This window comes from Gilliamella sp. BG3, from assembly GCF_046635605.1.
GTDB classification, from domain to species: domain Bacteria; phylum Pseudomonadota; class Gammaproteobacteria; order Enterobacterales; family Orbaceae; genus Gilliamella; species Gilliamella bombi.
Genome location: NZ_JBIDFE010000020.1, coordinates 1 through 43,132 on the forward strand (window position 1 = coordinate 1; position 43,132 = coordinate 43,132).

Genomic DNA, 43,132 nt, shown 5'->3' on the forward strand with positions numbered 1-43,132 from the left:
TTACAGCTAGCTGAGTAGTCTAATTACTGTTACGGGGGGCAACAGCTAGCTGAGTAGTCTAATTACTGTTACGGGGGGCAACAGCTAGCTGAGTAGTCTAATTACTGTTACGGGGGGTAACAGCTAGCTGAGTAGTCCAATTACTGTTAATTTTAAATTTTATTTAAATAGGAGTATTCCGATGGAAACTGAAAACAATCAAGTCGGTGTTTTACGAAGTGATATTAAAATAGAGCTTCATACTGTTCCAGCAATTCAAATCTGGTATGGCAGAAAAAAAACTGATGATAAGCATCAAATTCAAAGTATGACAAGGGCTATTGCTTATTTAAAAGTCATTGAAATAGCAACACGTCTTGATGATCCCTACGCAGATATCAGATTGACTAAATTCTATGAGCATATTACTAAAATTGAAAAATTATTAGATGTTGAGAATTATCGTATTGATGAAATACTTAAATCAGTCCCGCCAGGTTTTAAAATAAGTGATGCGACATCAGTTAAACCCGTTGATCTGAACCTATTTATTAATGTGCCAAGTGGTTATCAATTAGTATTTTTACTGTGTAAATTTGATTTATTTGTCCGAAAAGTTCAGCTAGCTAAACATATTTCATTAATCAAAAATAGTGATGCATCAGATAGGCAGAATATGATTGCTCATGAATTACGTTCGTTAATTACTTATATTACTAAATATAAACGCACTGGTGTAACACGAAAAGATTTTGTCGATAATACCCCGTTAGCAACTAAAGCTATTGAGCAATTAGGGATTGTACCAGAAGAAATACTAAATGCAGATAAAATGCGAGACCGAACAGTATCAATAACTAATTAACATAATAAGGTGAGCTAATGAATGAGTTTTATAAAGATGAATATGCAAATACACTCTCTTCAGCAGATTATCAATTTGCAATACAACATCTATCCCTAAAAGGCCTTTTAAAGCCTTTTAAAGGTAAGGGGGAATATGAAGCTATTTTACAAGAAATTGAATCGTACATTTTTAGATTAGAAAACATTGCAGAAAGACTCATCAATGACACAAGAGATAAATTACCCATTAAGTATTTACCTTTTTATTTGAAAAAAAGACGCTTATCAAATGGTTCAGTATATTTAAGTTGGAAGTATAAGAAAATAGTTATTGTGAACGGTAAAACTAGTCGTACTGAGATTGAGGGAAAACGATTGATATTAGATGCATTGGAACAAAACAATTTGAGTCATGAGGATAAAAATTTTATCCGACAACTAGAAATTGATCGCTTAACGTTAAATTTTCAAATGCGAGTATGTATTCGAATCAGACACTTAATTAATGAAATGTTGCCCAAGTTTGATGAGCTTAACATACCAACTAAATAATATGAGTCGATAAATTATATTTAATTGACTGAGGCTTGGTTTCAAATGTTTGACTATGCTTAAAATTAGTTAGTAGTTAATTTACTGTTACGGGGGGTAACAGCTAGCTAAGTAGTCAAACTACTGTTTACTGTAACGGGGGGTTACAGTAAGCTAATATGTGTAATAATATAGGAGCAAAAGAATGGCAAGAGGAATAAACAAGGTAATTTTAGTTGGCAATCTGGGGCAAGATCCTGAGGTTCGTTATATGCCGAATGGTAATGCTGTTGCTAATTTTAGTGTTGCAACATCAGAAACATGGAAGGATAAACAAACGAATGAAACCCGTGATCGCACTGAATGGCATCGTATTGTTGTATTTGGTAAATTAGCTGAAATTGCTGGCGAATACTTAAAAAAAGGTTCCCAAATTTATATTGAAGGGCAATTACAAACTCGAAAATGGCAAGATCAGTCAGGACAAGATCGTTACACAACTGAAGTTGTAGTCAACCCAATTGGCGGTACTTTACAAATGCTAGGTTCACGGGATGGTTCACAAAATTGGGGACAAAGTGCTAACAACTCTTCATCTGCACCAGTGCCACAATCAACAACGCAAAATGCACCAACTACAGAACAAGCTACAGCTATGCCTGAGGAGCCACCAATGGACTTTGATGACGATATCCCATTCTAGAGTTTACTTTATAAATATTAAATAGATAATCTAGCTAAAAGTAGTTAGGCTATCTATTTTTCGAGGGTTATTTTTAAAATTCTTAATATTTCTTTTTTAGGTTTATTTTGCATTTCGTTGTATCTCATTTTTAATGATAATGCTTGAGTTGCTAATATGACTATGTGGGGAACTGACTCTGATTTTTCGTAATTTTGATATGTTCTTGTTGTCACGTTTAATTGTTCTGCTGCAATCTCTTGACACCAACCGAAACCTCTCCTCCAAATTTTTAATTCATATCCGTTCATATCGTCATTCTCTAATTTAAAAATACGAAAATTTTTCGTATTTTGGTTTGAAATTTTATTCATATTTATAACTGAATAAATCAGAAAATAAAATGATATATTGAATAATTTAAAAAAATTAATAATAATAAATTATAAGTATGTAGAAAGGTAGAAGATAATATGCACTTATATAAAGTTTTGCCTAATAGTACAATATTTCATGTCATTGAACGGAATCAATATGAAAAAGATACACAAAGTAAATTTCCTTTCGTTCAACAAAATGACAAAGGTGAAGCTTGCTATTTTGCTATTTGTCCTGCTTGTGATAATCCTATACAAATTATAAATCTATATCACAGCTCAGATAAATTATTGAAACCTTATGGAAAGCATTATCACAAACCAGTTAGTGGAGCTAATAATAACATTGTACAATTAGGTTATTTTAATCCAGATAATTATAAACAATGTCCATTTGCAGCCCATAACGCTAACAAACGCTATAAATCTTCTGATAGAAAATCAAAGCTAGATGAAACATCCAGAAAAATATTAACAATCTTGGGCCAACATTTAGATCGAATTATTTATCTTATCCAAAAAGATATTGGTTTTCACATAGGCAAGAATTTACTTACTAATATGTTACAAAATTATATTAACTTTGAAGGGTATCTTTATTGCGGAGCTACAATTCTTAATATCCCTTGGATATTTGCTTATATGGCTAAAAACCATTCTTTATTCGGTAAAAAAATAATTGACAGTACATTAAAGGACACAATTCTAGAAAAGACTAATAAATTTATAAAAATGGAAGAAGGATATTTCATTTTTTCTAGTAAAATTTTTACAGAATTAAATTTCTATTTTACAAATCATATTCCGCTTAGTGCTAATAATAAAAAAGAGTCTATCGATTTAGTCATTACTTATCGAGTTTCAAATAGTGAATTTCGTGAACCACAAGAAATTTACCGAAAAACTATCGAAATGAATCATGTTCATTTTAGTAATTTGATAAATCTGGATAAATGGCATAAAAATTCTTTTAGTGATTATTGTATAGAACAGGCAAATGAATTGATATCACCTATACTTATAAGATAAATTTAATATAGGTGATGTTTGTTGCAAAATTTACTAATTTAAAATTTATTGGATAAGTGGTAGCGATTTTCTACTAATATCCAAAATTGGACGTTTATTTGAGGTATATAGTTGTTTTGCTCTGCGATTTTTAAGCAATTAAGAATAGTAAAAAGCCCGATTTGAAACTCATGTTTGGTATCTTTAACTTTAAATAAAATAGGATTATCGCAATTGTCACAAATGCAGTTTGTAATAATAGCAGGGTTTTTCATACAAATTTTTTTATGAGCATTGTAACAGTCATCATTTTTATAATATTCATTTAACGTATTAGTCCATTTATCGTCTTTAGGAATATATCCGAGTTGCATTGCTAGTTGTGCAAAATAGATAATATTAAAAAGTCCAATACAAAAATTGAATTTGCCGTTTGACATGTTAAATATTAGCGTTTCGTGGTTTTTATAATCTAAAAATGAATGATTAACGGGAATAGCCATATCTATCATTATTTACTCCAATAATTGTTTATTGAACTTTAATTATAATTATGCTGTATATGTTTTTTATTATTAAATCAATATTCCATTTAGCAATATTGATTTAACTATCCCATATTTATTTCAATTAATTAATATTCAGTTATCAAAAACAATAAGAGAATGAATGTTAATGAAATTATTTATTTGTGAAAAACCTAGTCAAGCTAAAGATATCCAGAAACATATTGGAGCTACAGTTAATGATAACGGTTTTTATCGTAGCTCCGATGGAAAAATATGTATTACATGGTGTGTCGGTCATTTGCTGGAACTAGCAGAACCACATGTTTATGACGAAAAATTTAAGAAGTGGAGCATAGACGATTTGCCTATTTTACCTGAAAAGTGGGTTTATAATGTTGCTCAAAAAACGTCAAAACAATTCAAAGTGGTTCAAGGGTTAGTAAAAAAAGCTAACGTCATTATTATCGCAACAGACCCCGACCGAGAAGGTGAAGCTATTGCGTGGTCTCTGTTAGAGCGTTTTAACTGGAAAGGTGAAACTAAAAGATTATGGTTTTCAGCACTTGATGATACATCAATAAAAAAAGCCCTTGCTAGTCTTAAGGCAGCTAGTGAAACTTATCCGTTATATTTAGCAGCCCAAGCTCGAGCAAAAGCTGATTGGTTGGTCGGTTTCAATAGTACAAGACTATTTACTTTACTAGGTAGAGATTTGGGTTACGGCGTTTTATCTGTGGGTCGTGTTCAGACACCCGTCCTAAAGCTAATTGTCGATAGAGATAGAGAAATTAAAAATTTCATACCCAAACCTTATTTTTCTGTAAATATTCAGTTATCTAAGACATCCCAGACATTTAATGCCACTTGGATTCCAGAAGAAAATATAGACGAAGCGGGACGATGTCTTAATGAATCTTTTGCAAGACAAATAGCACAAAAGCTACAGCATTCAAGAGAAGCAAAAGTTATTGATGTTAACACTGAACGGGTTAAATTCTCTCCTCCTTTAGCATTTAGTTTAAGTGACTTGCAGAAAGCGTGCTCTAAAAAGTACGGTATGTCTATGCCTCAAGTACTTAATATTGCTCAATCACTTTATGAAACACATAAAATTACAACTTACCCAAGAACTGATTGCGGATATTTGCCTGAATCAATGTTTGATGAAGCCGAAACCATAATTTCTGTTATTATGAAAAATGATCCTGAAATGGCAAAATTTATGCCACAGATTAATTTAGCTTATAAATCTCGACTTTGGAATGATAAAAAAGTAACCGCACACCATGGCATCATCCCGACATCAAAGACTATAGAATTGTCACAACTTAGTGCAGATGAATTAAAAGTCTATGATTTGATTCGACGAAACTATTTAGCTAATTTTATGGTGCATAATGAAGTAGATAAAACAGTAGTTAATTTAATTAGTGCTGAACAGAAATTTCAAGCAAAAGGTACAGTGTTAGTTGAGCTGGGATGGAAAGTATTATTTACAAGAGACAACATTGAAAATGCTGAAGATGTTGATGATAAACAAAAACTTCCACTTTTATCTAACAATGATATTTGTACTATTTCTAAAGTTGACTTTAGATCGTTACAAACTAAGCCACCGACACATTTCGATGACGGTAGTCTGCTTGATGCAATGAAACAAATTGCCAAATATGTAGAAAACCCTCAATTAAAAAAAATGTTAAAAGAAACTTCAGGGATTGGTACAGAAGCAACAAGAGCAGGAATTGTAGAAACATTAGAAAAACGTAATTACATTGAACGAAAAAAGAAAATTATTCTGGCCACAAATATTGCATATGCACTGATAGATAGCCTACCTGATGTATTAAAAGATCCAGGTATGACAGCCCTGTGGGAGCAAGAATTAGAAAATATTGCAACAGGTCAACAGCAACAAAGCGAGTTTATGCGTAAACAGTATATTTTTATTAATCAACTAATTCAAACGTATAAAGGAGCCGAGTTACCTAAGAATATCACATCCCCAAAAGTCTCAAAAACAAAATCATACGATTGCCCTGAATGTCAAAGTGGTGCACTTATTAAAAGAGAAGGTAAAAACCAAAAAGGTAAATATATTTGGTTTGGTTGCTCTCGTTACAAAGATGGATGCAAATTTACTTGTTTTGGGGACAAGAAAGGTAATCCTGTTTTTGAGAAGACAGTGTGAATATAGTGATTATTACTAGAATAAAAACATACTTAATTAGATTCTATATTGTAAAATTAAACGAATTATGACAGAATCAAACTTCACTCCGCTTTTGTGGTTTTGCGGTCATAAAATCACTAATTTATTTTGGATTAATTTTTAACCCTTATTAATCTGAAATGTCCCAAGTCCATAATTTATGGCTGCTTGTAACAACTCTGTGTAAGTTACAACTATACATACGGTTGGATAGAGCTGTATGTGTATCAGAGCTGATTCAATTCACATCAATTTTGAAATAATATACAACAAGGAGCAAGGTGGTTCTTGTTCCTGTCTTTCCTGTCTTTGTCCGAACTCAGGGTAAATACCATTGTAAATTGTAGCAAGAAAAACAGTGGTATTTACCTTGTTTGTTCTATAACGACTAATAACAACACCAAACTGAATGGTAAAAAATCAGTAGCCCTTAGTGCGTTAACGCGTGCCTGATAAGACTGTTTAAAGCAGGCTTGTTTATTCGGTTCATCTCAGCTAACTAAATAGCGAATCGAGAATGTGTATGAAATTGCATGATTTTTGAGGGGAGAGTGCATTTTATCACTTTTTATTGAGTTGTCTTTAACTCTAATTATATTAATTACATATATACTTGGAAACAAAAGCCCATTTTGATAATTTTGATAAATGGGTTTTTTGTTGTACTCAGCATTGATTTATTTGTTTACTCAGTCATCATTGCATTTTACCTTTTTACTTTCTATATTAATCTAAAGGTAAATACAATGAAAATCGCTATCTCTATGTTAGCATTGCTTCCAATATTTGTATTAACAGCATGTACAAATAACTCTAAAACTATTAGTTCTAAGTCTAAAATAGAATCTAAACCTACACCAGTTTTGCAGACAGATCGATATACCATTGTTGAACTAGATGATCCAATTCATAAATATGTTTTAGATCAAATTATTAATATTTCACTACCTAAAAATTTAAATTTAACAGTTAAAGATGGAATGGAATATGCTTTAAAACAATCAGGTTATTCTCTTTGCACTAACTCAGATATCAATGTTCTTTATGAAAGCACTTTACCTAAAGTTCAATATAAAATGGGGCCAATTTTATTAAATGATGCACTACATGTTATGGCTGGCCCTGCTTGGAATTTAGATGTTAATGACGTTGAACGAGAAATCTGTTTTCATCTAAAAAAAGGATATTCTCGAAAACAACAACCTATTTCCTCAGTTAAACAGGAACCTCAATTTGAAACTTATCAAGCACCTCCTCAAATGATAGAAACAAAAGAACTAAAAAATGTTGAAACAAAAGGAGGCAAAAAATGAAGGATACGCTAATAAATAAATTAAATATAAACCAACCCATTGCAATAACTAAAAAAATGGTCGTTTTAATATGTGGTGTATTTGTAATCTTGTTTATATTAGTAGCAATAGCATTGCATTTATCTCTCCTTAACATGAATCAAGCATCTAATAACTATAAAGAACTGGAAGATAAAATAAACACGAATAATGTAAGTATAAATAGTATTAACACATTGGAAAAAAAATTAGATGAAATTCAGTTGGAACAGAAAAAAATCAATGTTGATTATGATAATTTAAATACACGCTCTGCACGAAGTCAACAGGACATAACGTCATTACAACTAATTCTAAATGATAAAAATCTCGATAGTAAATTAGATAATTTTGAAACAGCTATAGCAAATATTGAAGTTGAGTTAGAAGCAGTTAAGAATGTTCAAAAAATGCAACAAGAATCATTAGATGGCGTTGTGGCATCTTTCCAACAATTTAAAGATCAGATTATACAAAAAATTACAGTAATGCTATCAAATAACAATAGCAAGTCAACCAATACAACAAGAAGTAATATTATAAAGGCTAAAACTGCAACGGCAATAAATTTTAAATATCAATTATCTAGCATTGAATTTAGAGCTGGTGAATTAGTTGCTGTATTCCTACCTAAAAATGCGACATCACTATCTGCGTTGAAATTTGTAAATGAAGGTGAGTTTATAGATGATTTTTGGAAAGTTGCAAAAATTGATAAAAACTCTGTGAAATTAATAAATAGTAAGCAACAAACTTATACTCTAACAATAGATAAGGAGTAAATATGATACTAAAAAAACAAATATGTTTGTTATTGCTATTAAGTTTTATGTCTTGGGATTTATTAGCTAATTCTCAACTAGTTTCAAAGGATCTTGATTCCACAAAATCGGTTGAAAAATCTGATGAAGAATCTCGGAATACACAAGAAGAAAGAATTAAAGAGAAAGCATCTTATTGGGGATTGACAGTTACAGAATGGCAAAAATATGAAAAACTTATTAATGAAGGCGGACGGCGTTATTGGTCTCCTAATCTTGATCCTCTAACTACCCTTGGGGTTGAATCTGAAACTCAAGAAGAACGAGAACATTACGCAACACTTCTTGCAAAAAAAGAATTTGAACGTACGACTAAAGAACTTGAATTTCAACGGATTTATAATCGTATGTTTAAACAACTTTATACAAACGTATTACCTGTTGAGTTGGATGATAATCCTAATTTTGTAGCACCTCTAAATTATGAGGGGGACAGAATGATTTTATTTATTGATATTAATGATAATGTAAGAAGTGAAACATTATTAGGTAAAGCATTAAAAACACATAAAGAAATGGATATTTATTTGCTGAATACCAAACATGATGATCTAGCTGTCCAAAGGTGGGCTAGTCTAAATCATCTTCCAATTGATAAAGTAAAAAGTGGCAAAATCACATTAAATCACAATAGTGGTGAATGGGAACAAATCGGAAAAAATACCTTGCCAATTTTAGTACAAAATCAGGGTGGCAAATGGAGACAAATTGAATTGGGTGATTTGTAATGATTATAAACAAAAGAGCATTAATTTTTATTATCTCTATAACAGCTCATTCTGCAATAGCTGATTTGAATGTTGTCAGTGATTACGGCGGGAATTCGATGGGAGTGTATTATGAAATGTTAGATCCTCAAGATGAATATAGTGAGCAACAACAGCAATTTTTAGCCCCTGAAAACATGAAAATTGATGAGGGAACCTATTTACCAGTGCATAGTGAAAAACTTTCTCCAGGTATTTTTGAATCATATTCAATTGATTATCCGACATTGCAACCTTTTATCATCATAGGCGCTGATGAACTTTCTATTGAATGGTTGAAAGCTCGAAATAATGATTTAGAGACAATAAATGGTATTGTTGCCGTTGCTGTAAACATAGACAATGTCAATCAGATTAAAACATTAAAATCTCTTACTAATATTCCTATATATGCCATGTCTGGCGATGAACTCGCAGAGAAGTTTCAAATAACATCATATCCCGCTCTAGTTACTGCGAAAAGTATTGAACAATGATTATGGGAATAACATCATGAGTAATGAGCACAATATTGAGGCCATATTTAGACCCGCTTCTGAGCTGTATAGTGCTGTAACATCAATAAGTTGTGCATTTATTTGTCTTGTTGCTCCGTGGGCTGTAGCGTTGTCAACTTCTGTTAATATTGGTGTTGCAGGTGCTTTTTTATTGTTTGGCATTTACAGAGCCAAACAAGGTATTACCATTATTCGTTATAAAAGAAATATAAAACGTTTACCATTCTATTCACTGACAAGCGAACAAATTCCTGTTAGCCAAAAATTTCTTTTTCTAGGAAGAGGGTTTAAATGGGAGCAAAAACATTTACAACGAATTATTTTGTGTCGTAGAGAAGAATATAAGCGTTTTGTTCAACCATCAGCTATATATCGGGCTGCGAGACACTGGGAACAAAAACATGAAAGAAGCCTTATAGCAAAGTGTACTAGTTCAAATCGTTGGTTTAATCCAGTAAAACCATTACCACCAGTAGGCGGAAACCCATTCTTACACGGTGTCGAAATTAATGAGGTCGATATTATGATGCCATTTGTGGATAGGGGCGGTCATACGTTAGTATTGGGAACAACAGGTGTTGGAAAAACAAGATTGTTAGAAGTTCTTGTTACACAGGATATAGCTAGAGGTGATCCTGTTATTGTCATTGATCCTAAAGGGGATGCCGACTTATTAAAAAGAATGTATGCAGAAGCTAAACGGAATGGTAGACAAGACGAATTTTACATATTTCATTTGGGTTACCCTGAAATTTCAGCTAGATATAATGCTATCGGTCGTTTTAGTCGAATTACTGAAGTTGCGCAGCGTGTTTCAGCTCCACTGGCGGGAGAAGGCAATTCCGCAGCATTTAAAGAGTTTGCATGGCGATTTGTTAATATCGTTACTAAGGCGTTAATTGAACTGGGTCGTCGTCCAGATTACATTCAAATCAATCGTTATACAAACAATATGGATACCTTATTTTTAGAATATGCTCAGCACTATTTTGATAAACACGATCCAAAAGCTTGGATCACTATTAGTGAAATGGCAACAAAAGTTAATGACAAGAATGTTTCATTAGCAATGAGGGGAAGAGACAAGCTTGTCGTTGCTCTTTATGATTATATTGCTGCTAAAAAAATACGTGATGATGTTCTGGAAGGTTTACGTTCAGCTATTCAATACGATAAAACGTATTTTGATAAAATTGTTGCCTCACTAATGCCATTTTTAGAGAAGTTAACAACAGGAAAAACAGCACAATTATTAGCTCCAGACTACTTGGATATCAATGATGAACGACCAATTTTCGATTGGGAACAAGTCATTCGAAAAAAGGGTATTGTTTATATTGGGCTTGATGCTTTGTCTGATGCTGTAGTTGGTGCTGCCGTTGGAAACTCAATGCTAGCAGATCTTGTATCAATAGCTGGGTATATCTATAAATATGGTGTTGACGACGGATTACCAGGAGAAAATAGATCTAAAATCAATGTGTGTTTACATACTGATGAAGTGAATGAAATCATGGGTGATGAGTTTATTCCTCTTGTAAATAAGGCTAGAGGGGCAGGAATAAATGTTACTGCATACACACAAACGATTTCAGATATCGAAGTCAAAGTGGGGAGTGCCGCAAAAGCAGGGCAAGTGCAAGGTAATTTCAATAATATAATTATGTTACGTGTTCGTGAAACCAAAACAGCAGAACTTATTACATCACAACTTCCTAAAGTTGATATCTACAAAAATACGGTGGTATCAGGTGCAAGCGATACACCGAGTCCTGATACAAAAACGGATTTCACATCGAGTACACAGGACAGAATTAGTACTGAATCAATGCCATTACTTGAGCCATCGGAACTAATACAGTTACCAAGAGGACAAGCGTTTGTCCTGACTAACGGTGGTGTTTTATATAAAGTTCGCATGCCTCTTCCGTCTCAAGAGCAAGATATTATGATGCCTGATTCCATTAATACACTTTCTAAAGAGATGGCAAAAAGTTATTCAACAGGTGAACAATGGTGGGTAAATTCAAATTCAGTATGGGAAAAGCCTGAAATAGATAATGATTCAGATTGTCCTGAGGAAAATGAATTACCAGTTCATCTAGCATTGGACATTGATGATGATGAAAAAGCTTTTTTACATACTTTACAAGAGGAGAAAGATGAATAATGGCCAATGTTGAATCTGATTCAAATTCAAATAAGCCCAAAAAAAAGGGATTTATTTCATCTATAGTTTCTACACTTTTTTTTTCACTTCTTATAAGCATTGTTATTGAATGTATTGGCATAACGTTTTTTTGGACTGAACTCGGTGATAGTCATAGCGAAGAAATGCTCAATGTTGAGTTTAGTTATCTTGAACAAGACTTTGTCAATAGCTTTATTTTGTCTGAGCCTGTAGTTTTTGCTGAAAATATTATTACCAATACATATCAATTCATTGCTGTTAAAACGGGATTGATTGAAATAGTAGATGGAACTGTGAACGATGAAAGCTCGACTGTTTATAAATATATTAATTCGGTTGGCGTTTATGTAAAAGCCATTATTAATATTATATTGGTTTTTTTGGTTCGCTTAGTTATTTTGACTCTTTCAATACCGATTTTTATTCTTGCTGCTATTGTTGGTTGTGTAGACGGTTTGGTTCGGCGAGACATTCGGCGATTTGGAGCAGGTCGTGAATCAAGTTTTCTATATTATCATTCTAAAGCATGGATAAAGCCTTTGTTAATTTTATCATGGCTTATCTATTTATCAGTTCCTTTTACAATCCATCCAAATGCCGTTTTCATTCCCATGGCCTTTTTATTTGGTCTCAGTATTAGTATTACATTTGGTTCATTTAAGAAATATTTGTAAGCCAATTTTTTTTAAAAAATCAAAAAAGATTTAATTGATGTTTTTCGCATATTAATCATTATAGTAGAAATCCAGTTTAAAACTGGAGAAAAAATATGCGAAAGCATCCTAACATAATTCTTTCAATAGTTGGTTTATCTTTATTGTTAAGCTCTAATTTGAGTGTCGCAAATGAAAAAGAAGAACTCGCATTAGTGTTAAAACAACTTAAACAAGTTAAGCAATCGTTACTAAAAAGCGAGATTGTTTCAGGAACCGAGCAATCAGAACGTTATCATTTTAATTATAAAGCAATACAAAATGATATTGATCATGTTATGCACGGTATCGAAAGCTACATATCCCCGACAAGATCTCAACCTCGTACGCTTAACTTTCCAGTGATTGAAGGTGAATATCAAAATGAATGATATCAGCGAAAAAACTTATAAGGCTTTTAAAGATGGTGCAACATTTACAATGGATGACTCATTTAATTTTTTCGGTGCGATATGTTTTGCTGTAGGGCTATTTTTAATTGCTATCATTATTTTATGTCTTTTGAAGGGGGTCGGTGATGAAAGTATCAAAGTTGATGATTTGCCGTCAATCATTATTCGGGCTGTTGTGTTTTTATTAATACTGGGATCTTTTATTTATTTTCGATAAAAATGTTTAAGGAGAAAAAATTCATGTTCAAAAATACAAAAAAATTATTTCAAGTAAAAAATAATAAGATGTCTATAAACCTAATATTACTGTCTTTAGCTTTATGGGGACAAAATGCGTTGGCAAAAATGCCGAAAATAGATGATCCCACACAAGGGAAAAAAAGCGGATTTTTAGCAAATATGCAAGCATATATATATGACGGCTTCGTTTTTGGCGGATTGATTATCGTTGGCGGTGTTTTTATTGTTGCAGCAAAAAATATCATCGTTGAGTATAACAATATCGGTGAAGGGAAAGGGTCTTGGGCAAAGCTAGGCACTTTAGTTGTTATAGGTATTGTATTAGTTGTCGCTTGTATTTGGCTTGCAACATTGGCGGCTGAAACACTGCAAGATTAATAGAAAGGTAAATAAGATGAAAGAGAATGACATTGATATGCTTCCTGACCGTCTCAACCGTATGCCTGTAGTCTATAAGGGCATGACAGTCCGTGAAATATCGTTGATGGTAGGGGTTGGTGCAATTATTGGTGGTTTGTTCGGAATTATCTTATTTATCTTATTTGGTCGCTGGGTGTTAATTCCCTCAGCGATCGTTTTCATGCCATTGCCAACCCTTTTTTTTGGTGGAAATAAGATTACTAAATTAAAGCGAGGTAAACCAGAAACCTGGTTTGCACGGTCTATTGATTTGTTTTTTGCTAAAAAAGGATTCAATGGAAATAATCTAATTTTTAATGATCAAGAATTTATCGTTAGACGAAAAAACAATAAGGTAAAAAACAAATGAAATATTTACACGCACTTACAGGGCGAGATAAACACATCCAATCACTGAGATTTGTGATTATTGTATTGCTTGTAATTATTTTAGCCATAACCTGGGGCTGGCGGTCAGCGCCTAAACATTTGACTATTCATATTCCTCCTGATACTCGTTCAGGTAGTACTAGGCTTTGGTCAGATATAGATCCAAGTAACATTTATGGATTTGCATTTTATATTTTTCAGCAACTACATAACTGGCCAACGAATGGTGAAGTTGATTATAAACGTAACATCAATACGCTTACTCCGTTTTTGACACCTCAATGTAAATCACAGTTATTGAATGAATATGAGGAAAGAAGGCAGGGTGGTGAACTAAGAGAACGGGCTCGAAACATTGCTGAAATAGATGGCAGGGGCATTAATTCAGGAATTAAAAATTACGAAACAAATCAACTTGAGCATCGAGTAAAAATTTTATCAGATAAAGCATGGATTGTGACATTCGATTTATACATTGATGAATATTACAAAGGGGAAGCGGTTAAACGAGCGCTGGTTCGTTATCCGATTAGTGTTGTTAAGAGTGATACAAATCCAGAAGAAAATCCCTGGGGTTTAAAGCTTAATTGCTATGCAAGTCAACCGTTAAGACTCACTTCGTCTACAGGAGAACACAATGAATAATAAGATGATTATAAAACTTTCTCAACTAATCATAACATTATTTATTTTTGTATCGTCAATCAATAATGCTATTGCTGTTGAATTAATTACATGGGACAGAACACCTATTAAAATTACTATTAATCAAAATGATGAAAGAATGGTGATTTTAGAAAGAAATATATCAGTCGGATTACCTGGATCATTACAAGATAAGCTTCGAGTACAAAGTCTAGGAGGTGTTATATATTTAAAAAGCAATGCGCCATTTACTGAAACTCGATTAATGCTAAAAGATCTTGAAACAGGTGAAATTATTTTAGTTGATCTGACGGGAAATGGACCATCCAAAAAGAAATTAGAAACAATTAAAATCACGACCGATAATGAAAGTGAAGCTAATTTAAAAAAAGCAGAAGAAAATTATACTGAGCAGGTATTACCAACTCCCGTTTTGCTTACTAGATATGCTGCACAAAATTATTATGCTCCATTGCGTGCAATTGAAAAAGTACCTGGTATTAAACAAATTTCTATGTCATTACCCCCATTATTAACTAGGCTGGTACCACAGCTTCCTATCAGTGCTGAGCCAAAATCAGTGTGGCGTTTAAAAAATTATGAAGTTGTCGCAATTAAATTAGTTAATCAGAGTAAAAATCATGTCAATTTAGATGCAAGATTGTTACAAGGCAACTTTTATTCTGCAACATTTCAACACAACACATTAGGCCCTAATGGTGATCCGACAGATACAACAATGCTTTATATTGTTACTAAAGGTAAAGTAATCAATGCATTTTTACCTGAGTTAAGAGAGGAATAATATGGCGACAATTAAAGGAAATAAGCTGTTACCTCTTATCGTTGGTGGAGTAATATTAGTTGGAATTTTTATTGTAGTCATTGCAAATAAAAATAAAAAAAATGAATCTTCATCAAGTGATGAAATAGTTGAAATAGCTGATTTAAATGAAGAAGATTTATCTGTGCTCGGCATTACGGGTGATACGGAAAAAGATACCGTTCAGACGTTAGTGACGCTAGTTAAGACTCTAAAAAAGGATCAAGCGGATATAGTAAGTGAACTGAAAAAGTTAAAATCCGAAAATGAAAATTTGAAAAAGACAAGAGTACCACAGTATAAGATAGAGCCACCATCAAATGATTCAAAATCTAATGAGCCTACTGAGCTAGAAAAAAAAGTTTCAATTCTAACAGATAAGCTTAATCAATTAGCTTCAAGATCCCCTATATCTAGTGAAACAGCTGATTCCAAACCAGTTTCAATTCCAATTGGGAGAGGGCAAACAAGTAGTAAAGTTGATATGACTAATGATGATGAAATTCAATGGATTAATCCAGCTGACCAAATTGTTAGTAGCAATAAAGGTAAAAATACGACGGGATTTCAGTTTCCGACTAGCTTTGGTAGCGATCCTATTCGTTCAAAACTAAAAGACCATAAAGAGAGTATCAATCAGCCTATTGGTGAACGAAAAAATGAAAAAGATCGTCAACCATTTTATACAGTACCCGCCAATTCAACGTTAACAGGCTCTGTTTCAATGACATCATTGCTAGGTCGAGTTCCCATTGATGGTGTTGTATCTGATCCGTACCCGTTTAAAGCTGTTATTGGTCGAGATAATTTAATCTCAAATGGAATTGAATTACCACATATTGAGGGGGCGATTGTTTCTGGGACAGCCTCTGGTGATTACGTTCTATCTTGTGTAAGAGGCAACGTTAAATCAATTACATTTGTTTTTGATGATGGGCGAATTATAACGATCCCCGATTCATCAAAAAATAGCAAAGATGAAAGTATTGGGTGGTTATCTGACGAATACGGTATTCCCTGTGTTTCGGGAGAAATCAAATCTAATGCGAGCCAATATTTATCAACTGTAATAGGTCTAGGTACAGCAGCTGCTGCTGCAGATGCAATGGCACAACAAAATACTACTGTTGTAACAGATGGCTCAAATGTTACCAATGCAGTGACAGGAAATAACGGCCAATATGTTTTAGGTAAGGGGCTGAGTGGCGGAATTAATCAGACAATTGATTGGTTAAATAAACGTTACGGTCAAACTTTTGATGCTGTTTATGTCCCTCCAGGTAAAGAAATTGCCATTCACATTAGCAAGGAGCTGCAAATTGATTATTTATTTGAGGGCAGACTTGTTGATTATGAGATGAATACTAAAAAAATGGGAGGGCTTGATTAATGAAACAGAAACGAAAAATAACAATATTTTTATTAACTTTTGGCACAGCTCTATTTTTATTATCTGGTTGTAGTACTTCAAAAGAAAAAATGTTTCCACATAGTAGTGAGACGATGAGTGATATTTACAATAAAAAATCGGGAGGGGGAGCTTCTCAATTGTTTGATAATCGACTTCAACTTAGGAGAGAAGTTGATAATTTAACGCAAAATGTTGAAGTGGTAACGCATACACGAACAGCAGAACAAGAAATTAATAATCTTTTTCAACGATTACCAAATCCCGATTTAGTCATGTATGTCTATCCTCATTTGAGTGACGGAAAAGTTCCAGTTCCCGGTTATTCAACCGTACTTCCATTTTATGCGGAAGTGCAATATGCAATGCCAGGTGAGAGGGTGGAGAATTACTAATGAAGTTATTTGGTAAGAAAAAAGTTTCACAAAAAAAAGTTCAAGAGAAAAGACCGAAACGCAAAGGAAATTTGACTCATAGTCATAAAAAAAACTTTCTTTATGCCAATAATGGCAAAAAATCAATTATTGATTATTTACCGTGGATTGAGTTTGATGAAGAGCATAATTCAATTTTATTAGAAGATGGTCGATCTGTAGGTGCTGTTTTTGAAATTACACCTTACGGCACTGAAGCAAAACCAACATCTAAACTTCGTGCAATAAGTGATATTGTAACAAATAGTATTGAGGACTCTTTTGATGAACGAGATATGAACCCATGGGTTATACAATATTTTTGTCAAGATGAAGATAATTTACAAGATTATATCTCTTTATTAAAACAATATCCTAGACCTCACGCTCAGGGCACTGAATTTACAAAAAAATGGCTAGATATTATGGAATATCATTTAGATAGTATCACTAAAAGTGATGGCCTTTTTTTTGATAACACAGTGACAAAAACACCATGGAGAGGAAAGGTTCGGAAAACGAGGTTAGTTGTATATCGGTATATCGGACCAAAAGAACGTGAAGATTTAAATGCACAAGAAAAGCTAGATATTGTTTGTAACAATTTGATACTTGCGTTGAAAGGAGCGGGAATTGCTGTCAAGAGATTGGGGAAGAATGAGGTTTCTAGGTGGTTAGCTCAAATATTTAATCCAGCACCTTTACAAGGTAAAAAAGACTTTATTAAGCAATTAATGGATGATCAAAAACAGGCTGATGAACTGCCGATCATTAATGATTTTGCCGAAAGCCTTTTCTACAGTGAACCAGAGATTAAAGAGGGTTACTGGCATTTTGATAATATACCGCATGCTGTTGTTATGGTGGATCGATTAAAAACACCACCCAAAATTGGTCATATTACAGGCGAGACAAGTAAAGCCGATGGAATAAATGCGCTTTTTGATGTATTGCCTGAATCAACAATGATGAGTTTGACAATTGTAACTCATCCTCAAGATAAGCTAGAAGACCATATCAATTTTGTTCGAGGTAAAGCCATCGGTGAGAATGCTGAATCATTGTCTGTCAAGGAAGATTGTGACGAAGCAATGGAGTATATCAGGCAACGAGAAAAAATGTATTACAGCTCTATTGCATTTTATGTGAAAGATTCAAGTATCGGTGGATTGAAACGTAAAATACAGGGGCTGAGTTCAGTACTTAATAATAATGGACTTGTCACAGTAGCTGAAGCTAATGAAGTTGCTCCAGCATCGTCATTTTTAAGATGGTTACCTATGAATTATAACCCTCAAAATGACATAAAACGACTGTATGTTAAATTTAATTGGTGCAAGCATTTAGCCAATTTATTACCTGTTCTTGGAAGAAGCAGTGGAACAGGTAATTCTGGTGTGACATTTTTTAACCGCGGTGGAGAGCCGTTGAGTTACGATCCAATGGTCGATAAAGCACAAAATGGTCACAAGCTTATTTTAGGGCCAACGGGAGCAGGTAAATCAGCAACACTGAATATCGAAATAGCACAGCTTGTTGCTATGTATCGGCCTAGAACAATTATTGTCGAAACAGGTAATTCTTTTGGTCTTCTTGTTGATTTTATGGAGCGACTTGGAGTCAGTGTTCATCGAGTAAGTTTAAAGCCTGGAAGTGGTGTAGTGCTTAATCCTTTAGCTGATTCTCATTTAATTTTACAAAATAAGGATATTCAGTTTGAAATTGATGAAAACAATTTGAGCGATGACATTGTTAATGAAGCACTAGAACAAAATGAGGAAGATGATGCACAACGAGATGTACTCGGTGAAATAGAAATTTCTATACGTCTAATGATCACGGGAGGGGAAGAACGGGAAGATGAATTACTTCGTCGTTCAGATAGAGCAATGATTAGACAAGCTATAGTTATGGCTGCTCAAGTTGCTTATGATGAAAGACGGCAAGCTGTTCCCAGTGATGTTCAAGAGGCATTGTTTACCTTAAGCAAAGATACTCATTTACCTGAAGCTAGGCGTGCAAAAGCATATGAAATGGGTGAATCATTAAGTATGTTCACTCAAGGATTTGAAGGTGAAATATTTAATAAACAAGGCACACCATGGCCAGATGTTGATGTCATTCATGTCGATTTGGCAACTTTTGCAAGGGAGGGTTATGAAGCTCAATTATCAATTGCGTATATTTCTCTTATTAATCATATCAACAATATGGGCGAACAATATCAGCACCAAGCCAGAGCTATCGTTAATATTACCGATGAGTCACATATTATTACTGTAAAACCACTAACAGCAGCATACTTAACAAAAGCGTCAAAAATGTGGCGTAAACTGGGAGTATGGTTGTGGTTAGCCACCCAAAACATGGAAGATTTTCCCGACGCAGCTTCAAAATTATTGTCAATGATTGAGTGGTGGGAAATGTTAGTAACAGAATCATCTGAAGCAGAGAAAATACGTCGTTTTAAAGCATTAACAGATGAACAAATTTCAATGATCACGTCTGCTTGTAAAGCTGCTCGTCAGTACACGGAAGGCGTTGTGTTATCAAAAAATGTGGAATGCCTTTTCAGAATTGTTCCACCAAGCCTTTTCTTAGCTCTAGCTATGACAGAGAAAGATGAAAAAGCGGAGAGAATGAAACTGATGAATGAGTTTAATATCAGTGAGCTTGATGCTGCCATTAAAGTATCTGAAAAATTAGATGAAGTTCGAGGTATTACACGACAATATGAGGATTTATAATGAACGATAATAATTTTTTATTTAATGCTACTTCATTAAAAAAATCAAATATTAATATTGAACACAGTAAAGGTTTTGAACAATTCTGCTCTGAATTATTAGGAAAAATTGGGGCAATAATTTCGACTAAATTACGTTTATGCCGTATACCTGCAGATGATCCTACAGAATTTGGAATATTGTATCAGCAATATGCTTTAATCGCTTTCGAAGGCAAAAAATCAGCCTGTTTAATTGAGGTGTCATGCAATCCTAATTTGAACAAAATTCATTGGCCACAATTAGCTGATATTGAAACAGGGAAACGGCTATGTATCAATGTTGTTGACTGGATAGATGCCTTTTTGCTGATTAAAAATTTGATGGCTTTAACAGAGGTAGCTGATGCATGAAACGTATATTAGGACTGATTGTATTTGTAAGTTTTCAAAGTATTGGGGCAGATATTTATAGTATTGATGTTTTTGTGAATCATGAGCAAGCAAGTCGAGTTAAAAATTGTCATGATAATTGTCAAATATATGATCTAGATAGCACTGAAGTACTTTTAAATTCATTTTTTGGTGAGTTATCGAGTGATATTGATGAAGCTTATTCAGTTGTTGAAAAAAAATTAAATTTACCAGAATGGAAAACGCATGAAGCTCAAATAATTGAAGCTCAAAAGACAATTACAAAAGCATTTTATCTCGGTGTTAAAAAATATCCTGCGATTGTTATTAATGAAAAAAATGTGATTTACGGAATAACAGATGTTGCACGTGCAGTTAATGATTTTATGGGTAATGAGGATAAACGATGATAAAAAAAATAAAATGTAGTTTACTTGGACTCATAATTACTATGCCGAGTTTTGCAACATCTATTAGTACTCAACAAATAGTTCGATCAGCTCTCTCAACTAGTTGTACTGAATATAAAATTGCTGGAACCTGTTTTTGGCTGTTTTGTTCTTACGGTTGCAAAATTCGTACATCTGTAAAAGTAAAGCATTACATCCCCGATGTTGTTATGTCAGCATATGAACACCCATTTGAAAATCCGTGGACTGAAATTAACACTATTACCTCATCAGCAAGTTCATTAGTTGGGTCAAATATTCAAGGAGGGGGAGATACAAATAATCGTCAAGCAAATAATCGAACAAAAATTCGTTTTAAAGATGTTCAAGCAATCGGCCACCCTGGTGGGGCTGTTTTCTCTCAAATGCTATCAGGCATGGGCTACTATTGTAATAACGGGGTAACGCCATTTTATCCTTATTTTGTGAGTGAACTTGATTTTATTGCATGGCGATTAGCACTTGTTGAATCTGTATACCCAGAGGCATTAATACCAGGTAAAAGAGAAATTGGTAATTCATCCGATATGTGGGGAAACATTTATCCAAGAGCTGGGGCTGTTACTCAAAATGACGACTTCAAGGCAGGAGCGGTGGTTGTTCAACGAGGTGCTGATGTATTAACAAATAGTAATTCATTGCATGTCGTTCAAAATTACACTAAGCGTAAAAAAGATGGATTTTGGCCACCAGCTCCTGTTAAAGAAAATACAAAAAATCATAAATGGCAAGAATTGGCTCCAACATTAAATATGTCATGCGGTATTTTTCCAAATATTAATGATACAGCGAGCGTTGATGGAGCCTATGTTTATGCTTTGTGGAGACCTTATGCATGTTGTAAGAGACGTGGGCAAAAATTTTTATACAGTATCGATTTTGGGGGATGATCATGGCAAAGAAAACAACAATGACTATAACAGCATTATTATTGACAATTAGCTCCTATAGTTATGCTAATTCAACTGGCGGGATATCTGATAGTCTTTATTATCGTATCGGCGGTGGTTCGGTAAAAGGATCTACATATACATTTGATAAACCCAAATCCATTATGAATACGGGCAAATGGAACTCTATGATGTGCGGTAATTTTGATATTAGCTCAACAATCTCTAATCAACTAAATGGTGTAACAGAGGGGTTTAACAATATTATGAGTGAAGTTGTTAACAACGCCAAAGGCGCAGTTGCAAGTTTACCAGCCCTAGTTATACAACGAGCTAATCCTCAACTGTACGATTTGTTAACAAATGGTGTGTTACAAGCAAAATTAGATTATTCAGACATTAAGACAAGCTGTAAGCAACTTGCTGGAAAAATGGCTGATTACACAGATTCTGCAAGTTTGGTTCAAGTAGCTAAAGCCGAAAATATGGCCGAGATGTTAAATGGAAAGAAAGTTGATGCTATTCGAGCTGATAAACAAATTGATAGTGATGCAGGGAAAAACGGTATTTCATGGGTTGGGGGAGTGAAAAGGGGAGGGAAAGGACAAGATCCGATTAAGATAACCAGTGATGTTGCTTTAGCTGGCTATAACTCATTAATAAATCGAAACGTTACGGATACAACTCCCGTTGGTGATGCAAAAAATAAAGGGGGGGTTTATAAAACATGGAATAAACCTAGTGAGGCACAAGTGTGGCTAACTGATGTGGTTGGTGAGCGCACCATGGTAACTGATAGTGAAAATCAAAACGGCAATGATACAGGTAAGCCAGGAACTGGTTTAAGCCCTAAAACCGAAGAATACTACGAATTTTATTATAAAAAGTTGGTTGATTTAGTAAATGGTACAAAGCCTATTAGCAAAGCGGAATTAGAGGCACTAGAAGGTAGCTCTGTAAGTGTCACTCGAAGTGTCATTGAAACATTGAGAGAAGATAATGAGCGTGTTGTACTAGTGAAACGTTTAGCGAGTGAAATGGCGTTGTCTAGGACTATTGAAGAAGCGATGATGGCGCGACGTATCATGTTGGCAGGCCGTAAAGAGCCAAATGTTGCTAAAAATGAACCAGTACAGTCTACAATTTTGGACCAGATAGGTGAACTGGATATGGAGCTGAATCAAATTAAATTAGAGTACGATATGCGTAAATCCATTGCAGGCAATACTTTATCTGTCATACAAGAACGAAAGCAGCAAAGACAGCAAGGCGCTATTTTGCATATCGATAATCATGAATCTTTTGACGCAAATAAATAGCGAGTTAAATATGAATAAGAAAAAAATTATTAAACTTGCAATTTCTCTTATTTTTTTACTTGGATTAATTTGTTGCATATTATCTGTTTTTTCATTAACAGAACGTAAAATTGCTTCTATTAATGTATTTTTGAGTAGCTATTACTTTTTTTTTCTTGTAATGCGTTTGTGTATTTATTGTTTTACTGGTTTTCTTTTATTAAAACTAAAAAAAATGATAAAGACAAAAGTAGTAACAACTGAAAAAAAGATATATTACAACAGATTAGTTTTTAGAATTAGCATGTTATGTGTTGCTTTAATTTGTTTTAATGAAGTGATGCTATTTATTAAAATGGGGTAATGATATATGTCTGCAATGAGTTTTTTTGATTATGTGACATTGTCACTAGCATGGTTGGTAAATAACGGAATATGGAGCATTATATCATCTTCTGGTCTTTTTATTGTCCCTTTTATATTCAAAATGCTTAGCATCACGATAAATGTTATGGAGGATGGAGAATTAAAAGGTAAGCATGCAAACGTTATTCTGACTAGATTGGAAACGTACATTTATATTAGCATGGTTGTCATTTTCTTTGCATGTTATCCGTCAATCCCTCTTGATATTCGTGTATTACACTATGAGCACAGCGGATTTTCAGCAGCTATCGATAACGGAAAAATTACTCGACAGAAAATGGAATGTTCATACGCTGAAATATCTCCAGAATCGTCATCATTTAAAAAAAATAGTATTTTATTTAATGGACAACAAATTTATGTTCCTATTTGGTGGTATTTTGTTCATTCGTTATCTTCAGGCTTCACGCAATCTGTAGTTACGACATTACCGTGTAATACGGATTTACGAGAGATTCGTACAACAATTTCAGAGCTAGCAGTAAAAGATCCAATTTTGAAAAAAGAAGCTAATGAATTTTATTCATTTTGTTTCAATCCTTCGTTTAACAAATTAAGTACTGAGTTGTCTAAATTACCTGATGATTTAATTAGTGATGTGACATGGCCAGGATCGTCATACTATTTAAATACACCAGGATATTATGATTCGTTTAGAGCTCAAACTCCGCAACATCGCTGGCCATATGATGAACAACGAGATGTTGGATTAACACCAGGAGAAGGTAATACTGGCTATCCTTCATGTAAAGCGTGGTGGAGTGACAGTAAAAATGGCTTAAAAAAAGCACTGATTGCTGATATTAATCAGCAGATTAAGATCGAGTCTAATGAAAAATCAAAAACAGGTAATTTAAATCCAAACATTAATAAATTTTCGTTTTGGGAATGGTTGACAAACAGTAAAGAAGAGCTGAATGAAATTGTTTTACGTTCAGTTTTAAATCCCAAAAAAATGTTACAGAGCTCAGATTATCTGTTTGTTGACTACGAAAATAGGGATCCATCGATATCTGAGCAAGTTGGCAGTTCAATTGCGTCAGTCGGGGCATTTTTTTCTTCTATGTCGAACTTTATTGAAATTGATGCGTTGCGACAAGCAGCACCCATGATTCAATCGATATTAATAATGTCTATTATTATTTTATTACCTATCATTAGTTTAATTGGGGGATTTGAACCGAAGACGATAATCACGCTAACATTTGTCCTGTTTTCATTGATATTTTTAACATTTGTCTGGGAACTGGCACGTTTTCTAGATTCTAGACTGATTAATATTATGTATGAAAATAATGCTATTCATTTTATGTCAGATAGATGGAATATTAATAAATCGTTAGTTGATATTATTACGTCATTTGTGTTTATTGGGTTTCCTTTGATTTTACTTGCAAGTTTGTCGTGGGCTGGGTTTAAAGTTAGTTCAGGACTAGAGAGTTTTATGAATAAAAATTCAAGTAAAATGCAAGAGGCAGGAGAAGATGGAATAAGTAAGGCTAAACAAGGAAAAGACATTGCAATGAAAGTTGCAACAAAAGGGAAAAAATAGTTAAAGGGAATTAGATAAGTTGTGTCAAAATAACTGGCATTAGATTAAATGCCAGTTATTTAAAATAGATTGTGTTGACTTATCCTTATTTTCTATTTTTATGTCTCTGCTTAATTAGCTTATTATTTATAATAACCTTTTCTTTTATCACCACATTCTATCGCCATCGCTTGTGTAAGCATGACCTTCATCATCGTAATAAGATATTTCATTTCTTCTTCTTTTCTTTCTTCTTTCTTCATCTGGTGTTGTTTCCAAAAAAAACGGTAATACGTAGAGTATGCCTTTGAATATAAACAATATAAATGTTACAGAAACTGATAAAATTTTTATAAATAATTCAAATCCGTCGCTATTAAACAGCATTTTATGGTTTGTGTCAGATTGTGTTGACTTATCTTTATTTTCCATTTTTATGCCTCTGATTAAAATTTAGCCTTTATATATAAAATATATTTTGCTTTGTGTCAATGCTAAATACTTAAATGGCAAAAACAAAGGGTAAAAGGGTAAGGAAAAAAGGTAAAGGTTATTAATGGTAATGGGCCATAATGGGAATGGCCCTACCTTGAAAAGGCTGAAAAGGCTAAAAATAAAAAGGGCATAGCATAACTAGTTGTTGATTTTAAATTTAATATTGAATTTAGTGAATCATTTGCATTATAATGAAACTAGTTTTAGTTACTTTTTTAGTAACAAACAACGAGAAGATGATCGTTAATTCTCAGACATAGCCAGTAAAATGGTATGTTCCTTTTTTAAGGTGATCACACACTAACAGCCAACAAACTCACTACTTTCGTAGGTTGGTAACATCTGTTTGATGTTGAGTTTTTATAGACTATCACATTCACATATTGAGGAATACTCAATGTCTTATGCAATTACTTTTGACTTCGATACTAGCAGGTTAGAGCACTATTATCCTGGTGCATATACTAATGCTTATAAAGAAGTTAGAGATGAGTTAAAAAAGCTTGGTTTTGAATGGAAGCAAGGATCTGTGTATTTTGGTAATAGTAGTATTAATGCAGTAACTTGTGTTTTAGCCGTTCAACAATTGGGACAAAAGTTTAGTTGGTTTACACCTTCATTGAAAGATATTCGAATGCTAAGAATTGAGGAATACAATGACTTACTTCCAGCATTGGTGCAACAACGAGAACTAACTCATGCCTCATTAGAAAAAAATGAGATCCAAAATAAAACAAGAAAATTATTTTAATAAGTAATTAATTGTTTTTATCTTTTACCCATAGGGGAATATTTTCTCCTGTGGAAAGTATTCTCCTTTTTTATTCAACTTTTAATTAGGAGAATATCCATGTTAACTAACGAATACATACTTCTTTCGACAGAATATTTCCTTGCTTTAATCAATTGTGAAGCAACTATACCTGATGATGTATCATTAAGTTCAATCATTCAAGAATACTTACATAAGTCTTAATTTTAATGTGTCAACCAGGAGGGGGATTTTCACTCCTCTTGAGTGATATCTCCTGATTTTGTTTGAGGAGGTTTATTATTATGAGATGGTATTCAGAGCATAATATTCATACTAAATCTGAGTTAATTAATTCATTAATTGCTCCTGTTTATAGTGAACATTATGAAGAAAAAACATTGCAATTTCATGTTTGTAATGACTATATTCATGGAGTAACCATATTATGGTCATTAATTGAATTTAATGTCATAAACGATTATCGAAACATTTTACTGGCAGGTAAATACCGTTACATAAAATGTAATTTGATCAGACAAATTGACGAGGCTTGGAGCTATTCATATTATTGTGAATTATCTTTTCCTCCTTATTATTCATGTCCACTTAATTACCTTGAATTAGCTAATTTTGAAGTAAATCACGAATGGCGAACTCAAGTTAGAAATTATCATCAACTACAAAAATAGTTTTCCTATTTCATTTAAACCAGCTTACTTTATTACGCATAAAGTAGTTGGTTTTTATTTTTACTTTTTATACTGGAGCATTAATATGATTTCAATACCTGGTGAATTAGTCATTACAACAAGAACGGGTAAATATGGCAATTTCAATGTCGCCAAGCTTTTTACATCCATTGGTGAATTTTCTTTAAAAGATAATAAATTATTGGATCAGTATGAAGCTGGAAAATATGAAGGGTCGTTTGTGATTAAACAAATCAAATCTTCTTCATATAGTTATGGCAATCGTGTTGTTATTGAATGTTGTGCGTATATTGAAGATATGGATCTGGTTAATTCATCCAAATTAGATGAAGCAGATTCGGAAAAAATACATGTATCAGAAGACCCTATTTGTCAGACTGAGTCATCTGAAGTTCAGAAAGTTAATACTGAACATCAACATGAAGAAACTATGGCTACCTCAGGTTCAGGTGATGCTGAACTGTTTGGTATTTTATGGCCGATAGGTGATCAAGTTAAACTAGATTCAACGGAGGATCGCTTAAAAATACGTTCCCAGAAAAAACGTTTAATCGAACTTGGTTACCATTTTGACTATAAAAGCCAATGTTGGAATAAATTGCCAGAACAATTTTAACTTAACTTATCTATCTCTGGGGAGAAACAGGTCTTCCTAGAGATCGTTTCTCCTTATATTGATTTAAGGAGAAACTTTAATGAGTAACATTCTTACATTACAAGATATTCCAGATTTGAAATGTGATTGTTGTATTGCGAATAATGACTCCGAACTGATTTTTTTATCAGTATGGGGGAAAGATACCGCAATGCAGGAACTCTTTGCAAAACTTACGATTGGCGAAACAACTACACATGGTTTAACGGATATTAAGTTAAATCATCATCGAGTGTTTTTAGCTGAAGGAAAGTATTATGCAAAGCGCACATTGAAAGTAACTAAAACGTTATTTGGTTCGTTGATTCATGCTTTTATTTTTGATAAACGCATTATTGAGCCAAACCGTGATTCAAATTCAATGATCTCTATTTATAAGATAGAAGATGTTTCCACTAGACATAATCGTTACTTTGATGCAATTAAAACACTTTCATCTGTACCCATTTTAGAACATTGGGCTGACGAAATTGTGTCGATTGCTAAACAACAAGGAATGATTAAAGAACATAAAGCAATTGTTGGTGATATTGATGCAACAACAATCATTGTAAACGACACAATATTAACTCAAATCATGAGCCAAAAAATTCGTGATGGTATTTTAACTTTATCATAATCATAGGGAGTATTTATGGTTGCACTTATATCGCCGAGAGTGGCGCATAATTTTGCTAAAAATGGCTATTATCCAACGGATGATGCTACAACAAATGCAATTATTAGCCATTTTGTAAGAACTGATACTGCTATTCGAGTTTTAGATCCTTGTGTTGGTGAAGCTCGAGCAGCAAGTAATATTGCGTATTCACTTAGTCATAAAGCAAAACTATATGGTATTGAATACAATCGACATCGAGCAGAACTAGCCCAAAAATATTGTGATGTTTTGTTAAGAAGTGACTTATTTGATACCGTTATTTCACCTAATTCCTTTGGTTTATTATTCTTAAATCCACCATATGGAGATTTAACTAGTGAACATAATGGAGCAATTACAAATTATCAGAAAGACTACAAACGACTAGAGAAAATATTCTATCGTTTTACGATCCCGTCGCTTCAGTATAACGGTATTTTAGTATTAATAATTCCGTTTACTCAGCTTGATGAGATGCTTTCAAATTGGATTGCAAGTCAGTTCACTGATATTTCAATATTTACAGCTTGTGATAAACAATTCAAGCAGATTGTTATTTTAGGAAGAAAGGTTCGACAAAATGATATAGCACTTCAGGAAAAAAATGATATGAAGGCAAAATTTGAAGCTATTTTTGAAGGAGAAATTGTTCCTGATGAGATAGCTGTTACAAATAAGCCGATGTATCAAATTCCTGAGCCAGAAAGTGAAGTTAAATCTTTCTATAAACTATCATTTACTGATGAAGAGTTAGGTCAGGAAGTTCAAAAGATAGGTGGACTATGGAATGACTTTAATCTTTTTTTCAAAAAATGTTGTGAACGCAAACGCAAACCGTTGTGTAAAATGTCGGATTGGCATTTATCGTTAGCACTAGCTGCTGGTGAAATCAATGGTATTGTAAAATCCAATACAGGTAAAACTTATATCATTAAAGGTGATACTTACAAATCAAAGTCAAAAAGTGTTGAAAATACTTTGGATGATGAGGGCTTTATTGTTGAATCAAAAACAATTTTGACCGATAAATTTGTTCCTTCAATTAAGGCATTTGATTTCACTCCAAATTCTGAAACATTTGGTTCGTTATTGGTGATTTCTAGTCAAATTAACGAAGTTGATGAATTGGATGAATTGGATGAAAATGGTACACATGTTGAAGATAATCAATCCTGCTCAGTTGTAACTGGATTGATTTATTCCACAGAAGGGATTAAGTGCTTAGCTGATCGTGATTTTAATATGGCACTTGCTGTTTCAAGCGCTCTTAGTCGTTATAGAAATGGCGATTGGGGAGATGATATGGACGATAGTGACAAAAAATTAAATGATCAAGTGTTAAAGCAAGGACAAAAAAATGACCGCTTATTTGCAAGTTATAAGCTTTCTGATGATATAAAACTATGGATTATTACCGAATGGCATGGTGAGCGAGGTTTTATCACTACGTTGATGCTGCCAAATGAATATTAAATCTATATTAATTTAAACATTAACCCATAAGGGATACAATCCCTTGTGGAGCTTGTATCCCTTTTTTTCTAAGGATTAAAAATGGAACAAGTAACATTAAATACACAAATTGATTTAAATAGTTTTATTAATGAATTTAAAGATTCATTATTGGATAGTTTGAATGCATCTAATCCTCCAGTTTACAGCGAGGATGATATGTCATTTGAACGACAATCAATTATGGAACAGTTAAAACGTAAACCATTTAGTGAACAAGCTAATGTTGTACAGGCTGTTACAAAATTGTTATTAGATCAGAATGAACCAGCAGCGATTATCAACGCTGAGATGGGAACAGGAAAGACAATGATGGCAATTGCTGTGGCAGCAGTACTTCACTATGAAGCCCAGTATCGACGTAATCTGATAATTTCGCCACCTCATCTTGTATATAAATGGCGACGAGAAATTTTAGAAACGATACCAGGTGCAAGAGTATGGGTTTTAAATGGCTCAGATACACTTGTGAAGCTATTAAAATTGAGGCAAGAGCTTAAGTTAGGTATTACATCTAATGTGCCTGAATTTTACGTTTTAGGACGTGTTCGAATGCGAATGGGATACCACTGGAAACATGCACTGAAATCAAAACCTATTTACCAAAAGCAAAATATTCATGAACGTGGGGAAGTTAAAACAAAATACATAAAAAAAGACTGTGCTGCTTGTCCCGACTGTTATAATTTTTGTCGTGATGACGATGGGGAGTTAATTCTTTTTAGCGATTTTGTTTTGAAAGAACATCGAACAACTTGTGTGAATTGTGGCAGTGCTTTATGGACTTTGATTAGACCATTAAATAACTCGAATTCTAGTTTTAGAGACAGAGTTAAAAAATCGATGTGTCAAATTCCGACAGTTGGGCCAGTGAAAGCTGAATCTCTAATTAATAAATTTGGTGACGATTTTCTATCTGATCTGCTTGCGGATAATGCATCAGATTTTGTTAATCTTATGAATGAAAATGGTGAGTTTATTTTTACTGACAGACAAGCAATAAGAATGGAAAAAGCTTTAGCTAAACTTGAATTTGGTTTTGGCGAAGGTGCTTATCAAGCTACCGAATTTATCAAAAGATATTTACCACAAGGATTTTTTGATTTATTGATTGTTGATGAAGGTCATGAGTATAAAAATCAAGGCTCTGCACAAGGGCAGGCCATGGGGGTGCTTGCTAGCCAAGTTAAAAAGATTTTACTTTTAACTGGTACTCTTATGGGAGGATATGCAGATGACCTATTTTTTTTACTTTTTCGTGTATTAACGTCTAAGATGATTGAAGACGGTTATAAACCGAATAGCAGAGGTTCACTTGGTACCGCAGCAATGGAGTTTATGCGAGATCATGGAATCATTAAAGACCTATATACGGAAAGGCATGGAAATAGTCATAAAACAGCAAAAGGTAATCAGATTTCTCATCGAACACAAAAAGCTCCAGGTTTTGGACCAAAGGGTATTTTACGATATGTATTACCGTATACAGTATTTCTAAAGCTTAAAGATATTGGTGATAATATTCTCCCGAATTATACTGAAGAGTATATTGATATTCCAATGTCATATGAGCAAAGAAGTTATTACGATGATTTATCGAATAAACTTAAGAGTGAGTTGAGAAGTGCATTAGTGAAAAGAGATACAACATTACTTGGTGTTGTACTCAATACCTTACTTGCATGGCCTGACTGCTGTTTTAGAGCAGAAACAGTCACTCATCCAAGAACACGAGATAAGCTGGCTTTTGTGCCATCTGTATTTAGTGGTGATGAGGGTGATAGTTTTATTGAATGTTCGCCAAAAGAGCAATCTTTAGTTGAACATTGTTTAGCTGAAAAAACAGATGGTCGTAAAGTATTAGTATATGCAACTTATACTGGTACTCGAGACATAACTGGACGGCTTAAGCTTATTTTAGAACAAGCTGGTTTAAAAACAGCTATATTAAAATCAAATGTGTCGCCAGAAAAGAGGGAGGATTGGATCTTAGACAAAGTGGATAAAGATTATGATATTGTCATAACAAATCCAGAACTTGTTAAAACAGGTCTTGATTTACTCGATTTTCCGACCATTATTTTCTTGCAAACTGGTTTTAATGTTTACACATTGCAACAAGCAGCAAAACGTTCGTTCAGAATTGGCCAGAAAAATGATGTAAAAGTGATTTATTTGGGCTATGAAAATTCAGCACAAACAAGCTGTTTAAAATTAATGGCAAAAAAAATAGCGGTTTCACAAAGTACTTCAGGGGATATGCCTGAATCGGGATTAGATATACTTAATTCTGATGATGAATCCATTGAAGTGGCTTTAGCAAAACAGCTAATTGCCGTATAAAAATAAGTGATATAAAGTAAAAGCTGGCACGTTATGTGTCAGTTTTTGTTATTATAAATTCATCAACAACATGTTCCCCATTTTTGTATAGTTTAATGGGAAATATTTTCTAGTTTTTATATTACTGGATAATTACTTTCCACAAGAGCTGAATATGCACCTCCTAAATAATCACTACAGAAAAAATCAATTTGTTTAATTATAGATGCAAAATCTAATGGGGGAATATAATTAAATTTATCGGTTTTAAAGCCAACGTTTAATACAAAACGATAATCTTCGAAATCATAGATTTTTATGCCCTTTGAATGAGTTAAATTTTCCATAATAGATGAACATTTAGCAATTAAACAGATGTACTGAAAATTTTTATCAATATAAGCGGTCTTATTTTCAGGGTGTGCCATGCCAAAATGTTGATTTGGTGTTATAGCAATTAAATTTTCAAGGTAATCTGCAATTTCAGGAAAATCAGACTTTGTGAAAATATGATGAATCTGGCTTGCTAAAATATCTTCACCTAATTGATACACTTCAGATTTTCCGTTTCGATATAGATCGTTAAATTTACGCACATCTTTTTTAGCTTTCTGTACCAAATATTCGTGGTAATTTTTTGATTGTTGTTGTTCTAGTGATTGGTGTTCTTGACGTGAAATTTGTTTCGACTTTCCAGATAGTTGATCTCGCCAATTTAAGCGATTATAAGTGAGATCTTGCAGTGTAATTAGGTTTTTAGATATATGTCCTCTTTCTGTTCCCCGCTTTTTATATTTGAATGCTAATGGATTGATAATTTTTGTAAAAATTCGTCCACACTCTATACTACCGTTAATCGGTGTGTTGTCAATCGTAAATGATGTAAACGTATCTTTTAATTGTTGATAACTCTCTTTATTTTGGACTTTAAGAAAATCATTAAAACTAGTAGCCAATCCACTGTCTTTTAATACTTTTTCGATATAATGAGTAAGGAAATTCAGTGTATTTAATGGACGTAAAGCAATATGTTGTAATAATTCAAGGTTATTAATTCGATATAAGTACCTAGTACTAACTTTAGTTTCAATTAAAATTCGACTATAAGCGAGTAACTTAATAGGTTGTCCAAAATACTTATCATATTCATTGCGTGATTTTTGGCTAGGATCTGGTTTTGAAAATATCGTTTGCACATTTTCCTGAGCATATTTACTATCCCAAATGTCTTTAACTGTAAAAGAGGTTGATGTGCTTGATTGTGTATATTCTAGAATACAGTCAGCAATAATTTGCACAACATCATAAGTGCATTTTTGATCAATCCAACGCGCATTACCTGATAGTTTCACATCGTAATCATATTTTGATAAGAAATTTTGAATAAAGTCATTACTCATTTTATCTCCCTATTTTTTAAACCAAACCAAAAAACGCTATTAGCATCAATATTTAACGATCTTGTCTGATAATTCCTTGCTATTTGATAAAAATGTCTAAATTCAGAACTTGCATAATATTTTAATTCATCATCTGATAGATGATATGAAAATTTAGGTATTAATACTGCAACTGAACCATTCATAATGTAGCCTTTTTGTTTTCGCATTAACCTAGGCTTATATGTCATATTTGGTGTTAAATAAACATCTTCACGATCAAAATATTTAGCAACGGATAATTTCATTAATTTTGTTTGCTCAATATAAGCATCATAATTTTCTATATCTATAATTTTATCACCTAAATCACTAATATTTCTAGATTTTAATACTCTAACTTGTTCTGAATGTTTTTTTACTAATGACAAATTTTCATTTGTAATTTGACGATCTCTGAAAACAGTAAACTGGTTAAATTTTAACTTTTTAAACACCTTATCAAAATCTTGATCCCGATATATAACCCAATAAGGTAAAGCAGAATCAAAAATATAATTTGCTTTTTGGATTAATTTTAGTTTTTTAGGTAAAGAACATACATCAATATTTCTTTGATTATTTTCTTTCAAATTACAAATTATATTGATTGTTTCTACCAATACACCTTTAAAACCTAATTCACCAAAATCCAAAATAGATTGGATCTTATTATTTGTTAGCTTTTCTCTCGTTTCCTTATATTCAGGAGTATTAAGTAAATTTTTAGGCATAATTAAAGAAATAACGTCTGCACATTGTAACGATTTTTCAAGGAAAAAGGCCGAGAGATTTTTGACATTTTGGCTATAGTTTTCTATATCAAATAAACTAAGGTCTGTTCTTTTTAGCTTTGTAAAAGGCGGATTACCAATTATTAAATCAAACTTTCTCTCTGGTTGATATAACATAAAATCATTACAAATAAATTCTAATTCAATATTTTCGGGTAATCTTTGTTGATTATAAATTAATTTTACCCATTCTAAAGTTTTGGGGTTAATATCGATTAACGTGAATTTCACTTTTGGGATATGCTTATATTTCTCAAATAAGAAAGGTAAGAAATTACCTGCACCTACTGATGGTTCACAAATATGTAGTTGTGATTTTTCCAAAAAATCAGGTAAATAATTAATGATTTCTTGAATAATAAAAGGGTTTGTATAATAAGCAGAATAATTTTCTCTTTCACTATTACTTAATTCAATAATACGAGAAAGTACCGTAGTATCTATAGTGTTATTTTTAAGTTGTGATAAAAGGTAATTAGATAAACAGTTTTCATCATTAAGTTCATGTCTTTCGATCAGTTGTAATATTTCTTTCTCTGTCATATCAAATTACTTGCTTAATTTTTTCCGCAACCGTTTTAAATATTGCTGTTGGTACAGCTTCCCCAATGCTTTGACGAATATTCATCTCATTTTTCTTAGAAATTTTTTGTTTTTCTGCTAAAGATAAATTATTCAATGTTTCTAATGATATATCGACCCATTTAAATTGATCAGGGATAGTCATTAATTTCATTAATTCACGAATAGAAAAGACACGATCATCTATTGGATGTACAGTATTTTGGCTTGCTAGTTGATCATTTCTAGTATGAATACACGGAGCGACTTTATCATAAAGTTGGCGAGTGTATTTATCCCCATTTTTGGATTTGTTAAGCACTATTTCACCATTTACAATTTTATGAGGACGTTTATTTAATTCAACGTTATCAAAAGCACTTTGCCCTTGCTTAATATCAGTTATCCAAGCTCGCATATGTTCAGGGTAAACACGAAAACTATGATAAAAATCATTATTATCATATTCTCCCCAATCAAGTGATTTCATGTTGCCAATTACTTTCTTAAGAGTAACTTCATCACGTTCATCAGGAAAAAATTGGCTAGGGGAATGTGATAAATTTTTATCCACTCCAATTACTAAAGTTCTTGTGCGAGATGAATTTGAACCATAATTCTTAAAATTGATAATTCGATGTTCAATTTTATAATCCGTTGCCAATTCAGCTAAGATTAAATCGCCAATAGCAACCAATTCTCCTTGATTATTTGTACAACCTGTTTTCCAAAATGCCTGAACATTTTCTAAAATAAAAAAATATGGACGAATATTTTTTATTATATTTACACTTTCAACTACAAGGCTATTTCGCTCAATTTCATTTTCTTTTTTCTTATGATTAGCAACACTCATACCTTGACAAGGAGGTGTTGCAATGACGACATCAACACGATGATAACCTAACTTTTGCCAACGCTGAATTTCTAGATAAATACGTTGTTTGATTTCATCTTGTTTAATATCACCATTAATATATCCAGAATCAAAACGACACTTTTTATTAATTTTTTGAATATTAATTCTTCTTTCAATTAATTCATTAGTTGCAATACATTCATAATTATTTAATTTAAACCCATAACATCCGACTCCGGCAGATGAAAAAAGACTTATGTATGTATGTTTTTTGCTCATCAATTTCTCCTTAATATTATCCAACTATTTTATCCCATATATGTTTTTTGAGAAATGGCCGAGAGGAGATGAATTAGATATAAAAACTAAACCATTTGTATCTTCTATATTTTTCGTAATAAGATTTTATTCATTCGCATATAAACTTTATTACGAAAAATATAGTTTATGATCGTATTAATAATAAACTACATATTGTTCAATAAATTGGACGATTAATTTAAGTTCTAGCTGATACTTCTATCTTAAGTGATTTTATCATATATCCTGTAATCCAATTAGATATATTTTAGTTTGCTTACTTATTTCAAATAATAAGAAATGTTAGATCATTCAGTTTAGTTTCATTAGTATTGTTAATTACATTCAATTTTAAAAATCCTTTTTACGAGTTCTCGAGAACCATCTGGTTTAACTCGCCAGATTTCATTTCCAACTTGTTCAACATAGCTTTGAGTCTTGAATAACTCTTGAATTTTTCGTTTAGTTAACTCTCCAAATGTATCATCATCAAGTAGACCATGATCAGTATTTTCATAACGTAAATAATCCTCTTCAGACGGGTTCTTGATTGCCCTTGCTTTAATGTCTGGATAAATTATTAAATGCCTCATTTATTTTTTCCTTAGTCGAAAAACAAAGAATTATAATTTATTTCTTAGTATGTATTACATCATTGTTGTAAAAAAAGCAAGTTTCCTTGCTTTTTATTGTGAATGTTTTAACTAATTAAGAGACAGATATTATCAATAATTTCACCATCAATACTTAATACAGCTTCAGAATACAAATCAAAATAGGCATTATGACCTAATTCTTTTAAATGCTCCAAAAAGCAAATCAAAAAACATTGTGTATAATCTCCTGATGATAAAATTTCTTTATAAGATGAATTGAAACGGCTAGCAATTTTATGATTGAAATCATTTAAATTATTACATTGCCATTGTTTCATCAACCAATCTTCCATTTTTGATAGATAGAGATTAAATTCAACGCCTTCTCCATCAGAGAATGAATTAATCAAATCATATCGTTTAATATTAGATAATATATCGTCATCAATCTTTATAATGTCATCTCTAAGATAGAGTCGTTTACTAGTATCATTATCAAGTTTATTTTCAATATACATAAGTGTTCTCCTATAGTTTAATTGATGGAGAACACTCCATTAGGAGTATTCTCCTAATGGAATGTGTAGAGTTTTTATAAAGCTAATTCATAACGAGTTAGATCAATGAGTTTAGCTATTTCAATATTACGAACAATAGGTAATTTGCGTTTCAGATATTCGATGAAATTAGTTGTTGGGTTTAACTGCCAATGAACTAATACTACATTTACTAAGCCGCTAATTACTATGTTCTGGGTAGAATTGTCTACTATTGATGCACGTTTAACTTCACACGGACGATTATTAATTTCACCATCCATCCAAATATCACCAAGAAAGTGAGTAATTTCATTTTCAGCCTCAATAATTGAATTGAAACTACGCTCAGAAGTGATAATTTCGACCTGATTATTGTCAGTGAAATTGATCTCTAGTTTAAATCCATAATTACTTGTAAATAAGTCTTTAATGTAATTAATTGTCATGATAATTCTCCAAAATTAAGTCAATAAAAAGGAGAATTTATGCCCAATAGGGATAAAATTCCCCTATGGGTGAGTAAAAGATAAGTTTATAAGAACTCAACATCAAACAGATGTTACCAACCTACGAAAGTAGTGAGTTTGTTGGCTGTTGGGATGTGATCACCTTAATTAAAAGGAACATACCATTTTACTGGCTATGTCTGAGAATTAACGATCATCTTCTCGTTGTTTGCTACTAAAAGTAGCGGAAAAATTAGTATAACGATTTAATTAATGCGCTGCTTTGCATCGTTGTAAACATTTAAAGATTCTCGCTTACCTATCGCTAACACTTTGATAATAATAAGCTCATCAATAACTTTATAGACCATTCTGAATCCAGATGACCTCAATTTTATTTTGAAACACCCAGACAGTGAACCACTTAACTTAGCTGATTCAATATAGGGGTTAATCTGAAGTTTTTTTAACTTTTTTTTAAATTGAAGCTGTATACTCCGATCTAATTTATTCCATTCTTTAAATGCCTTTTCATCGAACACGACTTTAAAGGTCATCCACATTCACCTCAATAATTTTACCTGGATTTCTGAGTCTATCTTCGGCAATTCTAAGAATATCCTCATCTTCGTCAATGCACGGAACTAAACGAATTATTTCTGGTTGGTTTGATTTGTGTTTAATTTGCCATAAATCATACTGGGATTGTAATGATAACCACATTCTTGCAGTGCTAATTCCAGCTAGTTCTAATCGCCAAGCTAGGGTTGGTGAAATAGGGGCTTTACCATGTAACACTTTTGATATTGTTTCACGTGAAAAACCTAGATGTTTAGCAAAATCAGTAATAGTCATATTTAATGTATTAGGTAAAATTTCGTCTAATAAAATTTCACCTGGATGTGAAGGGTTAAACATTTCCATAAATGCTCCAATACCTCTAGTTGAACCAGTTTCAAAAAAAGTTCCAGTTCTTTATGTTCAAAACTTTTTATCATATAAGCCTTTTCCTGTGAGGAATTTCATCACAAATGGAGAGTTGAAGCAACTGATTTAACAATTAAAAAAGCAAGTTTCCTTGCTTTTTTTGAGTTGTTAATTGTTACGCAACATTATTGAGTTCTTCGTCATGAGGTTCACTTTGATTTTCTAAATGTTCGATTTTATCCGAATATTTAAGTTCACCATCAATTTTAAGGCTGGAGATTTTTAGTAATCGAGCTTTTAAATTGATTCCAACGTCTCCTTTTTTAACTCCAGTGCTGTATGTAAATGTTTCAGCATAGATATCACCGACGCAAAAACTGATTAAGATTTTTTTGTTGGCTTTATTTGCTTCAATGCATTTTTCAACTAAGCTTTTTGCTTTTTCACCAGTAACGTTACAGTTAATGTAGGTATATTCGGCGTTTTGGCAATTTCCCCTTAGTGCTGCGATTGTACATGATAAATAAGGTTTACCATTTTTGACTTTAACTTCACGGATTCGGTTTAAATAGCCAATTCCAGTTGTATGTAAATCAAAAAATTGTTTAGTTACTGTGTTATTAGTTAAGTTAGTCATAATATTCTCCAAAATTAAGTCAATAAAAAGGAGAATTTATGCCCAATAGGGATAAAATTCCCCTATGGGTGAGTAAAAAGTAAGTTTATAAGAACTCAACATCCAATAGATGTTACCAACCTACGAAAGTAGTGAGTTTGTTGGCTGTTGGGATGTGATCACCTTAAAAAAGGAACGTCCCATTTTATTGGCAACGTCTGAGAATTAACGATCATCTTCTCGTTGTTTGCTACTAAAAGTAGCGGAAACGAACTAATTATACTAATTAAGTAAAAATTCGCAATATGAATATTTATTTTTCTATATTAAATATGGTTCATCAAGTTTATATTGATAAATATACAGGTATTTAAAAATTGTATTGATTATGCTTCATTTCTTAAAAAAGTTAATTGTTAAAAATAAACAAGAGAGTATCAGTACTCATGAGAATTCATCATCATTGGAAGACTGGTATATTCCAAAATCGGCAACAGAATTGCTTGATACACCTTCTCGAAAAAAGCTGATCTCACTAATTTGGCAACGAGTATCAATTGATCAACAGCGGTTTAATAAATTATATATGGATGTTATCAATAATTATGTTGAAATAGTGCAATTACTGCCCGCTTCGGAGGCACACCATCATTCGTATACAGGTGGTATGATTGATCACGGACTTGAGGTGGCAAATTATGCATTGAAGTTGAGGCAATCTTACTTACTTGGAGCTAACGCAGAAGATATTCCAAGGCAAGCTCAGGCTTGGAGTGCGGCAGTTGTATACGGTGCATTGTTACATGACATAGGTAAAGTTGTTGTAGATGTTCATGTTGAAATGAACGATGGCAAAATTTGGTATCCGTGGAAAAGCAATTTAGATTTACCGTATCGGTTTAATTATAAAAAAGATAGGGATTACTCTCTTCATCCGAGTGCTGCAGCATTGATGATTAAACGAATTTTACCAGATGAAAGTATCATTTGGTTATCACAATTCCCTGAATTGTTTAAATCTTTTTTAAGTTTATGTTCAGGCCATACTGAAAAAGCTGGCGTATTATCCGAAATTATACAAAAAGCAGATATGTTTTCTGTATCGAATAATCTAGGTGGAGATCCGACAAAAATACTAAGTAAACCAGTATCACTAATGAGTAAAATGATTGTTTCGATAAGGTATTTAATTGAATCAGAATTAGTGTTGAATGGCCCAAAAGCCTGTGATGGTTGGTTTGATGGAAAAGATGTTTGGGTTATTAGCAAATCATTTACCGATAAAATGAAAGCTAATTTGCTGCAAAACGGTATAACTGATATACCTACTGATAATGCAAAAATATTTAATATACTAAAAGAGCACGGGATAGCAATAGCAAATGAAGATAAAACTATTTGGCCGTGTAAAATTGAATCTGATAGTGGTTGGGTTGCTGAAAAACTAACACTTATCCGTATACCTGCCAATGTGGCTTTTCATAATATTACTAATGCTCCAGAACCATTCAAGGGTTCAATCACTCCACTGTTAACAGAAGCAACAGAAGCAGATAATCTTAACTCCATACCTGATAATATTTCAACGGAGGAGGTTAAAGAAGAGTCTAAATTAAACATTGCATCTGAGTCTGTAGATGACAAAGCTTCTAGAATGCAAGATATAATATTAAACCTATTTTCTAATGAAAAAACAAATACTGAGATATCTGAAACAGATATGGCTGATAATCATGATGATTGTGACAATTCCAAAGCGGATCGTCAAATAAAAGAAAATGATTTAAAAAATAATAATATTTCTATTTCAAATGAGTGTATTTCTAACACATTAGATAATGATGATATCTATAATCACCCATTTTTTAAATGGGTTAGAAGTCAAATTATTGGTAAAAAATTACCAGTTAATAACCAAAATGCGTGCATTCATACTGTTGACAGTAAAATATTCATGGTAACTCCCAAAATTTTTAGAAAATACAGTTTATATATAAATGGTAATGATGATGATAGCAACTGGAAACAATTACAACGTGAATTCCAAAATTTAAAAATTCATACCAAATTTAGTGATGAAGGATTTAACATCTGGAAATGCTTCATTTCGGGAAAAAGAAAGAGCCATACTTTTATCAAAGGTTATTTAATTGATAACAAACCATTATTTGCTATTGAGAATAATTTCCCTGATAATCCACATCTAACATTAATTCATGATGTTAATATTTACAAAAACAATTAGTGAGAAAATGAGAATCAGGAGTATTTATGGAAATAACAAAAGAAAAAATGTCTTGGCAGGAATTGCTCATAGTATATCTAGAATTTAAACAATTGCGTAAACAAACTATCTATAATTATAGAAGGTATATTGAAGCATTTACTCGATTTTTTAATAGTGATTTTACAAATATTAACTCAATTAACCATAAAACAGTATCAAACTTTAGAAGCCATATTTTGGAAGTCAGACAATGTAAACATGTAACATGGAATAGTTATTGTCGTCATTTTAAAGCGTTAATGGGATTTGGTATAGAACAAGGCTTAGTTATTCAAAAAAAAATCCATTTGATAAGATGTTAATAAAACCAGGGAAGAAAGCCAAAAAGACTATATCACAAGCAGATATTGATATTTGTTTAAGTTTTCTTAAAGAAAAACAGCTAAAAGAATCACCAAGAGATTTTTGTTATCCAGCCCAATTTTGGATAACACTGATTAAAATTTTGCAATATACAGGTATTCGACGTAATCAATTGTTGCATATTCGTATTTGTGATATTAATGATAAAGATAAAAAACTTTTTTTAAGAGAAGAGGGCTCGAAAACTCATAACGAACGAGAAATCCCACTAATTGACGATGTTTTTCAAGATATTGTTGAATTAAAGAAACAATTAAAAATGTTAAATAAAAAACCGAACATGCAGCTATTTAATATTTATCATTTTAAAAATGGTAAATGTGATTTTTACAAAGAAATGAATTTTGATCGAATAGATGCGTTTTTTCAGCGATTATCAAAAGTTTGCAATGTTAAAGTCAGCCCACATAGGTTCAGACATACATTAGCAACAAATCTGATGAAACAACCCGATCGAAATGTAACATTAGTAAAGGAGCTATTAGGGCATTCATCGTTATCAACAACATTAGAATATATAGTAACAGATCATGATCAATTAAGATCTTGTTTAGATGAGCATTTTAATCAATTAAAATAATGGTTAATTATATAAATAATTGTTTATTGATTATGAAAATTATTCAATAATGGTTTACTACTAGTATTCAATGTAATTGATATAGAATACTAGTAGTAATACATTAGTAATTATACAATAATTGGTGATTATTAATGTTGACAAAATTTTTAATTTATTTATTATTTGTTAACAATATCTATCCCTCTATTATGAGATTTATTAATACGTAGAAATTATTTAAATATTAAAATCAATTAGTTGTTTGGTTCGACTCATAATCGATTGGTCACTGGTTCAAGTCCAGTAGGGGCCACCATTAAACACTATGATTTATATAAGTTCTTAAGCATTTCTTAGATTTTCCATTGTGCCGTTTAATGAGCCTTGTGCCGTAAATAGGTTTGGGATAATACGGTTGTTGGAAGTTTTTTTCATACACTAAAATCCCTATTATTCATGGTTGTTACTATAAAACGAGGAAGTTGTCTAATAAAGCACTATTTGAATATATTCAAATATATCATAATTGTATTCGTCTTCGGCAGCCAACGGCTGGATATCGCTTGAACAATATGAACAATACTATTACCAAAACAATAAAATAATAAAGAAGGGTAATCTCTAATATTTTTGAGAGGATCAGTATTTTGCCTTGATACACTGGAGTATGGTATGTGTTTTTTATCCCAGCCCCATAATTTAAAATCACTCATCAGCGTCTTCTTTTTCATACGATCATTTATATTATTGTCTTTATTACTATCGTAAGCTGTAAAAAGCAACAAGAGGTTAGGGCTGTTGATCTTTGCTGTACATAAATTACTCAACAATACATTGGCAGCCACATTAACATAAATGCCAGTGATACC

General features: G+C 32.5%; 45 protein-coding genes, 1 tRNA gene and 1 pseudogene. 35 read left to right on the forward strand and 12 right to left on the reverse strand.

Going from position 1 to position 43,132, the window contains the following annotated elements:
* The first annotated feature begins 181 nt into the window (after positions 1-181).
* The 3 genes from ACGH6S_RS09470 to ssb all read left to right on the forward strand — a co-directional run bounded on the left by ACGH6S_RS09470 (position 182) and on the right by ssb (position 2,059).
* Positions 182-844, forward strand: a complete 663-nt coding sequence (locus ACGH6S_RS09470; protein WP_174798377.1) for a PFL_4669 family integrating conjugative element protein — start codon at positions 182-184, stop codon at positions 842-844.
* A gap of 17 nt (positions 845-861) precedes the next feature.
* A complete protein-coding gene (locus tag ACGH6S_RS09475) occupies positions 862-1,377 on the forward strand; it encodes a DUF3158 family protein (RefSeq protein WP_174798376.1) in 516 nt (171 codons plus the stop codon).
* 184 nt (positions 1,378-1,561) lie between these two features.
* Positions 1,562-2,059, forward strand: a complete 498-nt coding sequence (gene ssb, locus ACGH6S_RS09480; protein ID WP_174798375.1) for a single-stranded DNA-binding protein — start codon at positions 1,562-1,564, stop codon at positions 2,057-2,059.
* A 53-nt stretch (positions 2,060-2,112) separates the two neighbouring features.
* On the opposite strand, the gene ACGH6S_RS09485 is transcribed toward ssb, so the two are convergent.
* Complete coding sequence (locus ACGH6S_RS09485; protein WP_202115371.1) at positions 2,113-2,412, reverse strand: transcriptional regulator; 300 nt, start codon at positions 2,410-2,412, stop codon at positions 2,113-2,115.
* A 99-nt stretch (positions 2,413-2,511) separates the two neighbouring features.
* Here ACGH6S_RS09485 and ACGH6S_RS09490 point away from each other — a divergent pair, with 99 nt between their 5' ends.
* Positions 2,512-3,444, forward strand: coding sequence for a hypothetical protein (locus tag ACGH6S_RS09490; RefSeq protein ID WP_065606432.1), 933 nt, complete (start codon positions 2,512-2,514; stop codon positions 3,442-3,444).
* Between the two features lie 38 nt (positions 3,445-3,482).
* On the opposite strand, the gene ACGH6S_RS09495 is transcribed toward ACGH6S_RS09490, so the two are convergent.
* Complete coding sequence (locus ACGH6S_RS09495; RefSeq protein ID WP_081297996.1) at positions 3,483-3,935, reverse strand: hypothetical protein; 453 nt, start codon at positions 3,933-3,935, stop codon at positions 3,483-3,485.
* A gap of 163 nt (positions 3,936-4,098) precedes the next feature.
* On the opposite strand from ACGH6S_RS09495, the gene ACGH6S_RS09500 reads away from it, so the two are divergent.
* The 21 genes from ACGH6S_RS09500 (at position 4,099) to ACGH6S_RS09600 (ending at position 24,928) form a co-directional block, all read left to right on the forward strand.
* Positions 4,099-6,123: a DNA topoisomerase III gene (locus ACGH6S_RS09500; RefSeq protein WP_174798374.1), complete on the forward strand. Its 2,025-nt coding sequence runs from the start codon at positions 4,099-4,101 to the stop codon at positions 6,121-6,123.
* 767 nt (positions 6,124-6,890) lie between these two features.
* Positions 6,891-7,457, forward strand: coding sequence for a hypothetical protein (locus ACGH6S_RS09505; protein WP_065590115.1), 567 nt, complete (start codon positions 6,891-6,893; stop codon positions 7,455-7,457).
* A complete protein-coding gene (locus ACGH6S_RS09510) occupies positions 7,454-8,257 on the forward strand; it encodes a hypothetical protein (RefSeq protein ID WP_174798373.1) in 804 nt (267 codons plus the stop codon). The genes ACGH6S_RS09505 and ACGH6S_RS09510 overlap by 4 nt, the downstream gene beginning before the upstream one ends.
* A 2-nt stretch (positions 8,258-8,259) precedes the next feature.
* Complete coding sequence (locus ACGH6S_RS09515) at positions 8,260-9,024, forward strand: TIGR03759 family integrating conjugative element protein (protein ID WP_174798372.1); 765 nt, start codon at positions 8,260-8,262, stop codon at positions 9,022-9,024.
* Positions 9,024-9,539, forward strand: a complete 516-nt coding sequence (locus tag ACGH6S_RS09520; RefSeq protein ID WP_174798371.1) for a PFL_4695 family integrating conjugative element protein — start codon at positions 9,024-9,026, stop codon at positions 9,537-9,539. The genes ACGH6S_RS09515 and ACGH6S_RS09520 overlap by 1 nt, the downstream gene beginning before the upstream one ends.
* A gap of 16 nt (positions 9,540-9,555) precedes the next feature.
* Positions 9,556-11,730: a type IV conjugative transfer system coupling protein TraD gene (gene traD / locus ACGH6S_RS09525; RefSeq protein WP_174798370.1), complete on the forward strand. Its 2,175-nt coding sequence runs from the start codon at positions 9,556-9,558 to the stop codon at positions 11,728-11,730.
* Positions 11,730-12,425 carry a TIGR03747 family integrating conjugative element membrane protein gene (locus tag ACGH6S_RS09530; RefSeq protein WP_174798369.1) on the forward strand — a complete coding sequence of 232 codons (696 nt, stop codon included), beginning with the start codon at positions 11,730-11,732 and terminating at the stop codon, positions 12,423-12,425. The genes traD and ACGH6S_RS09530 overlap by 1 nt, the downstream gene beginning before the upstream one ends.
* 95 nt (positions 12,426-12,520) lie before the next feature.
* A complete protein-coding gene (locus ACGH6S_RS09535) occupies positions 12,521-12,835 on the forward strand; it encodes an RAQPRD family integrative conjugative element protein (protein WP_411579504.1) in 315 nt (104 codons plus the stop codon).
* Positions 12,828-13,073 carry a hypothetical protein gene (locus ACGH6S_RS09540; protein WP_411579505.1) on the forward strand — a complete coding sequence of 82 codons (246 nt, stop codon included), beginning with the start codon at positions 12,828-12,830 and terminating at the stop codon, positions 13,071-13,073. Before ACGH6S_RS09535 ends, ACGH6S_RS09540 begins: the two co-directional genes overlap by 8 nt.
* Before the next feature lie 23 nt (positions 13,074-13,096).
* Positions 13,097-13,474, forward strand: coding sequence for a TIGR03745 family integrating conjugative element membrane protein (locus ACGH6S_RS09545; protein ID WP_174798366.1), 378 nt, complete (start codon positions 13,097-13,099; stop codon positions 13,472-13,474).
* Between the two features lie 16 nt (positions 13,475-13,490).
* Positions 13,491-13,865, forward strand: a complete 375-nt coding sequence (locus ACGH6S_RS09550) for a TIGR03750 family conjugal transfer protein (RefSeq protein WP_174798365.1) — start codon at positions 13,491-13,493, stop codon at positions 13,863-13,865.
* Complete coding sequence (locus ACGH6S_RS09555; protein ID WP_411579506.1) at positions 13,862-14,530, forward strand: PFL_4703 family integrating conjugative element protein; 669 nt, start codon at positions 13,862-13,864, stop codon at positions 14,528-14,530. The genes ACGH6S_RS09550 and ACGH6S_RS09555 overlap by 4 nt, the downstream gene beginning before the upstream one ends.
* The gene (locus ACGH6S_RS09560; RefSeq protein WP_411579508.1) at positions 14,523-15,335 is read left to right on the forward strand and encodes a TIGR03749 family integrating conjugative element protein; all 813 of its coding nucleotides are present in this window, start codon (positions 14,523-14,525) and stop codon (positions 15,333-15,335) included. Before ACGH6S_RS09555 ends, ACGH6S_RS09560 begins: the two co-directional genes overlap by 8 nt.
* 1 nt (position 15,336) lies before the next feature.
* Positions 15,337-16,743, forward strand: a complete 1,407-nt coding sequence (locus ACGH6S_RS09565) for a TIGR03752 family integrating conjugative element protein (RefSeq protein WP_411579510.1) — start codon at positions 15,337-15,339, stop codon at positions 16,741-16,743.
* Positions 16,743-17,156, forward strand: a complete 414-nt coding sequence (locus ACGH6S_RS09570; protein WP_411579511.1) for a TIGR03751 family conjugal transfer lipoprotein — start codon at positions 16,743-16,745, stop codon at positions 17,154-17,156. Before ACGH6S_RS09565 ends, ACGH6S_RS09570 begins: the two co-directional genes overlap by 1 nt.
* Positions 17,156-19,921 (forward strand): conjugative transfer ATPase, encoded by a 2,766-nt coding sequence (locus ACGH6S_RS09575; RefSeq protein WP_411579513.1) that lies wholly within the window; start codon positions 17,156-17,158, stop codon positions 19,919-19,921. The genes ACGH6S_RS09570 and ACGH6S_RS09575 overlap by 1 nt, the downstream gene beginning before the upstream one ends.
* A complete protein-coding gene (locus tag ACGH6S_RS09580) occupies positions 19,921-20,313 on the forward strand; it encodes a hypothetical protein (protein ID WP_174798359.1) in 393 nt (130 codons plus the stop codon). The genes ACGH6S_RS09575 and ACGH6S_RS09580 overlap by 1 nt, the downstream gene beginning before the upstream one ends.
* Positions 20,310-20,723: a TIGR03757 family integrating conjugative element protein gene (locus ACGH6S_RS09585; RefSeq protein ID WP_174798358.1), complete on the forward strand. Its 414-nt coding sequence runs from the start codon at positions 20,310-20,312 to the stop codon at positions 20,721-20,723. Before ACGH6S_RS09580 ends, ACGH6S_RS09585 begins: the two co-directional genes overlap by 4 nt.
* Entirely contained in the window at positions 20,720-21,652 is a 933-nt protein-coding gene (locus ACGH6S_RS09590; RefSeq protein ID WP_174798357.1) for a TIGR03756 family integrating conjugative element protein, read from the forward strand. Before ACGH6S_RS09585 ends, ACGH6S_RS09590 begins: the two co-directional genes overlap by 4 nt.
* Before the next feature lie 2 nt (positions 21,653-21,654).
* Positions 21,655-22,971: an integrating conjugative element protein gene (locus ACGH6S_RS09595; RefSeq protein ID WP_174798356.1), complete on the forward strand. Its 1,317-nt coding sequence runs from the start codon at positions 21,655-21,657 to the stop codon at positions 22,969-22,971.
* 349 nt (positions 22,972-23,320) lie between these two features.
* Positions 23,321-24,928 carry a conjugal transfer protein TraG N-terminal domain-containing protein gene (locus ACGH6S_RS09600; protein ID WP_411579515.1) on the forward strand — a complete coding sequence of 536 codons (1,608 nt, stop codon included), beginning with the start codon at positions 23,321-23,323 and terminating at the stop codon, positions 24,926-24,928.
* 147 nt (positions 24,929-25,075) lie between these two features.
* On the opposite strand, the gene ACGH6S_RS09605 is transcribed toward ACGH6S_RS09600, so the two are convergent.
* A complete protein-coding gene (locus ACGH6S_RS09605) occupies positions 25,076-25,339 on the reverse strand; it encodes a hypothetical protein (RefSeq protein WP_411579517.1) in 264 nt (87 codons plus the stop codon).
* A gap of 460 nt (positions 25,340-25,799) precedes the next feature.
* On the opposite strand from ACGH6S_RS09605, the gene ACGH6S_RS09610 reads away from it, so the two are divergent.
* The 6 genes from ACGH6S_RS09610 (at position 25,800) to ACGH6S_RS09635 (ending at position 32,016) form a co-directional block, all read left to right on the forward strand.
* Positions 25,800-26,153 (forward strand): hypothetical protein, encoded by a 354-nt coding sequence (locus ACGH6S_RS09610; protein WP_065590133.1) that lies wholly within the window; start codon positions 25,800-25,802, stop codon positions 26,151-26,153.
* 305 nt (positions 26,154-26,458) lie between these two features.
* A complete protein-coding gene (locus tag ACGH6S_RS09615; RefSeq protein WP_174798353.1) occupies positions 26,459-26,845 on the forward strand; it encodes a hypothetical protein in 387 nt (128 codons plus the stop codon).
* Positions 26,846-26,930: 85 nt separating this feature from the next.
* Entirely contained in the window at positions 26,931-27,482 is a 552-nt protein-coding gene (locus ACGH6S_RS09620; RefSeq protein WP_160430877.1) for a DUF3275 family protein, read from the forward strand.
* A 79-nt stretch (positions 27,483-27,561) separates the two neighbouring features.
* A complete protein-coding gene (locus ACGH6S_RS09625) occupies positions 27,562-28,140 on the forward strand; it encodes a hypothetical protein (protein WP_174798352.1) in 579 nt (192 codons plus the stop codon).
* Positions 28,141-28,155: 15 nt separating this feature from the next.
* Positions 28,156-29,634, forward strand: a complete 1,479-nt coding sequence (locus ACGH6S_RS09630) for a DUF6094 domain-containing protein (RefSeq protein ID WP_411579519.1) — start codon at positions 28,156-28,158, stop codon at positions 29,632-29,634.
* A gap of 81 nt (positions 29,635-29,715) precedes the next feature.
* Positions 29,716-32,016 carry an SNF2-related protein gene (locus tag ACGH6S_RS09635; protein ID WP_411579521.1) on the forward strand — a complete coding sequence of 767 codons (2,301 nt, stop codon included), beginning with the start codon at positions 29,716-29,718 and terminating at the stop codon, positions 32,014-32,016.
* Positions 32,017-32,132: 116 nt separating this feature from the next.
* Here the strand turns inward: ACGH6S_RS09635 and ACGH6S_RS09640 are convergent, their stop codons facing one another.
* The 8 genes and pseudogenes from ACGH6S_RS09640 to ACGH6S_RS09675 form a co-directional block, all read right to left on the reverse strand.
* Positions 32,133-33,395: a restriction endonuclease gene (locus ACGH6S_RS09640; protein ID WP_065637651.1), complete on the reverse strand. Its 1,263-nt coding sequence runs from the start codon at positions 33,393-33,395 to the stop codon at positions 32,133-32,135.
* Positions 33,392-35,906: pseudogene (locus ACGH6S_RS09645) on the reverse strand (DNA cytosine methyltransferase). The gene ACGH6S_RS09640 and the pseudogene ACGH6S_RS09645 overlap by 4 nt, the downstream one beginning before the upstream one ends.
* Positions 35,907-36,262: 356 nt before the next feature.
* On the reverse strand, positions 36,263-36,520 hold the full coding sequence (locus ACGH6S_RS09650; RefSeq protein ID WP_174798349.1) for a hypothetical protein: 258 nt from the start codon (positions 36,518-36,520) through the stop codon (positions 36,263-36,265).
* 107 nt (positions 36,521-36,627) lie between these two features.
* Positions 36,628-37,041 carry a hypothetical protein gene (locus tag ACGH6S_RS09655; RefSeq protein ID WP_174798348.1) on the reverse strand — a complete coding sequence of 138 codons (414 nt, stop codon included), beginning with the start codon at positions 37,039-37,041 and terminating at the stop codon, positions 36,628-36,630.
* Between the two features lie 74 nt (positions 37,042-37,115).
* Complete coding sequence (locus ACGH6S_RS09660; RefSeq protein ID WP_174798347.1) at positions 37,116-37,508, reverse strand: hypothetical protein; 393 nt, start codon at positions 37,506-37,508, stop codon at positions 37,116-37,118.
* A gap of 266 nt (positions 37,509-37,774) precedes the next feature.
* Complete coding sequence (locus ACGH6S_RS09665) at positions 37,775-38,065, reverse strand: type II toxin-antitoxin system RelE family toxin (RefSeq protein WP_065583136.1); 291 nt, start codon at positions 38,063-38,065, stop codon at positions 37,775-37,777.
* Positions 38,055-38,432 (reverse strand): HigA family addiction module antitoxin, encoded by a 378-nt coding sequence (locus ACGH6S_RS09670; RefSeq protein WP_174798346.1) that lies wholly within the window; start codon positions 38,430-38,432, stop codon positions 38,055-38,057. Before ACGH6S_RS09670 ends, ACGH6S_RS09665 begins: the two co-directional genes overlap by 11 nt.
* A 178-nt stretch (positions 38,433-38,610) precedes the next feature.
* The gene (locus tag ACGH6S_RS09675; protein ID WP_296302663.1) at positions 38,611-39,072 is read right to left on the reverse strand and encodes an STY4534 family ICE replication protein; all 462 of its coding nucleotides are present in this window, start codon (positions 39,070-39,072) and stop codon (positions 38,611-38,613) included.
* A 367-nt stretch (positions 39,073-39,439) separates the two neighbouring features.
* Here ACGH6S_RS09675 and mobH point away from each other — a divergent pair, with 367 nt between their 5' ends.
* The 4 genes from mobH (at position 39,440) to ACGH6S_RS09695 (ending at position 42,579) form a co-directional block, all read left to right on the forward strand.
* Positions 39,440-41,296, forward strand: a complete 1,857-nt coding sequence (mobH, locus tag ACGH6S_RS09680; protein ID WP_174798344.1) for a MobH family relaxase — start codon at positions 39,440-39,442, stop codon at positions 41,294-41,296.
* A 26-nt stretch (positions 41,297-41,322) separates the two neighbouring features.
* Entirely contained in the window at positions 41,323-41,640 is a 318-nt protein-coding gene (locus ACGH6S_RS09685) for a phage integrase SAM-like domain-containing protein (RefSeq protein ID WP_174798343.1), read from the forward strand.
* Positions 41,634-42,281, forward strand: coding sequence for a site-specific integrase (locus ACGH6S_RS09690; RefSeq protein ID WP_174798342.1), 648 nt, complete (start codon positions 41,634-41,636; stop codon positions 42,279-42,281). The genes ACGH6S_RS09685 and ACGH6S_RS09690 overlap by 7 nt, the downstream gene beginning before the upstream one ends.
* Before the next feature lie 229 nt (positions 42,282-42,510).
* A tRNA-Met gene (locus ACGH6S_RS09695) sits at positions 42,511-42,579 on the forward strand.
* Positions 42,580-42,760: 181 nt separating this feature from the next.
* Here ACGH6S_RS09695 and ACGH6S_RS09700 read toward each other — a convergent pair.
* On the reverse strand, positions 42,761-43,132 hold a 372-nt coding region (locus ACGH6S_RS09700), incomplete at its 5' end, for a hypothetical protein (protein ID WP_411578798.1).

What these genes read in the sequence shown, in the direction of transcription:
- ACGH6S_RS09555 (WP_411579506.1), top strand. Translation starts at nt 13,862, where the DNA reads ATGAAATATTTACACGCACTTACAGGGCGAGATAAACACATCCAATCA.
- ACGH6S_RS09655 (WP_174798348.1), bottom strand. Translation starts at nt 37,041, where the DNA reads ATGTATATTGAAAATAAACTTGATAATGATACTAGTAAACGACTCTAT.
- ACGH6S_RS09495 (WP_081297996.1), bottom strand. Translation starts at nt 3,935, where the DNA reads ATGATAGATATGGCTATTCCCGTTAATCATTCATTTTTAGATTATAAA.
- ACGH6S_RS09595 (WP_174798356.1), top strand. Translation starts at nt 21,655, where the DNA reads ATGGCAAAGAAAACAACAATGACTATAACAGCATTATTATTGACAATT.
- ACGH6S_RS09600 (WP_411579515.1), top strand. Translation starts at nt 23,321, where the DNA reads ATGTCTGCAATGAGTTTTTTTGATTATGTGACATTGTCACTAGCATGG.
- ACGH6S_RS09505 (WP_065590115.1), top strand. Translation starts at nt 6,891, where the DNA reads ATGAAAATCGCTATCTCTATGTTAGCATTGCTTCCAATATTTGTATTA.
- ACGH6S_RS09580 (WP_174798359.1), top strand. Translation starts at nt 19,921, where the DNA reads ATGAACGATAATAATTTTTTATTTAATGCTACTTCATTAAAAAAATCA.
- mobH (WP_174798344.1), top strand. Translation starts at nt 39,440, where the DNA reads ATGCTTCATTTCTTAAAAAAGTTAATTGTTAAAAATAAACAAGAGAGT.
- ACGH6S_RS09625 (WP_174798352.1), top strand. Translation starts at nt 27,562, where the DNA reads ATGAGTAACATTCTTACATTACAAGATATTCCAGATTTGAAATGTGAT.
- ACGH6S_RS09610 (WP_065590133.1), top strand. Translation starts at nt 25,800, where the DNA reads ATGTCTTATGCAATTACTTTTGACTTCGATACTAGCAGGTTAGAGCAC.
- ACGH6S_RS09470 (WP_174798377.1), top strand. Translation starts at nt 182, where the DNA reads ATGGAAACTGAAAACAATCAAGTCGGTGTTTTACGAAGTGATATTAAA.
- ACGH6S_RS09640 (WP_065637651.1), bottom strand. Translation starts at nt 33,395, where the DNA reads ATGAGTAATGACTTTATTCAAAATTTCTTATCAAAATATGATTACGAT.
- ACGH6S_RS09615 (WP_174798353.1), top strand. Translation starts at nt 26,459, where the DNA reads ATGAGATGGTATTCAGAGCATAATATTCATACTAAATCTGAGTTAATT.
- ACGH6S_RS09665 (WP_065583136.1), bottom strand. Translation starts at nt 38,065, where the DNA reads ATGACCTTTAAAGTCGTGTTCGATGAAAAGGCATTTAAAGAATGGAAT.
- ACGH6S_RS09575 (WP_411579513.1), top strand. Translation starts at nt 17,156, where the DNA reads ATGAAGTTATTTGGTAAGAAAAAAGTTTCACAAAAAAAAGTTCAAGAG.
- ACGH6S_RS09670 (WP_174798346.1), bottom strand. Translation starts at nt 38,432, where the DNA reads ATGGAAATGTTTAACCCTTCACATCCAGGTGAAATTTTATTAGACGAA.
- ACGH6S_RS09635 (WP_411579521.1), top strand. Translation starts at nt 29,716, where the DNA reads ATGGAACAAGTAACATTAAATACACAAATTGATTTAAATAGTTTTATT.
- ACGH6S_RS09570 (WP_411579511.1), top strand. Translation starts at nt 16,743, where the DNA reads ATGAAACAGAAACGAAAAATAACAATATTTTTATTAACTTTTGGCACA.
- ACGH6S_RS09660 (WP_174798347.1), bottom strand. Translation starts at nt 37,508, where the DNA reads ATGACAATTAATTACATTAAAGACTTATTTACAAGTAATTATGGATTT.
- ACGH6S_RS09630 (WP_411579519.1), top strand. Translation starts at nt 28,156, where the DNA reads ATGGTTGCACTTATATCGCCGAGAGTGGCGCATAATTTTGCTAAAAAT.
- ACGH6S_RS09475 (WP_174798376.1), top strand. Translation starts at nt 862, where the DNA reads ATGAATGAGTTTTATAAAGATGAATATGCAAATACACTCTCTTCAGCA.
- ACGH6S_RS09675 (WP_296302663.1), bottom strand. Translation starts at nt 39,072, where the DNA reads ATGACTAACTTAACTAATAACACAGTAACTAAACAATTTTTTGATTTA.
- ACGH6S_RS09490 (WP_065606432.1), top strand. Translation starts at nt 2,512, where the DNA reads ATGCACTTATATAAAGTTTTGCCTAATAGTACAATATTTCATGTCATT.
- ACGH6S_RS09650 (WP_174798349.1), bottom strand. Translation starts at nt 36,520, where the DNA reads ATGAGGCATTTAATAATTTATCCAGACATTAAAGCAAGGGCAATCAAG.
- ACGH6S_RS09590 (WP_174798357.1), top strand. Translation starts at nt 20,720, where the DNA reads ATGATAAAAAAAATAAAATGTAGTTTACTTGGACTCATAATTACTATG.
- ACGH6S_RS09560 (WP_411579508.1), top strand. Translation starts at nt 14,523, where the DNA reads ATGAATAATAAGATGATTATAAAACTTTCTCAACTAATCATAACATTA.
- ACGH6S_RS09530 (WP_174798369.1), top strand. Translation starts at nt 11,730, where the DNA reads ATGGCCAATGTTGAATCTGATTCAAATTCAAATAAGCCCAAAAAAAAG.
- ACGH6S_RS09500 (WP_174798374.1), top strand. Translation starts at nt 4,099, where the DNA reads ATGAAATTATTTATTTGTGAAAAACCTAGTCAAGCTAAAGATATCCAG.
- ACGH6S_RS09690 (WP_174798342.1), top strand. Translation starts at nt 41,634, where the DNA reads ATGTTAATAAAACCAGGGAAGAAAGCCAAAAAGACTATATCACAAGCA.
- ssb (WP_174798375.1), top strand. Translation starts at nt 1,562, where the DNA reads ATGGCAAGAGGAATAAACAAGGTAATTTTAGTTGGCAATCTGGGGCAA.
- ACGH6S_RS09545 (WP_174798366.1), top strand. Translation starts at nt 13,097, where the DNA reads ATGTTCAAAAATACAAAAAAATTATTTCAAGTAAAAAATAATAAGATG.
- traD (WP_174798370.1), top strand. Translation starts at nt 9,556, where the DNA reads ATGAGTAATGAGCACAATATTGAGGCCATATTTAGACCCGCTTCTGAG.
- ACGH6S_RS09685 (WP_174798343.1), top strand. Translation starts at nt 41,323, where the DNA reads ATGGAAATAACAAAAGAAAAAATGTCTTGGCAGGAATTGCTCATAGTA.
- ACGH6S_RS09585 (WP_174798358.1), top strand. Translation starts at nt 20,310, where the DNA reads ATGAAACGTATATTAGGACTGATTGTATTTGTAAGTTTTCAAAGTATT.
- ACGH6S_RS09485 (WP_202115371.1), bottom strand. Translation starts at nt 2,412, where the DNA reads ATGAATAAAATTTCAAACCAAAATACGAAAAATTTTCGTATTTTTAAA.
- ACGH6S_RS09565 (WP_411579510.1), top strand. Translation starts at nt 15,337, where the DNA reads ATGGCGACAATTAAAGGAAATAAGCTGTTACCTCTTATCGTTGGTGGA.
- ACGH6S_RS09515 (WP_174798372.1), top strand. Translation starts at nt 8,260, where the DNA reads ATGATACTAAAAAAACAAATATGTTTGTTATTGCTATTAAGTTTTATG.
- ACGH6S_RS09550 (WP_174798365.1), top strand. Translation starts at nt 13,491, where the DNA reads ATGAAAGAGAATGACATTGATATGCTTCCTGACCGTCTCAACCGTATG.
- ACGH6S_RS09510 (WP_174798373.1), top strand. Translation starts at nt 7,454, where the DNA reads ATGAAGGATACGCTAATAAATAAATTAAATATAAACCAACCCATTGCA.
- ACGH6S_RS09540 (WP_411579505.1), top strand. Translation starts at nt 12,828, where the DNA reads ATGAATGATATCAGCGAAAAAACTTATAAGGCTTTTAAAGATGGTGCA.
- ACGH6S_RS09620 (WP_160430877.1), top strand. Translation starts at nt 26,931, where the DNA reads ATGATTTCAATACCTGGTGAATTAGTCATTACAACAAGAACGGGTAAA.
- ACGH6S_RS09520 (WP_174798371.1), top strand. Translation starts at nt 9,024, where the DNA reads ATGATTATAAACAAAAGAGCATTAATTTTTATTATCTCTATAACAGCT.
- ACGH6S_RS09605 (WP_411579517.1), bottom strand. Translation starts at nt 25,339, where the DNA reads ATGGAAAATAAAGATAAGTCAACACAATCTGACACAAACCATAAAATG.
- ACGH6S_RS09535 (WP_411579504.1), top strand. Translation starts at nt 12,521, where the DNA reads ATGCGAAAGCATCCTAACATAATTCTTTCAATAGTTGGTTTATCTTTA.